At 53.0% G+C, this 57671-nt stretch carries 50 protein-coding genes (1 of these 50 running past the window's edge); 32 read left to right on the top strand and 18 right to left on the bottom strand.

What is annotated here, in order from left to right; translation table 11 throughout:
• Both dinG and JHD74_RS05785 read left to right on the top strand, forming a co-directional pair.
• Positions 1–23 carry the final stretch of an ATP-dependent DNA helicase DinG gene (dinG, locus tag JHD74_RS05790; protein ID WP_024527491.1) on the top strand. Its footprint begins 2179 nt before the window's first position, so the window shows 23 of its 2202 coding nt (coding positions 2180–2202); its start codon lies off the left edge, out of view; it ends in the stop codon at positions 21–23.
• Between the two features lie 76 nt (positions 24–99).
• Positions 100–729, top strand: coding sequence for a LysE family translocator (locus tag JHD74_RS05785; protein ID WP_024527492.1), 630 nt, complete (start codon positions 100–102; stop codon positions 727–729).
• Positions 730–732: 3 nt separating this feature from the next.
• Here JHD74_RS05785 and JHD74_RS05780 read toward each other — a convergent pair whose 3' ends face one another.
• Positions 733–1563 carry a helix-turn-helix transcriptional regulator gene (locus JHD74_RS05780; RefSeq protein WP_199062016.1) on the bottom strand — a complete coding sequence of 277 codons (831 nt, stop codon included), beginning with the start codon at positions 1561–1563 and terminating at the stop codon, positions 733–735.
• A gap of 97 nt (positions 1564–1660) precedes the next feature.
• Between JHD74_RS05780 and JHD74_RS05775 the strand changes: the two genes are divergently transcribed.
• Complete coding sequence (locus JHD74_RS05775) at positions 1661–3079, top strand: MFS transporter (RefSeq protein ID WP_199062014.1); 1419 nt, start codon at positions 1661–1663, stop codon at positions 3077–3079.
• Between the two features lie 39 nt (positions 3080–3118).
• Here JHD74_RS05775 and JHD74_RS05770 read toward each other — a convergent pair whose 3' ends face one another.
• Together JHD74_RS05770 and JHD74_RS05765 are read right to left on the bottom strand one after the other, a co-directional pair.
• A complete protein-coding gene (locus tag JHD74_RS05770) occupies positions 3119–5203 on the bottom strand; it encodes a DUF2207 domain-containing protein (RefSeq protein WP_199062012.1) in 2085 nt (694 codons plus the stop codon).
• Between the two features lie 4 nt (positions 5204–5207).
• Positions 5208–5750 (bottom strand): LemA family protein, encoded by a 543-nt coding sequence (locus tag JHD74_RS05765; protein WP_199062009.1) that lies wholly within the window; start codon positions 5748–5750, stop codon positions 5208–5210.
• Positions 5751–5877: 127 nt separating this feature from the next.
• On the opposite strand from JHD74_RS05765, the gene JHD74_RS05760 reads away from it, so the two are divergent.
• The 11 genes from JHD74_RS05760 to JHD74_RS05710 all read left to right on the top strand — a co-directional run bounded on the left by JHD74_RS05760 (position 5878) and on the right by JHD74_RS05710 (position 22321).
• Entirely contained in the window at positions 5878–6510 is a 633-nt protein-coding gene (locus JHD74_RS05760; protein ID WP_199062007.1) for an FMN-binding negative transcriptional regulator, read from the top strand.
• A 37-nt stretch (positions 6511–6547) separates the two neighbouring features.
• Positions 6548–7501, top strand: a complete 954-nt coding sequence (ybiB, locus tag JHD74_RS05755) for a DNA-binding protein YbiB (RefSeq protein ID WP_199062005.1) — start codon at positions 6548–6550, stop codon at positions 7499–7501.
• Between the two features lie 442 nt (positions 7502–7943).
• A complete protein-coding gene (locus JHD74_RS05750) occupies positions 7944–8477 on the top strand; it encodes a cellulose biosynthesis protein BcsO (protein ID WP_074028041.1) in 534 nt (177 codons plus the stop codon).
• Positions 8468–9274, top strand: coding sequence for a cellulose biosynthesis protein BcsQ (gene bcsQ, locus JHD74_RS05745; RefSeq protein WP_074028042.1), 807 nt, complete (start codon positions 8468–8470; stop codon positions 9272–9274). Before JHD74_RS05750 ends, bcsQ begins: the two co-directional genes overlap by 10 nt.
• A 17-nt stretch (positions 9275–9291) precedes the next feature.
• Entirely contained in the window at positions 9292–11403 is a 2112-nt protein-coding gene (bcsA, locus tag JHD74_RS05740) for a UDP-forming cellulose synthase catalytic subunit (RefSeq protein WP_199062003.1), read from the top strand.
• The gene (bcsB, locus tag JHD74_RS05735; RefSeq protein ID WP_233169453.1) at positions 11400–13826 is read left to right on the top strand and encodes a cellulose biosynthesis cyclic di-GMP-binding regulatory protein BcsB; all 2427 of its coding nucleotides are present in this window, start codon (positions 11400–11402) and stop codon (positions 13824–13826) included. The genes bcsA and bcsB overlap by 4 nt, the downstream gene beginning before the upstream one ends.
• A gap of 36 nt (positions 13827–13862) precedes the next feature.
• A complete protein-coding gene (locus tag JHD74_RS05730) occupies positions 13863–17852 on the top strand; it encodes a cellulose biosynthesis protein BcsC (RefSeq protein WP_199062001.1) in 3990 nt (1329 codons plus the stop codon).
• A gap of 2 nt (positions 17853–17854) precedes the next feature.
• Entirely contained in the window at positions 17855–18340 is a 486-nt protein-coding gene (gene bcsD, locus JHD74_RS05725) for a cellulose biosynthesis protein BcsD (protein ID WP_199061999.1), read from the top strand.
• Between the two features lie 2 nt (positions 18341–18342).
• A complete protein-coding gene (locus JHD74_RS05720) occupies positions 18343–19401 on the top strand; it encodes a glycosyl hydrolase family 8 (RefSeq protein ID WP_199061997.1) in 1059 nt (352 codons plus the stop codon).
• Positions 19402–19767: 366 nt separating this feature from the next.
• The gene (gene rlmF / locus JHD74_RS05715) at positions 19768–20733 is read left to right on the top strand and encodes a 23S rRNA (adenine(1618)-N(6))-methyltransferase RlmF (RefSeq protein ID WP_021805132.1); all 966 of its coding nucleotides are present in this window, start codon (positions 19768–19770) and stop codon (positions 20731–20733) included.
• A 283-nt stretch (positions 20734–21016) separates the two neighbouring features.
• Positions 21017–22321, top strand: a complete 1305-nt coding sequence (locus JHD74_RS05710; protein WP_199061995.1) for a PAS domain-containing methyl-accepting chemotaxis protein — start codon at positions 21017–21019, stop codon at positions 22319–22321.
• Positions 22322–22438: 117 nt separating this feature from the next.
• On the opposite strand, the gene glnQ is transcribed toward JHD74_RS05710, so the two are convergent.
• From glnQ to JHD74_RS05680, 6 genes are all read right to left on the bottom strand, one after another.
• Positions 22439–23161 (bottom strand): glutamine ABC transporter ATP-binding protein GlnQ, encoded by a 723-nt coding sequence (glnQ, locus tag JHD74_RS05705; RefSeq protein WP_024527505.1) that lies wholly within the window; start codon positions 23159–23161, stop codon positions 22439–22441.
• Positions 23158–23817 (bottom strand): glutamine ABC transporter permease GlnP, encoded by a 660-nt coding sequence (glnP, locus tag JHD74_RS05700; protein WP_024527506.1) that lies wholly within the window; start codon positions 23815–23817, stop codon positions 23158–23160. The genes glnQ and glnP overlap by 4 nt, the downstream gene beginning before the upstream one ends.
• Positions 23818–23930: 113 nt before the next feature.
• Positions 23931–24674: a glutamine ABC transporter substrate-binding protein GlnH gene (gene glnH / locus JHD74_RS05695; protein ID WP_024527507.1), complete on the bottom strand. Its 744-nt coding sequence runs from the start codon at positions 24672–24674 to the stop codon at positions 23931–23933.
• Between the two features lie 337 nt (positions 24675–25011).
• A complete protein-coding gene (locus JHD74_RS05690; RefSeq protein WP_024527508.1) occupies positions 25012–25278 on the bottom strand; it encodes a DksA/TraR family C4-type zinc finger protein in 267 nt (88 codons plus the stop codon).
• A 155-nt stretch (positions 25279–25433) separates the two neighbouring features.
• Positions 25434–25937: a DNA starvation/stationary phase protection protein Dps gene (gene dps / locus JHD74_RS05685; RefSeq protein WP_199061994.1), complete on the bottom strand. Its 504-nt coding sequence runs from the start codon at positions 25935–25937 to the stop codon at positions 25434–25436.
• A gap of 364 nt (positions 25938–26301) precedes the next feature.
• On the bottom strand, positions 26302–27309 hold the full coding sequence (locus JHD74_RS05680) for a LacI family DNA-binding transcriptional regulator (RefSeq protein WP_199061992.1): 1008 nt from the start codon (positions 27307–27309) through the stop codon (positions 26302–26304).
• A 245-nt stretch (positions 27310–27554) separates the two neighbouring features.
• Here JHD74_RS05680 and JHD74_RS05675 point away from each other — a divergent pair, with 245 nt between their 5' ends.
• From JHD74_RS05675 to JHD74_RS05650, 6 genes are all read left to right on the top strand, one after another.
• Positions 27555–28796 carry an MFS transporter gene (locus JHD74_RS05675; RefSeq protein ID WP_024527511.1) on the top strand — a complete coding sequence of 414 codons (1242 nt, stop codon included), beginning with the start codon at positions 27555–27557 and terminating at the stop codon, positions 28794–28796.
• Positions 28797–28814: 18 nt separating this feature from the next.
• On the top strand, positions 28815–30248 hold the full coding sequence (locus JHD74_RS05670; RefSeq protein WP_199061990.1) for a glycoside hydrolase family 32 protein: 1434 nt from the start codon (positions 28815–28817) through the stop codon (positions 30246–30248).
• A 184-nt stretch (positions 30249–30432) separates the two neighbouring features.
• Positions 30433–31800 (top strand): carbohydrate porin, encoded by a 1368-nt coding sequence (locus JHD74_RS05665; RefSeq protein ID WP_098928043.1) that lies wholly within the window; start codon positions 30433–30435, stop codon positions 31798–31800.
• Between the two features lie 23 nt (positions 31801–31823).
• Entirely contained in the window at positions 31824–32786 is a 963-nt protein-coding gene (locus JHD74_RS05660; RefSeq protein ID WP_199061988.1) for an aminoimidazole riboside kinase, read from the top strand.
• Positions 32787–32852: 66 nt separating this feature from the next.
• Entirely contained in the window at positions 32853–33386 is a 534-nt protein-coding gene (locus JHD74_RS05655) for a shikimate kinase (protein WP_024527515.1), read from the top strand.
• 269 nt (positions 33387–33655) lie between these two features.
• The gene (locus JHD74_RS05650; protein WP_024527516.1) at positions 33656–34861 is read left to right on the top strand and encodes an aldose 1-epimerase family protein; all 1206 of its coding nucleotides are present in this window, start codon (positions 33656–33658) and stop codon (positions 34859–34861) included.
• Between the two features lie 44 nt (positions 34862–34905).
• Here JHD74_RS05650 and nanQ read toward each other — a convergent pair whose 3' ends face one another.
• Both nanQ and rhtA read right to left on the bottom strand, forming a co-directional pair.
• Complete coding sequence (gene nanQ, locus JHD74_RS05645) at positions 34906–35373, bottom strand: N-acetylneuraminate anomerase (RefSeq protein ID WP_024527517.1); 468 nt, start codon at positions 35371–35373, stop codon at positions 34906–34908.
• A gap of 132 nt (positions 35374–35505) precedes the next feature.
• Positions 35506–36393: a threonine/homoserine exporter RhtA gene (gene rhtA, locus JHD74_RS05640; protein ID WP_024527518.1), complete on the bottom strand. Its 888-nt coding sequence runs from the start codon at positions 36391–36393 to the stop codon at positions 35506–35508.
• A 393-nt stretch (positions 36394–36786) separates the two neighbouring features.
• On the opposite strand from rhtA, the gene ompX reads away from it, so the two are divergent.
• Positions 36787–37305 carry an outer membrane protein OmpX gene (gene ompX / locus JHD74_RS05635; RefSeq protein ID WP_024527519.1) on the top strand — a complete coding sequence of 173 codons (519 nt, stop codon included), beginning with the start codon at positions 36787–36789 and terminating at the stop codon, positions 37303–37305.
• Positions 37306–37417: 112 nt separating this feature from the next.
• On the opposite strand, the gene JHD74_RS05630 is transcribed toward ompX, so the two are convergent.
• A complete protein-coding gene (locus tag JHD74_RS05630) occupies positions 37418–38419 on the bottom strand; it encodes a nitrilase family protein (protein ID WP_199061986.1) in 1002 nt (333 codons plus the stop codon).
• A 94-nt stretch (positions 38420–38513) separates the two neighbouring features.
• On the opposite strand from JHD74_RS05630, the gene JHD74_RS05625 reads away from it, so the two are divergent.
• The gene (locus JHD74_RS05625; RefSeq protein WP_199061985.1) at positions 38514–39389 is read left to right on the top strand and encodes a LysR family transcriptional regulator; all 876 of its coding nucleotides are present in this window, start codon (positions 38514–38516) and stop codon (positions 39387–39389) included.
• On the opposite strand, the gene JHD74_RS05620 is transcribed toward JHD74_RS05625, so the two are convergent.
• The 6 genes from JHD74_RS05620 to ltnD all read right to left on the bottom strand — a co-directional run bounded on the left by JHD74_RS05620 (position 39372) and on the right by ltnD (position 45072).
• Complete coding sequence (locus JHD74_RS05620) at positions 39372–39902, bottom strand: GNAT family N-acetyltransferase (protein ID WP_024527522.1); 531 nt, start codon at positions 39900–39902, stop codon at positions 39372–39374. The two genes, JHD74_RS05625 and JHD74_RS05620, sit on opposite strands and share 18 nt — an antisense overlap.
• Before the next feature lie 99 nt (positions 39903–40001).
• Positions 40002–41372 carry a GntP family transporter gene (locus tag JHD74_RS05615; protein WP_024527523.1) on the bottom strand — a complete coding sequence of 457 codons (1371 nt, stop codon included), beginning with the start codon at positions 41370–41372 and terminating at the stop codon, positions 40002–40004.
• A 111-nt stretch (positions 41373–41483) separates the two neighbouring features.
• On the bottom strand, positions 41484–42260 hold the full coding sequence (locus JHD74_RS05610; protein ID WP_199061984.1) for an HPr family phosphocarrier protein: 777 nt from the start codon (positions 42258–42260) through the stop codon (positions 41484–41486).
• 3 nt (positions 42261–42263) lie between these two features.
• Entirely contained in the window at positions 42264–42896 is a 633-nt protein-coding gene (otnC, locus tag JHD74_RS05605) for a 3-oxo-tetronate 4-phosphate decarboxylase (protein WP_199062072.1), read from the bottom strand.
• Positions 42897–42898: 2 nt separating this feature from the next.
• Positions 42899–44158 (bottom strand): 3-oxo-tetronate kinase, encoded by a 1260-nt coding sequence (gene otnK, locus JHD74_RS05600; protein ID WP_081375860.1) that lies wholly within the window; start codon positions 44156–44158, stop codon positions 42899–42901.
• Positions 44158–45072 carry an L-threonate dehydrogenase gene (gene ltnD / locus JHD74_RS05595; RefSeq protein WP_024527527.1) on the bottom strand — a complete coding sequence of 305 codons (915 nt, stop codon included), beginning with the start codon at positions 45070–45072 and terminating at the stop codon, positions 44158–44160. The genes otnK and ltnD overlap by 1 nt, the downstream gene beginning before the upstream one ends.
• A 260-nt stretch (positions 45073–45332) precedes the next feature.
• Between ltnD and ygbI the strand changes: the two genes are divergently transcribed.
• The 10 genes from ygbI (at position 45333) to JHD74_RS05545 (ending at position 57619) form a co-directional block, all read left to right on the top strand.
• Positions 45333–46097 carry a DNA-binding transcriptional repressor YgbI gene (gene ygbI, locus JHD74_RS05590; protein ID WP_024527528.1) on the top strand — a complete coding sequence of 255 codons (765 nt, stop codon included), beginning with the start codon at positions 45333–45335 and terminating at the stop codon, positions 46095–46097.
• Positions 46098–46826: 729 nt separating this feature from the next.
• Positions 46827–47615 (top strand): winged helix-turn-helix domain-containing protein, encoded by a 789-nt coding sequence (locus JHD74_RS05585; protein WP_024527529.1) that lies wholly within the window; start codon positions 46827–46829, stop codon positions 47613–47615.
• 1148 nt (positions 47616–48763) lie between these two features.
• Positions 48764–49354, top strand: a complete 591-nt coding sequence (locus tag JHD74_RS05580) for a common pilus major fimbrillin subunit EcpA (RefSeq protein WP_024527530.1) — start codon at positions 48764–48766, stop codon at positions 49352–49354.
• 77 nt (positions 49355–49431) lie between these two features.
• Positions 49432–50100 (top strand): hypothetical protein, encoded by a 669-nt coding sequence (locus tag JHD74_RS05575; RefSeq protein WP_074031712.1) that lies wholly within the window; start codon positions 49432–49434, stop codon positions 50098–50100.
• A 115-nt stretch (positions 50101–50215) separates the two neighbouring features.
• Complete coding sequence (locus JHD74_RS05570; RefSeq protein ID WP_199062070.1) at positions 50216–52699, top strand: fimbrial biogenesis outer membrane usher protein; 2484 nt, start codon at positions 50216–50218, stop codon at positions 52697–52699.
• The gene (locus JHD74_RS05565) at positions 52689–54332 is read left to right on the top strand and encodes a hypothetical protein (protein ID WP_074031714.1); all 1644 of its coding nucleotides are present in this window, start codon (positions 52689–52691) and stop codon (positions 54330–54332) included. Before JHD74_RS05570 ends, JHD74_RS05565 begins: the two co-directional genes overlap by 11 nt.
• 12 nt (positions 54333–54344) lie before the next feature.
• The gene (locus JHD74_RS05560; protein WP_029710855.1) at positions 54345–55004 is read left to right on the top strand and encodes a fimbria/pilus periplasmic chaperone; all 660 of its coding nucleotides are present in this window, start codon (positions 54345–54347) and stop codon (positions 55002–55004) included.
• 94 nt (positions 55005–55098) lie between these two features.
• Positions 55099–55764 (top strand): LuxR C-terminal-related transcriptional regulator, encoded by a 666-nt coding sequence (locus JHD74_RS05555; RefSeq protein WP_233169451.1) that lies wholly within the window; start codon positions 55099–55101, stop codon positions 55762–55764.
• A 410-nt stretch (positions 55765–56174) separates the two neighbouring features.
• Entirely contained in the window at positions 56175–56663 is a 489-nt protein-coding gene (locus tag JHD74_RS05550) for a hypothetical protein (RefSeq protein WP_199061983.1), read from the top strand.
• 50 nt (positions 56664–56713) lie between these two features.
• On the top strand, positions 56714–57619 hold the full coding sequence (locus JHD74_RS05545) for a fimbria/pilus outer membrane usher protein (RefSeq protein ID WP_199061982.1): 906 nt from the start codon (positions 56714–56716) through the stop codon (positions 57617–57619).
• Positions 57620–57671 lie beyond the last annotated feature (52 nt).

The following is a 57671-nucleotide window of genomic DNA, read 5'->3' as shown; positions in this document are numbered from 1 at the left end:
TTGCTCGCCGCCGTACCCGCTAACAAATGTATTCTGGCAAAAAACAACTTTCTAACTACTATTGAGGCTTGCTCTTCAACCCCGTTGCTCAGGTGAATTATGGTGGAAATATCTACGTTGTTGTTATTCGCTGGTGCCTGTCTGGCACTGACGGTGACTCCTGGCCCGGACATGTTGTTGATAGCTTCCCGAAGCCTAAGCCAGGGGAAAAGTGCTGGCTTCGCTTCGTTGGCCGGGATACAGCTGGGAACCTATTGCCACGCCTTGGCGGCGGCGCTGGGCCTTTCACAGCTGTTTGTCGCGCTGCCGCTGGCCTATGATGCAGTACGTTTGTTAGGGGCGGCCTATTTACTGTATCTGGCATGGAAAACGCTGCGTTCAGGCAGTAGTTTGCAGGCCTCCGCCGGGTTACAGGCCGTTTCAGTAAGGCGAATTTTTCAGCAGGGCTTGTTGACCAATATTCTCAATCCGAAAATGGCGCTGTTTGTGTTGGCGCTATTCCCGCAGTTTATCAATCCGCAGAGTGGTTCCGTGGTGGCTCAGATGCTGATTCTGGCCACTATCTTGAATGCTATTGGTCTGGTGATTAACGGTGCCGTGATCCTGGTGGTAAACCGTTTAAAAAGCCGCTTTACTGGCCGCCAATTCAGCGCTCGTTGGCCGAATTATTTGTTGGCAGGGGTATTTGCCGGGTTGGCTTGCAAGCTTATTTTCGACAGTCGGAAATAAGCTTCAGAGCATTGCCTCAAAGGCGGCACTGGCTGGGCAATCAGGCTGTGCACTGTACATGACCAACCGCAGGTGGTTGTCTTCATCGACAATAAACGAGGCGTGTTCAAACGTCACTTCGCCTGCTCCTGCAACCAGGAAAGTGCGTTGCCCCTGGCAGCGGCCATGAATATCGTGCCGTTGCCACAGCTGGCGAAATTGGGGGGACACATCGCTCAGAGCCTGAATACGTTGCAACATGGTGGCATCTTGCGGGGCGCGGGCGTAATCACGGCGAAAGCTGGCCAGAATTTGTGGGGCCTGCTCCAGCCATCCCATCAGCCGCTGATTGAGTTCGGGATCGGCAAACAACATCCACAGCATATTGCGCTGTTCTGGCTGACGCTCAGCGATAGTAAACAGGCGGTCTGCCGCCGAGTTCCAAGCGATAATATCCCAACTCAGGTTCATTACATAGGCCGGGCGTAGGGTGAGATCGTCCAGCAAGCGGCGTACCAAGGGAGTAACCTGGCACCATTGATGGCCTGCTACCACCGGTGGCCGCTGATGCGCCAGTAAAAACAGATGATAGCGTTCGGTCACATTCAGCTTCAGAACCCGCGCCAGATCCTCAAGAAACTCTACCGAAGCGTTGATTTCCCGCCCCTGTTCCAGCCAGGTGTACCAAGTCAGGCCTACGCCAGCTAATGCGGCAACTTCTTCACGCCTTAACCCTGGCGTGCGCCGCCGCGTACCGCTCGGAAGTCCAACGGCCTGGGGGGAGAGTTTTTCACGCTTCATACGCAGAAAGTCTGCCAACTCTTGGCGGGTTCGGTTAAGGGTACGTGGTGGCATCGTGGGTCCTGTTACTCTCAGTAATAGTATAACTGGCTATATAGTAACACTTTAAAGCATGTTCCATACTGCCGTCATCATGATATCAGGGGGCGTTATGGAACAGAGTTTGTCTGACAGTAAGGCTGGATTACCAGGGCTGCCGGTGTTGCTACTTGGTGGGTTCGTCACCATGTTCGATTTGTTTGTGGTTAACGTGGCGGTGCCGGTGATCCAGCAGCAGTTCAACGCCAGCTTTGCCGGGGTTGGGTTGATTATCGCCGGTTATGAACTGGCTTTTGGTATTTTACTGATTGCCGGTGGGCGATTGGGGGATCGTTTCGGTCGGCGGCGTATGTTTAGCTACGGTATGTTGGCTTTTGCGTTGACCTCGATGCTTTGCGGTCTGGCGGGGTCGCTGTGGGTCCTGATTGTTGCCCGGTTTTTGCAAGGTGCAGCGGCAGCGCTGCTGTTTCCGCAAATTTATGCCTTATTGCGTGTGCTATATGGCGAAGAGCAGCGGCGGCGAGCCTTTGCTCGTTTGGGGATGACGCTTGGGTTGGCGGCGATTTGTGGCCAGGTGTTGGGCGGTTTGATTATCGAGGCCAATATTCTGGGCAGCAGTTGGCGCATGATCTTTCTGATCAACCTGCCGATTGGCGTGCTGGCGGCGTTGGCGGCGCGACGCATTCCTGAGTCCAGACTGGCGCAGGCCCAGCGGCTCGATGCTAAAGGTCTGCTGCTGGCCGCTGGCGGTTTGCTGCTGTTACTGTTCCCGTTACTGGAAGGCCCATCGCGTCACTGGCCTTGGTGGATTGCGCCGACGATGGTGCTGGCAGTGGGGCTGTTAGCTTGGTTTGTGCGTTGGGAACGGCAACTTGCCCGTCACTCCGGTGATGCGGTTCTCGATCTGGCCCTATTTCGCCAAGGTCACTTTGCCCGCGGCACGGTAATTGTGCTGGCGATTTACTCCACCGCATCCTCATTCTTCCTCTGTTTTGCCCTACTGTTACAGGCCGGAATAGGGCTGACGCCGTTCCAGGCGGGTTGCCTGTTCGCTCCGGCCAGCGCCGCCTTTATGCTGGCCTCCTTTTTGGCTCCGGGCTGGGTGCAACGCTGGGGGAATATTGTGTTGGCTGGTGGGGTGGTGGTCTACGCCAGTGGCATGATATTGCAGGTGGTGCAGGTGCTATGGGGACGTGCGTTCAGCCATCCGTTACAACTGTTACCCGGCCTGATGATTTTGGGTTTTGGTCAGGCATTGAGTATGACGCCATTGCTTAATTGGGTGCTTGGTCTGGCGAAGGAGCATCAGGCAGGTATGGCAGCAGGTTTGGTGTCTACAGTGCAGCAGGTAGGCGGTGCTTTGGGGATAGCGGCCAGCGGCATGTTCTTTGTTCCGCTGCTGGCCGGGGGGGCAGAGCCACAGCACTATGCCAGAGCCTTTGCTGGTGCTATGGGCTATAACCTGTTGGCGATGCTGGTTGCTTTGGTTCTGCTGCTCTTTACCCACCGGCAGTTAGGCAGGGGCTGTTAACGCATTATTGCGCCGGTTTGCCCGGCGCTGCGTTACTATTTACCAGCCCCCACCGCCGCCGCCGCCGGAACCCCCACCCGATGAGCCACCGCCGGACGATCCAGAACCGCTGGAGCTGGAGCCTGATGAACTTGAACCGGAGCTTGAACTGCTGCTGGGTGTCGCCATAGACGATGCGGTACAGGAACGACTAAAGCGATTCACGCGCTGCCAGTCTGCGTCGACAAAGGCTTCCGACATAGCCCCGGATTTACTGAGGTATTCGGCAAAGGTATTGGCCCAGGTCTTGCCCACGCCGAGCGCTAGCGCCGCCGGTAACAGGCTTTCAAAATGGGCAACCAATTGATCGGGTGGGTAAAGTGCTTGATAGCGATTTCTCTCGGCCGTACCCAGATACAGTTTCAGCCCTTGCGCAGTGGCCAAATCATTCAGCCCCCGTTGGGTGTATCGCGGGATCATCCAGCCAAAAGCTATGCATAGCAGAATGGCGGCCAGCAGCGCGCCAATATACCCGGCTGGAAACTGCGTCAGGGGCAACATGCCAAATAAGAAAGCGCCACCGCCAAAGGTGGTTAACGGGCCAAATAGAAGAGCAATAACCAAGGGGATGAACCCAAAAGTATTCCAGGTTTTTCTCGGGCTCAATAAAAATCTCAACGGTAAAGAGAGCAGCAAGATCCCGAACAGCAGGAAAATCAGGGCAGGAATGGTGATTACTGCCGCGCCGAGATTAAACAACGCCCCGCAGATCACCGGGATCAGCAGCATGATATAGACTGCGCGGCGCACCGGTTTACCCCATTTGTTGAATAATTTCTCACGCTGGTCTTCACTGCGTTTTTCCAACCATTTACGAGCATTTTGCATTGGTCGCTGATAGGCCAGGCCGAGGTTGATATTTTTGCGACTGCCGCTAAACAGCAGGCCAAGTAACTGCTTATCGCTGGTGGTCAAGCGCTTGTTATTGTCATCTGGTTGGTACGATAACCATTGTTCATCCGCCGATTGAAACCTGGAAAACCACGGGCCTGTGGATTTGCTCGCTTTAAGCGTGATCGCTGCGCCACGTTTGGCGACCAGCTCCAGCAAATCGCTGCTGAAAGCCACGTCGTCGTACTTACGCTGGGTAATAAACCGCAGATAGCCTGGCGACAGGGTGGTAGGCATCGTATATAGCGGCACAACCGGCGGCATCTTCAAGCCAATTGCGGTCACGTTGTTACGCCACCACCACAAACAATAGACCGCGAGCAGCAGCACAGGTATCCAGATCGCACTGGTTGCCAGCGTGGGTAACAGCAGGTGCACCAACGGTGAAGATGCTTGCGGGGCAGCGGCACCGGCCAGAATATCGCGTGGCCAGGTGTAGACAACGGTCAATCCTTCGCCGTGGTCCAGCGGTTGCGTGGTTTGCACTCCTCCGTCGGGAAGTATGCTGGCGTTGTGCTCTTTTGCGCCCAGCGTTCCGGTATAGACATCGATGGAACGCAGCCGGGAGTCTCTACCTTCGTTATCCAGATAATTACTGGCGTCCGGCAGCTCCAGTTGGAAGCTGGCCTTGGTGATTGGATAGGCCCAATCGTTCCCCGTGACGTTCCAGTAGAGTTCGTCCCACTCGGGGAAACGGCTGAAGTGGTTACTGACCTGATAGCGGATCTGGTAGTTATAAATCGCCGGTTGCAAGATGTGCTCGGCACTACCAATACGCACTGTCAGCGTCTTTGATGTTTTATCCAGGCTATAGGGTTCGGCAACGCCGTCGCGCAATACTTCTTTGATCTGATAATCGACGCTGAAAATCTTGCCGTCCTGGCGGTTCCAGGTGAGCGGCAGGGTGCGGAAAATCCCACGGCGTATCTCTTGCCCTAAAGACAGCACCTTGATGTTTTCCCGCATTTCCATGCTGCCGTCTGGGTTAAAGTGCGCATGGGTATCAAATGAGAGAATATGCTCATAGGCACGTACCCAACGGGGAGCACTTGCTGGCACAGCCTCTCTGTCGGGAGCCTCGGCAACGGGGGCTGCCCCAACGGCGATATCATCAGCCGTAGCCGGCGCGGCTGCTGTCATCAATAGCGATAACACCCATAATACGCGCACTAACAAACCTGATATTGCAGCCATCGTGCTAGTCCATCCGTGGAACTTTAGCTTCCTCGGGATCTTCGAGTTCGAAGAACGCATCCGCTTTAAAATTAAACAGCCGGGCCAGGATTAAACTGGGGAACGACTCCACCAGAATATTGAAATCGCGCACCGTACCGTTGAAATAGCGGCGTGCCATTTGCAGTTGTTCTTCGATCTCTGCCAGAGATTGTTGCAGGGAGAGAAAGTTTTGGTTGGCTTTCAGTTCCGGGTAGGCTTCTGCCAGCGCAAAAATGCGGCTCAAAGCACCAGAAAACTCTTTTTCACTCTCGGCAACCTGAGGGGTGTTGCCAACCAGGTCGCTGCGCTGGCGCGAGAGGGTTTCAAACAGCTCTTTCTCATGCAGAGTGTAGCGCTTCACCAGGGTCAACAGGTTGGGGGCCAGATCGTGGCGGCGTTTGAGCTGCACCGCTATACCGCTCCAGGCTTCGTCTTTGAAACGGCGCAGGGTGATAAAGCGGTTATAAGTCATCACGGACCAGATCAGCACCACGGCGATCGCGGCCAGAGTGAGATAGATTTCCATTTTTCATTCCATGTTTGATGGGGAATACATCATTCCATTGTATGTTTATGGATACTATCTTATTCCGCTAGGGTGGGTAAATCTCGCTATGTCCAGCAAGCCCCAATCCACAAGGAAAACTTAAGCCATGTATCAACTAGAGTCATTCCGTGAAGACGATTTAGACGCCCAGATAGCCTTGGTGCGCGCCAATCCTCTGGGGCTGATCGTTAGCCAGGGGCCACAGGGTTTGGTAGCAGATCCGATCCCCTTTCTTATTGATACCGATGATCAAGGGCAGGTGACGCTCAGGGCGCATCTGTCGCGAGGCAACCCACATTGGTCGTTGCTGCAAGCCGGGCAAGAATGCCTGGTGGTGTTTCAGGGGGCTGAGGGCTATATCTCGCCGGGATGGTATGAAACCAAGCGGCGCACCGGCAAAGCCGTGCCGACCTGGAACTATGCTGCCGTCCACATGTGGGGGACGCCAACGGTCACGCAAGATAGCGCTTGGCTGCGCCAACTGCTAACGGAACTGACGGCGGTGCATGAAGGCAATCAGCCGCAACCTTGGCGTGTTGACGATGCGCCAGCGGAGTATATTGCCGCCAATATCAAAGGCATTGTCGGCATCGAAATCGCCGTCACCCGGCGTGAAGGGAAATGGAAAATGAGCCAGAACCGCAGCGCTGCCGATATCGACGGGGTGATTGACGGCCTGCGAGCCGGTGACGATTGCCAACAGCAACTTGCCGATGAGGTTGAGCGCCGTCGCGGATAAGGTATGCTTATTGCAAACCGAATCAGCGGAGCGAGCGATGGATTACAGCAAAATTATCAAAGAAATAGGCCGTGGCAAGAACCATGCGCGCGATCTGGATCGGCAAACGGCTTTTGAGCTCTATCAGGCGATGCTGTCCGATGCCGTGCCACCTCTGGAGTTGGGAGCCATCCTGATCGCCATGAGAATCAAGGGGGAAGCCGAGGAGGAGATGCTTGGCTTCTATCAGGCGATGCAACAGCAGGTCATGCGGCTGCAACCCCCGAAGGGGCGCCCGATGCCGGTGGTGCTACCCAGTTACAACGGCGCTCGTAAACAGGCCAACCTGACGCCGTTACTGGCATTGTTGTTGGCCAAAGTTGGGCTACCGGTAGTAGTTCACGGCGTAGTGAACGACAGCACGCGCGTCACCAGCGCAGAGATTTTCCGTGAACTTGGGGTGCAGTGGTCTGAAGATCCTCAGGCTGCTCAACGGCGTTTGGACGGCGGAAATGCGGTGTTTATCCCGGTGTCGGCGCTTGCGCCAGCGTTGGAAAATCAGCTTGGTTTGCGCTGGAGAATGGGCGTGCGTAACAGCGCCCACACGCTGGCAAAATTGGCGACGCCGTTTGGTGAGCAGGACGTGCTGCGCATCGCCAGCGTTTCTCATCCGGAATACGTCGAGCGTGTTGCCTCATTTTTCTGCCAGATCGGTGCGCGGGGATTATTGATGCATGGCACCGAAGGGGAGGCTTACGCCAATCCGCAACGCTGTCCAAAAATCCACTATATCGTCGGGGGTCAGCAGCAGATTTTGTTGGAACGGCCAGAACAGGATGCGTTAGCTGAGGTGCCTGCCGCCAAGGACGCCGCAACAACGGCGCGATGGACGGAACGCTGTCTGGCTGGTGAGGTCGCCATTCCCGAGCCGATCGCTCGGCAGGTTGCCTGCTGCCTGGTCGCTACCGGCCAAGTGGAGACATTGGAGCAGGGGCTGATCAGGCTGCGATAGTCTGCCTTATTACCTTCTATTATCAGGGGCGAATACCTTTGCCCCAAGTATTTATCACTGTTGTGTTGGTTATTTTTAGTAAAAAAATCTCAATTACCAGACTATATATTACTAACCACTTAAATTATGGCATAAGTTGGTGGGTTATGTGATAAGACGGGGTAAAAGCGTTTAAAACTCAGTGTATAACTTTAAAGAAGTAGATTACACTCAGCCCATCAGCTTTGGGGTCTTGCATGATTTTCCATCGATTGCGGAGGTTTGCTCCGTCTTGGTTGTAAAAAAGGACTTGTAAGCTACTCTATCTAAACCATAAGAAGAGAAGCGCTTAAAATACATAGACGGTTTTCCATTGTGTATTTGGGTTATAGATCACGTTATTTTACATTCGTGATTTGTATGTATTCATACAGTGCCAAGTGTAAGCTTATAGGTCTGGATTATGAGTAAATATGATGATGTCCAAGGATTCAAAGATAAGACCAATCTCAAAGGGCTTGATTATAAAGAATTTCCTCGTGCAGATGTGGCATCGGCCTCACAACGCTGGTCTATTGTTGAACAGGTAGCAGGCAATGGTGGTATTACTGCCAGCAGCTCGCAGCCAACGCCGATCAATAGTACGGATCTCTCTTCCAGTGCACCTTTAGGGTTCGAACCGCCTGCACAACCCAAGGCGGTGATAACAGAAAATACCGCCTTGCCCGGCCACATTCCTCATAATTTTGATCGTTTTGCTCCGCCGGTGGAGCCTAAACTCACTAAAACCGCCCAGCCGGAAAGCCCGCGTGACGTTCTTGCTCAGGGTAACCCTTTTCATTCCCCTGCAAGCGCTCCGCCGTCCGCTCCGCAACCAGAGAACCAACGTTTTAAGCAGATGTTCAGCAAGAAAACGTCCTCTGCCGGTGAAGTGATGGACGCTGGTCGTAATACATTACTCAAACCACTTTTAGAGTCTATTGCCTCATGCCGTTAGTCTGTGTTTGTTCTCCGAAAGGAGGGGTAGGGAAAACCACGGTTACTGCTAATCTGGCTTATGCATTGGCCCGTAGCGGCAGTAAGGTGTTGGTTGTCGACTTCGACACGCAGAATGCGTTAAGGCTGCATTTTGGCGTGCCTATTGCCGATAACCGAGGTTTTGTTGCCCAGTCGGCAATTTTATCCGATTGGAGTCAGTTTATTCTTAAAGTTGGGCCGAACCTGTTCGTTTTACCTTACGGCGACGTCACTGATGAGCAGCGCCTTCAGTTCGATGACAATCTGCTCAATGAGCCAATGTTCATTCAACGTGGCCTGAGTTCGGTGCTGAAGATCCCAGGCATGGTGGTGATCGCCGATATGCCGCCGGGGCGCAATGCGGCAGTGCAGGCCATGCAGGCCGCTGCGGACATGCGCATTATGGTATTGCTGGCCGATACCGCATCGCTCAGTTTATTACCCACTATTGAGCAGCATAAGTTTATGAGTGCGCCTGCCAGCAATGAAGTTGGCGAGTATTATGTGGTAAACCAGAGTGACATGCGGCGTACGTTGAGCAGGGACGTGACGCAATTCTTCGAACATCGGTTGCAAGACAAACTGCTAGGAACCATTCACCGCGATGAGTGTGTCCCAGAGGCCAACGCATCGCAACGGGCGATCATGGATATTAGCCCGGTGTCGGCTGCTGCATTTGATATTGAGCAGATCAGTAAAAAGGTCGCAGTAATTTTAGGGCTTAGTGTTGGAGATGGTACGTATCATCATACTACGTCTATTTATGGCTCTTCGTAAGGATTGTCTGGTTAGTTATGAATAAAATACTCTTTTATTTCTTACTGCTGTTGGCCTTACCTTTTATGCTGTTGATTATCATTGCCCCCATGAGCAGTGATAATCAGTATATCTTTGGCCTGATCTGCATAGCGATCGTGTTTATTTTAGGGGTGAGTAAAAGCAAAAAAGTTACCCTGGTAATGATTGTGATGTCGACCCTGATGTCATTACGTTACATCTACTGGCGCGCGACAGAAACCCTGCATTTCAACAGTACCCTGGAGGCGGTGTTGGGTATTGCCCTGTTTATCACCGAGCTGTATGCCCTGGTGATATTGCTGTTTGGTTATATTCAGACTACCTGGTCATTAAAACGCACTATTGAACCGCTGCCCGACGACACGTCGCTATGGCCAACGGTAGATGTCTATATTCCTACTTACAACGAAAGTATGGACGTGGTGCGCGACACCATCCTGGCGGCGCAGTGCATTGACTACCCGAAAGACAAGATGAAAATCTACGTGCTGGATGACGGCAAACGTAATGAGTTTGCCGTATTCTGTGCCGATGCGGGCGTAGGCTATATTACCCGCAACAATAACCACCATGCCAAAGCGGGCAATCTGAATAACGCGATGAAAGTGACTCAGGGTGAATTGATCACCGTGTTTGACTGCGATCACGTGGCAACCCGCGCCTTCTTGCAGGCGACGGTCGGCAGCTTCCTGGTGGATGAGCGCCTGGCGTTGATCCAGACCCCGCACTATTTCTATTCGCCGGATCCGTTTGAACGCAACCTGTCAGAGGCGAGCAAAGTCCCTAACGAAGGCGCACTGTTCTATGGGCCGGTGCAACAGGGTAATGATAACTGGAATGCCACCTTCTTCTGCGGCTCCTGTGCCGTGATCCGCCGTTCGGCGCTGGAGGAGGTGGGCGGTTTTGCGGTAGAAACCGTGACCGAAGATGCCCACACCGCCTTGAAGATGCAGCGTCGAGGCTGGAACACGGCATTCCTGGCGTTGCCATTGGCCGCCGGGCTGGCCACCGAACGCTTGGGGCTGCACGTGATCCAACGTACCCGCTGGGCGCGCGGTATGACGCAGATCTTCCGGGTGGATAATCCCTTGTTGGGGCGCGGCCTGACCTGGCAGCAGCGTTTATGCTATCTGAACGCCATGCTGCATTTCCAGTACGGCTTACCCAGGGTGATATTCTGCGTGGCACCGCTGGTTTATCTGCTGTTCAACCTCAATATCATCGCCTCCTCCGCCGGGCTGATTTTCGCCTATGTGTTACCGCATCTGGTGATGTCGATCTATATCAACTCCAGAGCCAACGGACGCTATCGCTATTCGTTCTGGGGGGAAATCTATGAGACGGTGATGTGTTTCCACCTGGTGATACCGACCCTGTTGACGATGATCTCGCCAAAACACGGCAAGTTTAACGTGACGGATAAAGGCGCGTTGCTGGATGTTAACTATTTCGACTCCCATATTGTCCGGCCGCATATTATCGCCGTGTCCTTGCTGCTAATCGGTACCGCCTGGGGCGTGATCCGCCTGGTGATGCCGGATCACTATGGTGCTAACCCGCAGGTTATTTGGCTTAATATTGCCTGGGCCAGTTTCAGCATGATTATCCTGCTGGCCGCCATTGCCGTAGCGCGGGAAACTCGCCAGGTGCGAAAAACCATCCGTATCGATGCCTCCTTGCCTGCAGTGCTGTACTTTGCCAGTGGCGCGGCGATGCGTACCGAAACCCTGGATCTTTCGATGGGTGGGGTCAAATTGAAAACGCCGGACGAGCGCTTCCTCAACGATCCGATCGAAGAGGTGGAAATATCGCTCAAGTCTGGGGCCGTCTGTTTCCCAGTAGAGTTGATCGATGTCGACAAGTCGGTGACCCGGTTAATGTTCAAAGAGATGCCGATTGAGAAACGACGGGAGCTGGTGCGGGTAGTATTGGCGCGGGCAGATGCCTGGATCCAGACCAAACCTTTCCCACAGGATCGGCCACTGCGTTCGTTGTTGGGCGTCCTGCGCTGTATTTTCGAGTTTTTCTATTTTTCCTGGCGCGATCGTCGGGCCAAAAAGCAGCAGAAGCGGCCTGAACTAAAGCGGGATAAGGAACAAGCCCTATGAGCCGGGTGAAAACCAAGTTGCCAACAGGCCGATCTACGCTCATTGCTCTGGTCAGCGGCCTGATGTTGGGGATGGGGCTTTCTGGTCTTGCCCTTGCAGCCGATCCGCAGCCTGCGCCGTCACATGCCAGCGATGGTGTCGAGATGCCAGGTTTTCCAACCTTGCCGCGTCCAACAGATGCTCCCCCAGCGGGTGCAGTGCCGGGCAGTGTTGAGCAAACTGCTCCGCTTGATATCGCTACGCCACCGGTTACCGTCTTCAATCAGTCGCTCGCTTCCACGCTCAGCGTGGGCGATATGGGGCAAACCACAGGATTGACGTTGAGCAACTGGCAACAGCAGTCCGGCTTCACCTTTACTTTACCCTCGGACTGGGTGGTAACGGACGGCAATCTGGTGCTGGATCTCGACATTTCCCCGGCCCTGATAGGAACCGATACCGAGCTGCAACTGATGCTCAATGGGCAACCCTTGAGCACCCAGAAGCTGAATCAATTGCATGAAGGCAAGGTCAGTTTGCAGGTACCGATCCCGGCCGCCATGATCGTAGCGCGCAACAACCTGAGTTTCAGCATTGGCAATGGCAGCAATGCGGCCATGCTGTGCGAAAAGGGGGCGGCCAATAAATATTGGCTCAAGGTGCTGCCAACCAGCCAGTTACATCTGGAAAACCAGGTGCTGAATATCAGCCCGAACCTCGGCCGTTTCCCCAATCCGTTCTTTGATCCTCAGACCATGCAACCCACCTTGGTGGACGTGATCTTCGGCCAGGAAAAACGGCCGGAAGACGTGGTAGCCTCCGCTATCGTCAGCTCTTATCTGGGGAAGGTCACGCGCCATAATAACTTGAACTTTCAGGTATTGCAGGATAGCTTGCCCGAACAGAACGGCATTATCTTTGCGCGCCCCGGCGAGCAGATTGGCCAGTTGACTCTGCCACAGGCCGATGGCCCGACCATTCAGATGATTGATAATCCGCTGAACCCGGTTTACAAGCTGTTGCTGGTGATGGGGCGTAACGCCACCGAGATGCGCCAGGCAGCCTATCGTCTGGTCAGCCAGCCGTTGCCGGAGAAAACCGCGTTGCTGGCGGTGAAGCCGGTGACTATTCCGCTGCGCCAGCCCTACGACGCCCCGCGCTGGATCGATACCAGCAAGCCGGTCAGCTTTGACAAGCTGGTGGCCAGTAATGAGGAACTGACCGTCACCGGCGTTTACCATGACGCGGTGCGCGTTGCTTTCCGTGCCGCCCCGGACCTGTTTATGTGGGATGGCAGAAACGTCCCGCTGCAAATCAACTACCGTTTCCCCACCGACAACTGGATCGATGAGAATAAATCCCAGCTCAGTGCCACGCTGAACGGCACCTTCCTGCGTAACCTTTCGGTGAACAAGCGCGGATTGCTGGAACTGCTGTGGCACCAGTTTGGCGGCGATATTCGCCAGGAACAATACGCCTTGGCCCTGCCACCGTATCTGATTTACGGCGACAACATGCTGGAGCTTTATTTTTCTATCGTGCCGAAAAACGGCGCTTCCTGCGATCCGACGGATAGCAACACTCTCAAGAGCCATATCGGGCCCAACTCGTATATTGATCTGAGCGATACCTATCATTTCACCGAGTTGCCTAACCTCTCTTATTTCGTTGGGGCCTCCTTCCCATTCTCCAAGCTGGCGGACTTCTCGCAAACCGTGCTGTTAATGGCGGAAAAACCCACGGACAACGAAGTCCGCGCGCTGTTGAACCTGACCGCTCGCTCAGGCGCGGCTACCGGCAGCTCGATTGGCAATGTGGATATCCGCTTTGGCCTACGAGGCAACGAGAACGAGTTGGACGACTTCAAGGGCAAGGATGTGCTGGTGGTCGCCTCACTGGCTCAGAGCACTTTCTATCAGCGGCTGTTGCAACAGGTGCCTTTTACGCTAAACGATAGCGGCGGGTTGGCGGTCAAGGCGCAGTCTACGTTGGAAAAACTGCAGTCCTACCTGAAAGGTAACTGGCGGACCCAAGGCATCGATGCCGATCGTTATCTCTCCTCATTGACGGACTGGCGTGGATTTTTCAGTTTCCGGTCCAGTTGGGATCCGCAACGGGTGGTGGTGGTGGCCAGCGCCTCTTCTGACGATGACCTGAACAAGATCTATGGCGATCTGAAATTGGCCCAGATCAACGCCGGAGTGCGTGGCGATCTGGCGGTGATCACCGATCAGAACGGCGTACGCAGCTTCCAGGTTGGCGAACAGTTCCCGAGTGGGGAGCTGCCCTGGTATCTGATCTTTATCTGGTATGCCAGTAAACATGTGGTGCTTTTATCCCTGACCGTGTTGGGGATTTCCGTGGTGTTGGGGCTGGGGCTGTATATTTTGCTACGCAAGCACGCCACCAAACGCCTGGGGAGAGATGCAGAAGATGAAAGTTAAAACACGTCTCGACCAGAAGCTAGACAGGAGCCGCCAATGAACCTATTGCTGAAAAAGAAATTGTATTGGGTCTCTCTGGCTGGGCTGACGATTTTTTCGGTGTCGGCGTTGGCGGATGACAATAACCCCGCGCTGAAAGCCCTGTTTCAACAGGCGGCTTACTGGCATGACAAATCGCATGACGAACTGGCCCAGGGGGCGTTGCAGAAAGTCCTGCTGATCGACGAGAACAACGCCGAGGCGATGTATCTGCTATCTCTGTATGCCATGCAGAGCGGGGATAAGGCCAAGGCCGAAATCTGGCGTAAAAAACTGAGCGCTATCGCGCCCAATGATCCTCGCCTCCAGGCGTTGAGCAGCACCGAAGCGGCTCCGTCGGTCTCCAAAAGTCTGTTGGCGCAGGCCCGGCAGTTGGCGGCGAAAGGGGAGTTTGCCCAGGCTGCTGCGGCTTATCAGACGGTGTTCAACGGCAAGACACCGATCGATAGCCTTGCCAATGAGTATTACCTCACTTTGGCAGGTTCACCTGCGGGCAGGCAGGAGGCGATTGATGGCCTCAAGCAGCGGCTGGCTATGCAACCCAATGACACGCAAACCCGCGTGGTGCTGGGCAAGGTGCTGACCTATCAGGAATCGACCCGTCGTGAGGGGATCGATATGTTGGCGGCGATGGCTCCGAACAATAATGAGGCCGATCAGGCGTTGAAACAGGCGCTGCTGTGGTTGGCACCGCAACCGGCTGACAAGCCGCTGTATGATGCCTATCAGCAACGGCATCCGGCAGACAAGGCCGTGGCGGCCTATTATCAGCAGAATATTGCCGGCTCGGCCAAAGGCGTTGGCTTCTCCGAACTGAATAAAGGGGATCTGGGCAGCGCCAAGGATCAGTTTGCCGCTATCTTGGCCAGCAACCCGAATGATGCGGATGCCCTGGCCGGGATGGGATTTACGGCGATGCGCAGCGGAAACTTCGCGCAGGCAGAAAACTACCTCACCCAGGCGGCAAAACAGGGCGGCCCACAGAGTGCGCAGTGGGGGGCGTTGGCTCAGGAAGCGGCGTTTTACGCGACATTGGACAAAGCCAAGCAGGCTGCCAACGCAGGCCAATTGGATGAAGCCTTGGCGATCAGTGCGCCCCTGAGCCGTGCTACAGGGGATAAAGGCAACGCGGCGACGCTGTTCCGGGCCGATCTGGCTCGTAAGAAAGGGGATTTCACTGCCTCCGAGCAGATGTATCGCGGCTTGCTGGCGCAAAATCCGCAGAATAATGATGCCAGGCTGGGGCTGTATTATTTGTTGCAGCAACAGCGTGACAAAGGCCCGCAAGCTGCGCAGATACTGCAAACTATCCCAGCCGATCAACGGCCTAAAGTCCAGCAGGCGGTGGCGGGGGTGAATGTTGATCCTCAGCGCAGGCAGGCCGAGGCCGCCATGCAGAATGGCGATCCGCAGCGTGCGATGATGATCTTGCAACAGGCGCTGGAAAAGCAGCCTTCGAACGTTTGGGTACGGCTGGATATGGCACGCATCCTGAACAAACAGGGGCAAGAGTTGCAGGCGCAAACCTTGATCTCTCCGCTGATGCAGGTTGGTGCTTCGCCAGATAGCCTGTACGCGGCAGCGCTGTTTGCTTCAGAACGTAACGACTGGCTGAACGTTTCCACCCTGATGGCGCGTATCCCGCAAGGGAGGCAGAACAGCAGCATGCGGGCTCTGGTGGCCACTGCGTCGGCCAACCAGCAGCGGGCCAGTGCAGAAAGTTATCTTCGCCAGGGTAACACGGCCAGCGCGGCGGTCATCTTGCGGCAGTTGGCGCAGAAGCCTCCGACTGAACCCGCGGCCCTTGGGGAGCTGGCAAAAGATTTGATGACGGTGGGGGATACCTCAACGGCGGTCCAACTGGTGCGTGACAACATGCGTTTGGGAGTCAAAGGCAATGCGGGGGATTACGCGGCCCAGATAGCGGTGCTCAATCAGGCCGGGTTAAGCCAGGAAGCCGATGCCTGGCTGAATAACCCGGCGTTGCGGGCGCGCAGTTCAACCCGCGAGATTGGCCAACTGCGCAACGGCAGCGTGATCAATGAGGCGGATAAACTGCGTTTGCAGGGGCAGTATAGCGCCGCGTATGACAAGCTGATCGGCGCGTTGCAAAACGATCCGCAAAATACCGATATCATGCTGGCGATGGGGCGTCTCTATCAATCTGGCAATATGAACAAAGAGGCCGGGCAGGTTTACAACTACCTGCTCAGTCGTGACAGCCTGAACCAAGGGGCGCGCGAAGGTGCCGTCGGGGTCGCATTGTCCGATGGCGATGTCGATCGAGCCAAACAGTTGCTGCGCGGCTTGCCTGCGCTTAAAACGCCGGATCAGTTGCTGCTGGCGGCGCGCGTGGCTCAAGCGGACGGTAACTATCCACAGGCGATGGTGTTTCTGCGCGAGGCGAAAAACCGAGTCAATGGCGTAAGCGGTGCGCCAGGCGGGGGGCCTGCAGTGATTGGCGGTTTGCGGCTGGCGGATAATCCGTTTGCCGCGCAGAGCACGGCATCGTCGAGCGTGAATACCTCTTCCTCGGCTTACGGTGAGGTGCTGCCTTGGCAAGTTGCAGCCCCAGGTTACGCGCGCGCTCCTGCGGAGGTAGTGAAAAACCCGACCTTGCAGCAGATTGATAAGCTGATGGACGAGGTGCAGGACAAGACCGCCACCTGGGTTCAGGGGAATATTTCATTGCGTGATAACAGCAGTGGTGAAAACGGCCTGAGTAATATCACGGAAGTGAGAAGCCCAATCACCCTGTCAGGCATGCCGTTCGATAATGGCAGGCTCAGTGTTGATGTGACACCGGTGATGCTGAAATCCGGTACACCATCCGACAGCGCCAACAGCCGCTTTGGTACCGGTGCGCTGCAACAGGCCAGGGCTATCGAGGCTGCGACTCAGGCCTCCGTCGTTGCCTCTCAGACCTCGATTGCTGCCGCACAGGCCGCCGATCTGCGTTATCAGCAACTGCATGCCACCCGCGATAGCCTGTGTTCTATTGACGCCACTTCGCCAGAGTGTGCCGCTGCCACGGTGGCGCAGGATCAGGCCTATAACGAAAGGCAGACGCTGGCTGGCCTGGTGACACAGCCGAAGACCTTTGGCCCTAACGATATCTATGCCGACTCACCGGGGCAGCAGCAAGATACCGGGGTAGAACTGGCGTTGGCACTAAGCGGTGACAGCTATAAGCTGGACGTGGGCAGTACGCCAATGGGCAGCGGCATCAGTTCGATAGTGGGTGGCGTGAAATGGTCACCCAAGCTGACCGAACACTCAACGCTGGATATGACGCTTGAACGTCGCGCGGTAAAAGATAGCCTGCTCTCCTATGTCGGGACCGAAGATACCATCACCGGCAAGAAATGGGGGGCGGTGACCAAGAACGGCGGCGGAGTAAATCTTGGATACGATGATGGCGTGCTCGGAGCTTACGGTGGCGCGGGTTATTACAGCTACGTGGGTGATAACGTGGCGGATAACCATAGCGTGACCGGCATTCTAGGAGCCTACATCCGCCCTTATAAGGATGATGATAGCGAGCTGAAGGTGGGCGTTAACGTCAACTATATGGATTTTGACAAAAACCTCAGTTACTTCAGCTACGGTCAAGGGGGCTACTTCAGCCCGCAGGATTATCTCAGCATCTCGCTGCCGGTGGAGTACACCAAAAAGCAGGATAACTTCACCTATATTCTGAGCGGCAACGTGGGTTATCAGACCTATAACAATCAGGAAAGCCTGTATTACCCGAACGATCCGGCTCTTCAGTCTCAGTTGGAAAGCCTGGTCAGCCAGGGTTACGGCAAAGAGGCCAGATATGCCAGCGAGGACAAGAGTGGCATTGGCTACAGCCTGAAGGCGGGGGGGACTTATAAGGTCACGCCAAGCGTGTTGGTTGGGGGGCAGTTGGGTTATGACACTTTCGGCAGCTATTCCGAGAGCACGGCTTTGCTCTATTTTAAATATCTGTTAGATGGAAAATAACCATGCAAGATATTAACACTACCGGGTATGAGCTTGATTATTATCGCCAGCGTCAGTTTAAGGCGGGTTGGCAGGATCTGATCGAAGTGGTGTTCTCCGGCATTCTGGCTTCTGCTGATGATGCGGACAGCTGCGACTTTCTGCGTTTGATGGGGAGTAACCTGGCGAAGAAGCTGCCATTGCCGGAGGCGGAAACGGTGGGAGAGTTGGAGGATGCTCTCAATGCCTTACTACGTCAGTTTGACTGGGGCAGGGTGCAGATTGAGGCCAATGGCGAACAGATGATCCTGACCCATTATGCCTACCCGCACAGTGCCGATCCGGCCAACGAAGACGTCTGGGCACTCTCTTTTGCCACGGTGCTCGAGGGGGCCTATGACGCCTGGCTGCTGGCTCAGGGCGGTGAGGCGCATGTTTCCCTACGCTGGTGCAGCCCGGCCAAGGATAACACTCTGGTCTTTTGCTATAGAAACGAGCAACGCAGGTAAACATGATGGCGAAAAGCAGGTTTGGTAGGCTCCGCGTACTCCTGCTTTGGCTGGGGTTGGTGTTGTCCCTTGGTGCTCAGGCTGCCGACAGCGGTTGGGCGCAATACAAACAGCGTTTTCTATTAGCTGACGGACGGATTGTCGATACCGGCAATAACAACGTCAGCCATACCGAAGGGCAAGGGTTTGCCATGCTGTTGGCGGTCTACAATGACGACCGTCCCGCGTTTGACAATCTTTGGCGATGGACCCACAACACTTTGTATCGCCAGGATATCGGCCTGTTTTCCTGGCGCTATGAACCGGGGAAGGCGGTGCCGATAGCCGATAAAAACAATGCCACCGATGGCGATATCCTAATTGCCTGGGCCTTGTTGAAGGCGGGGAAACGCTGGAATGTGCCTGCCTATCTGGCTTCCTCGGCGCAGATACAGCAAGCTCTGCTCAAACATACCGTCATCGACTATGCCGGTTATCGGGTGATGTTGCCTGGCGCTAGCGGTTTCAGGCAGAACGGTTCGGTGATCGTTAATCCTTCCTATTTTGTCTTTCCCGCCTGGCACGCATTTTACCAAGAAAGCCATTTGCCGGCGTGGAAAAAGCTTATCGACGATAGCATGACCATGGTCAGCAGAATGCGCTTTGGCAAACAGCATCTACCCAGCGACTGGGTCACACTACAGGCCAATGGGCAAATGACTCCGGCCAGCGACTGGGCGCCGCGATTTGGTTTTGATGCGGTGCGGGTTCCGCTCTATCTCTATTGGGACAAGGCCGACAGCCTGTCACTAAGCCCCTTTGCCAGCTTTTGGCGCGGCTTTGATCGCCGGGCGACACCGGCCTGGCTGGATGTGCTTGGCGGCCAGCGCGCCGAGTATAATCAAAGCCCGGGAATGAGGGCGGTCAGGGATCTGACGGTGGGAGATCGGGGGCCGCTGAAAGATCGCTTGGCACCGGATGAGGATTACTATTCTGCCAGCCTGCACCTGCTGGCGTACTGGGCACAGCGCAGCCAGCTTGTCCCCTCACCCCAACCCTCTCCCACAGGGAGAGGGAGCTGATCGCCCCTGCTCGTTTGGAAGTAAAGAAGTAGTCTCATCGATCACCCCCCTCATCTAAGATGAGTCACTCTAACTTCAAGTCAACCCGATCGGTCTCCTCTCCCACAGGGAGAGGGAGCTGATCGCCCCTGCTCGTTTGGAAGTAAAGAAGTAGTCTCATCGATCACCCCCCTCATCTAAGGTGAGTCACTCTAACTTCAAGTTAACCCGATCGGTCCCTTCTCCTTGGGGAGAGGTTTGGGGTGAGGGGCGTTGCACCGGTCCCGTAATCCTACCATTTTGGCGCATTTCACCTCAGCGGCAAGCGCCTCGCCGGGCTTTATGCTATCTTACGCGCCAGAAAACCCTTTCAGAGAGCCCGTCACGGTGGAAAAAAAGAAAAGTTTCCCGCAGCAGAAAAGCGGCCTGCATCCGCGCAATCGCCATCGCTCACGCTATGATTTCCCTACCTTGATCGCCACCTGTCCGGGACTGGAACCCTTTGTGAAGCCCAACGCCTGGGGCGATATCTCGGTGGATTTCGCCGATCCTGCCGCGGTGAAAATGCTCAACCGTGCCTTGCTGATGCACTTTTATGGCATCGAACATTGGGATATCCCGGCCGACTATCTCTGCCCACCGATCCCAGGGCGTGCTGACTATCTGCATCACCTGGCCGATCTGCTGGCGACCAGCAACGGCGGCGAGATCCCGCGGGGTAAAGGCGTGGCGATCCTGGATATCGGCGTGGGGGCCAACTGTATTTACCCTATCATCGGCCAGCGCGAATATGGCTGGCGCTTTACCGGCTCGGAAACCGATCCGGTCTCGCTGGGGGCCGCCAAGATGATCGTGGCAATGAATCCGACGTTAAAAAATACCGTGCGCCTGCGCCAGCAGAAGCAGCAGGAGTGTATCTTTAACGGCATTATCGGCGTTGCCGAGCGCTTTGATGCCACCTTGTGTAACCCGCCGTTCCACGGTTCCGAGCAGGAAGCGCGCGCCAGCACCCGCCTCAAGTTGCATAAGTTGGGCAAAGGGGCGGTGGCAGAAAAGCCGGTGCAGAACTTCGGTGGCAAGAACAACGAACTGTGGTGCGAAGGAGGCGAAGAGGCCTTTGTTCGCAAGATGGTGGAAGAGAGCGTCGGCAAAGCCAAGAACTGCCTGTGGTTCACCTCGCTGATCTCTAAAAACACCACGCTGCCTGCGATTTATTATGCGCTCAAGCAGGCCGGGGCCGCAGAGGTGCGCACCATCGAAATGGCACAGGGGCAGAAGATTAGCCGCTTTGTGGCCTGGACCTTCCTTGATGCCGAGCAGCAAGCCGCCTGGGCGGCAGAACGCTGGCAGTAATTACCCGACCGTTGCCGGCGATCTTGCCGGCAACGATTATTTATTCTGTCGTTCCTTTCATTCTGTCTGGCTTGCGTTATCCTCAATATTGTTAATAAATTCCCACGCTGCTCATTAGTTAAAAAAACAATAATTACCTAGCTTAATAACCGTTTTTATCCAGTTAATCTGGAGTATTGTCGTGCGCAATATTCAGGGCGATAGCGCGCTTACTGGCGAGCAAGAAATGCAGAAAAATAGAGAGTGCTTGCCGTTAACTCCATCTGCCAGAAGGATTTACCCGATGTTTTTAAACCTCCGTCAGTCCAGCAGCCCGTGGCGTGCCGAATTGGACGCCATTGAAGATGCGGTAGCGATGATCGTATTTAAACCCGACGGCACCGTATTACGTGCCAACGATCTGTTCTTGCAAACTATGGGGTTTGAGCGCCAGGAAGTCATTGGTCAGCATCATCGTATTTTCTGCGATCAAAACTATGCCGCCAGCCCGGCCTATCAGCGGCATTGGCAAAGGTTAAATAGCGGCGAAGCCATTACCGATAATATCAGGCGTATTCGCAAGGGCGGTGAAGTGGTCTGGCTGCAGGGAACTTATACCCCGGTGTTAAATAAGCACGGTCAGGTGGTGGAGATTATCAAGATCGCCAGCGAGGTGACCAGCCGTATCACTCAGGCCCAGGAGCATCAGAGCCTGTTAACGGCGCTGAATCGCTCAATGGCGATGATCACCTTCTCGCCAACCGGCATTATCCTGGATGCCAACGACAATATGCTCGATCTGATGGGCTATCGGCTGGAAGAGGCACGCGGCCAGGCACACAGCATACTTTGTACGCCGGAGTTCGCCGATTCTGACGAGTATCATCAGCACTGGCAACGGCTGGCCCAGGGGGAGTTTTTGACCGGGCGTTTCGAACGCCTCAACTGGCGTGGGGAGCGGGTATGGCTGGAGGCCAGCTATAACCCAATCATCGACAATGAAGGGCGGGTATTAAAGGTGGTGAAAATTGCCCAGGACATCACCCGCCAGACTTTCCAACAGCAGCATGAAGAGGAAATGGTGCGAAATGTTCACCATCTCTCCATGGGGACCGATAAAACCGCTGCTCAAGGGGCGATCATTGTTCAGCAGGCGGTGCAGGGCATGCAGCAGGTAGAGGTGGCCGCGCGGCAGACTTCAGACGTGGTCAGCGACTTGGGGCGCTGTTCGCAACAGATTGGCAATATGGTTGAGGCGATCCGCAAAATTGCCGCCCAGACCAATCTACTGGCGATTAACGCCTCGATCGAAGCGGCGCATGCGGGTGAGCATGGGCGCGGTTTCTCGGTAGTGGCTAATGAGGTGCGTACCTTGGCCGAACAGTCCCGTAAGGCGGCCAGCGAGATTGAGCAAGTTACCAAAACCATTCAGCAGGGGGTAACGGCGGCTATCAACAAGATGGTGACCTGCGTGGAACAGGCGGGCGGCGGCGTGGCGCTAGCCAAGGATGCCGGGGAGGTAATCAATCAGGTTAATGTGGGTATGCAGGACGTGGTCAAGCTGATGCAGGCGTTTACCTCGGTCAAACAGGGTGATGTGATCCACTGAGGTTCTGTATCTGAGGCGGTTAAACGAACGCAGCATCCAGCGCCTCTTAGGTCGAACACGTCATTGAGCAACATTGTCATCAATAAAAAGCCCCTTGCGGGGCTTTTTATTATCGCTTCAGGAAACGTGCTGTAAGAACTCGCGCAGGCGTGGGCTTGGCGGGTTGTTGATCAGGTCATGAGGGTTGCCATCTTCGGCGATCCGGCCTTTGTCGATAAAGATCAGGCGTGAGGCCACTTTTTCGGCAAAGCCGACTTCGTGAGTCACGATCACCATCGTCATGCCTTCTTCGGCCAAATCCTGCATCACTTTCAGCACTTCGTGACGTAATTCCGGATCGAGCGCCGAGGTGGGCTCATCGAACAGCATCATTTTAGGCTTCACTGCTAACGCCCGGGCGATAGCGACACGCTGTTGCTGTCCACCGGAAAGCTCGGAAGGGTAGTGGTGAGCTCGTTCGGCCAGACCTACCTTGGCCAACAGAACGCGCGCATGCTTCTCGGCTTCTGCCTTCTTCATGCCCCGTACGCGGATCGGGCCAAAGGCCACGTTTTCCAGCGCAGTCAGGTGCGGGAACAGGTAGAACTGCTGGAACACCATACCGGCTTCCTGACGGATAAGGCGGTCGTCAACCTTAGGATCGTTCACCTTCAGGCCGTCTACGACCAGTTCACCACTGGTGATCTCTTCCAGCTTGTTGATGCAGCGCAGCAGAGTTGACTTACCGGAGCCAGAAGGCCCGATAATCACTACCACTTCACCCTGTTTGATGTTCAGGTCGATATTGTGCAGCACCTGGGTCTGGCCGAAGTGCTTGGAGACGTTTTTAAATTCAATCACAGGATTTTCATCCTTCTTTCCAGACGACGCAGCACGAAGCTAAGCATCAGGGTAATAATCAGGTAAATCACCGCTACGGCGCTCCAGATCTCCAGCGCGCGGAAGTTACCGGCAATAATTTCCTGCCCTTGACGGGTCAGTTCCGCTACCCCGATCACGATGAACAGCGAAGTATCCTTGATGCTGATGATCCATTGGTTACCCAACGGCGGCAGCATACGGCGCAGAGCCAACGGCATGATCACATAGCGGATGGTTTCGCGGCGCGACAGCCCCAGTGCTAGCCCGGCCTCACGGAAACCGCTGTGGATCGACAACACCGCGCCACGGGTAATTTCCGCGATATAGGCGCCCGAGTTGATCATGATGGTGACCACGGCGGCGGTGAAAGGATCGATGCGGAAATCGCTAAAGGCCATGGGCAGGGCAAAGTAGATAAACATCACCTGTACCACAATCGGCGTACCGCGGATCACTTCAATGAATACCAGTGCCACATGGTTGGCGATCCAGCCGCCATAGGTACGTGCGAAACCGGCAACCAGTCCGATGATCAGGCCGCCAATCAGACCGAGGACCGAAATCCACAGGGTCATCTTGGCGCCTTCTAACAAAATTGGGATGGCGGGCCAAATGGCGCTCCAGTCGAATTGCATAGCGTTATCTCCCGGTGATCCAAGCAAGGGGATCAATAAACAACAAAGCACAGGGGGCGGGTACACCTCCCCTGTGCTTAACTAATAACTTATTGGCTTATTAACTTCATCAATTACTTAGGTTCGGTACCAAACCATTTTTTGTAGATTTCGTTGTAAGTCCCGTTGTCGCGCAGAGTTTTCAGCGCGCCGTTGACCTTTTCACGCAGTTCGTCACTGCCTTTCGGGAAGGCGATGCCATACTGCTGGGCTTCAATGGATTCGCCTACGGTTTTGAACTTGCCAGCGCCCGCGGTTTTGATGAAGTAAAGGATGTTTGGCGTATCGTGCAGCACAGCGTCAGCACGCTTGGTGCCCAGTTCCATATAGGCGTTGTCGATGTTCGGGAACTGACGCAGATCTTTGGTCTTGATGTGCTGCTTGGCGTAATCCACCGAGCCAGTGCCGCTCTTCACTGCCACCACTTTGCCATCCAGATCCTGGATGCCTTTTACACTGTTGTTGTCAGCATTAACCATCACCAGCAGGCCGCTTTTGTAGTAGCCGTCGGAAAATTCGATCGCTTTTTTGCGTTCGTCGGTAATGGTGATACCTGCCAGCGCCAGATCGACGTTCTTGGTTTGCAGCGCAGGAATGATACCGCTAAAGTCCATTGGCTTCAGGGTGTAATCCAGCTTCAGCTCTTTGGCAATCGCCGCCCACAAGTCGATATCGAAACCGACGTATTGGTCACCTTGTTTGAATTCAAACGGCACGAAAGCGGTGTCCGTGGCGACAACCAGCTTGTCTGCTGCGTGAGAGCTAACGGCGAAGGCCAGGGAAAGTGCGGCCAGGGAAACTTTAAAAATAGACTTCATGAGAGGAATTCCTGTACAGGTTGCGGATTACCCATTTTTTATGTTGCATTTTGTGCTATGGAAGAATCGTGCCAAGTTTGCAATCATTATAAAAACAAGGGGTTGCGTTATGATGTTGGGTTTGGATAGCCAATTATAATTTTTATGCACCACCAGCGGGCACCAAAATGGTGCATCGCGACCGCCGTGGTGCAACTGAGCTATCATCAACTAAACAATAGCCGGGAAACAACCGATAATTAACAATTATCGATCAATAATGATAACTAACTCTAACTTTATAGCTATAGTCAGATTTCATTTGGTGCAAACTGGCGTGTTTGGAAGGGAAGTAGGGTTAACGCAGCTGGCTGTCTTTGCTGCCCCGGCGATTGAACAGGCTACTGGAAGCTTGCTTTTTATCCATTTCAGTCTGGCAGTTAACACAGTAGCGCACCCCTTGCAGCGCCAGACGCCGGGCTTCGGGGATCTCTGTGCCACATTCCTGGCAATAGTGCTCGCTTTCGCCATGGCCGAGCGCCTGACGAGCACGTTGCACGGCATCATCTACCGTTGAGTCGATTTGATCCTGCACCGCGCCGTCTGCTGTCCATCCGCCTGCCATGCCCACCTCACTATTGAACCTGTGAATGCTTGCAATCTTGCTTGGATCATATTCAGTGTAATCCAGCCTGTTTTTTATACCACTCGGCTTACAGATAAAAAAACAGGCTGGGGCAAGGCCCACAACCTGTTGTTTCGCCGCCAAGATGCCTGGCTTTACTCGATATTGGATTCGATAAACCACAGGAATTTGTCCAGATCGCGCGATGCGGCGGTGAACATGTCAGCGGTGTCTTCATCCGGCACTTCCGTGATGGCTTGGCGGATGTCGTTGGCGACGGCTGCATAACGATCGGCCAGCGCTTTCAGGTGATCTTGCACGCTGTGAATATTGGTCGGATAGCTTTTCAGCGGGGTTTTGTCATTCACCACCTGTACCGTACCCAGCGCAACGCCACCGAGCTGTACGACACGTTCTGCAAAAGTATCTTGATGGTCGGTGATGGCGGTGCGGAAGCCGTCGAGCATTTCATGCACGGCAATAAAATTGGCACCACGCATGTTCCAATGCGCCTGCTTGGTGATCAACGACAGATCGATGAACTGCACAACCTGATGGTTCAGCGCCTTGATGACGGCCTGCTTGGTTTGCTCATCCACGTCATTACGGGTGTACAACAGGTCAGAAGATTTCGATTTCACCAGTTTAGCGGTACTCATATAGATATCCTCTTCTTGATGGGTGTAATCCTATTTTGTTACGGGAGAAATTATAGCAGCTTAAATTTATTTTGCAGGGCGAAAAGGGCGATTAAATAAATAGGTAATAACCGCTGGATATTTTTATCATAAAGGCGTATGGCATATTTTATGATTCGTGAGGTGTTGATAAGAAACGTTTTTTAAGCTTTTAGAGGATAAGGGTTGAGATCCCCCACTAATAATAGACACCGATTGAAGGGATATTTCAATGCGTAATTATTGCAGGGTGTTTCTGAGTGTTGAAATAGGGCTTGTTTTTTCCATTAATTCATATTGATAGCCAATTATCCCTAAGGTGTGCGCCGTAACTCTTTTTGTACAATCACAGCTTGATATGGATCGAGTCTCTGTTGAGCAAGGGCGCAGGTATTTTGACCGTATCGGTCTGCGTTTTGCCCTGGATAATATGCAGCGCAGCATGGCGACCTATTTCGTAATGCGGTAGTTGTACCGTCGAGAGCGGCGGTAAGAATAGCTCACCAATGCCAACCATATTGTCGTAACCCACGACTGCCACATCTTGCGGGATGCGAAGGCCCTGCGCCAGTAGCGTCTGATAGACCATAAAGGCGATACGATCGTTACCGCAAATGATTGAGTCGAACATCGGATTACCCTGCTTGATATGCGCTAACACAATGGCTGGGATATCACGGTAGTGCTCATCGCCATGCTCCATATAGACATGCATGAGGGCGTCAGGGTTGATACCTGCTTGCCGGCAGGCGCGCTCCAATCCCTGACGGCGGCGCAAGGTGGCAAGATGGTGTTTTGGCAGATGCAGGCAGAGTGGTTGACGATTACCTGCCGCGAGCAGAGCCTGCACCGCCTCGAACTGACCTTGTTCGTCGTCTGGAATGTAGCTGGCTACCGGATCGTGCAAACTTTCACAGTTGGCCAGCACGCACGGGAGGGTGAGCAGTTTGGGCGGCAGCGGCACCTGACGTAGCCCCATGGTGGTGTAGATGATGCCGTCTGGCCGGTGTGAAAGCAGAAGGTCGACAATGGTATCTGGGTTATCGTCAGAGAACATATTTACCACGAAACTGTTCCAGCCATACGCCCGGGCGGTCTCTTCGATCGACAGAGTGATTTCCACCGAGAATGGTGTGGTAACAGTATCGAGAGCCAGCACCCCGATAGTATTCGGCGTAGCATGAGCACCGCGTATTTTTTTCGCTGACAAATCGGGAACGTAATTGGTCTCATTGATGGCGATCTGCACGCGTGCCAGGGTCTCAGGCTTTAGCCTTTCCGGGCTATTGAGCGCGCGGGAGACCGTCATGAGCGACACATTGGCCAGTTTCGCCACATCCTTCAGAGATGCCATATCTATTACTCCCGTCATTACTTTCAGGTAACAGGCTATACGACGAAGTTACTGATGTAAAAGGTTCAGCGGCTATTCTGTCGTAGAAAGCGAAAGAACCGTAGCGAGTAATTTTTGATCTCGATCTCACTTTTTTAATGTTAACGTTAACTTTTGTGATTAACATCATGAATCTCAGCAAAACGACAAGCGTTTTTTTATTTGTTAACGTTACCATGCTGGCATTACTCCAATACGAGAATGCCATAATGAAAGCGCATCACTCTCATAGCTACCCACTACTCAGTGCATTACTGTTCTTCTTTTTCGTGTCCTGGTCCTCTACTGGCTCTTTACTCTCTATCTGGTTGCACCAGGAAGTGGGGCTCAAAGCCGGAGATACCGGTATTATCTACGCGGTGTTGTCCGTCTCCGCGCTACTGGCGCAAATCTTCTACGGCTTTATCCAGGATAAACTCGGCCTGCGTAAAAACCTGCTCTGGACCCTTACCGGGCTGTTAATCCTTTCCGGGCCTGCCTATTTGCTGTTTAGTTATCTGTTACAAATCAATATATTGCTCGGAAGCCTCTTCGGTGGGATCTATATCGGTATAACCTTCAACGGCGGTATCGGCGTGCTGGAATCGTATACCGAACGCGTGGCGCGCCAGAGCCAGTTCGAATTCGGCAAGGCGCGGATGTGGGGATCGCTGGGTTGGGCAGTGGCGACGTTCTTCGCAGGGCTCCTGTTTAACATCAACCCGAAACTCAACTTCGCGGTCTCCAGCTGTGCCGGGCTGGTGTTCTTTATCCTGCTGGCACGGTTGCGGGTGTCTTCTGCCCCGCACGCGATGCAGGAGGCGGTGTCCGGTGGCAAAGTGAAGCTGGATGACGTGCTGCGTCTGCTGACGTTACCGCGCTTCTGGGCGCTGGTATTTTTCGTCATCGGTACCTGTATTTACGGCGTTTACGATCAGCAGTTCCCGGTTTACTTCTCTTCACAATTCGCCACGTTGCAGGAAGGCAACGCCATGTACGGTTATCTTAACTCGTTCCAGGTGTTCCTCGAAGCCGCCGGGATGTTCTGTGCCCCGTGGTTGGTGAACCGCATCGGCGCGAAAAATGGCCTGATTTTCGCCGGGATGGTGATGGCGTTACGTATGGTGGCCTCCGGGCTGGTGGAAGGGCCGCTGCTGATTTCCGTCACTAAACTGTTACACGCGGTAGAGCTGCCGATCCTACTGGTCGCTATCTTCAAATACAACAGCTTGAATTTCGACAAACGCCTGTCTGCCACGCTCTACCTGGTGGGGTTCGCCTGTACCAGTTCGGTTATCGCTTCGGTACTGTCGCCGCTGGCAGGCTATAGCTACGAAAAATACGGCTTTGCCCAGTCTTATCTGATCATGGGACTACTGGTGTTCTGCACCACCTTTATCTCCATCTTCCTGTTGCGCTCCAGTAAGTTATCTTCAGATCCTCTGATGTCGCAACCTTCTGCTATATGATTGAAAAGAGTAAAGAATATGACGTATTCAATATCCAAGGCTGAACAGGAGCTGCAGGCTAAATGTGAAACGCTGAACTTGCGTTGGTATCCACGCTACCATCTTGCCGCACGCGCGGGCTGGATTAACGATCCTAACGGCCTGGTCTGGTTTGACGGTTGGTATCACGCTTTTTACCAGCATCATCCTTATTCCACGCAGTGGGGGCCGATGCATTGGGGCCATGCGCGCAGTAAAGATCTGGTTCATTGGGAGCATCTGCCGGTCGCGCTGGCCCCGGAAGGCCCGGAAGATAAAGACGGCTGTTTCTCTGGCTCGGCGGTGGTTGATGGCGACACCCTGGCGTTGATTTATACCGGGCATAAATTCCATGGCGACGCCAGCGATGAGGCTAACCTTTATCAAGTGCAGTGTCTTGCGACTAGCCGCGACGGGGTCTGCTTCGAGCGTCAGGGGATCGTGGTGGATACTCCGCCGGGCCTGCACCATTTCCGCGATCCGAAGGTGTGGCGTGAAGGGGATAGCTGGTACATGATCGTCGGCGCTCGCGATGGCGAGACCGGCCAGGTGCGCCTGTATCGCTCTGCAGACCTGCATCAGTGGCACGATGCCGGAGTTCTTGATGAGGCGGAAAAAGAGATGGGCTATATGTGGGAGTGCCCGGACTTCTTCACCCTCGAGGATAAACGCATACTGATGTTTTCTCCTCAGGGGATGGCGGCTGAGGGTTTCAACAACCGTAATCTGTTCCAGAGCGGCTATCTGCTTGGCGAATGGCAGCCGGGGCAGCCGTTTGTTCGCAAAAGCGAGTTTATTGAAATCGACCACGGTCATGATTTTTATGCACCGCAAAGCTTCCTGACTCCCGATGGCCGTCGCATCGTTATCGGCTGGCTGGATATGTGGGAATCGCCGTTGCCCGAACAGCAAGATGGCTGGGCGGGAATGCTCTCTCTTCCGCGAGAGCTGAGCCTCGGCGCAGATAACCGTCTGCAAATACGCCCGGCCAGAGAGGTTGAAGGTCTGCGCGGCGCATGGTTCCCATGGCCAGTGAGTACGTTGAAAAATCAGCAGACCACGATGGTGGAAAACTGCGAAGCGATGGAGGTGATCCTAAATTGGGATTGTGCTAACAGCAACGCAGAACAGTACGGCATCAGCTTCGGCGACGGTCTGCGCGTTTATGTTGATGCGCAGATGCAGCGTCTGGTTCTGGAGCGCCGTTATCCGCAGTATGGCCTGTGCGGAGTACGAAGCGTACCGTTGACCGCCGGAGCATCGCTGAAACTGCGGTTGTTCTTTGATAGCTCTTCAGTGGAAGTTTTTGCCAATGATGGCGAAGCGTGCCTCAGCAGTCGTATTTACCCGGACGCAGCGCGCCGTGAGCTAATGCTATTTGCCTGGAGCGGTTCGGCCTCCATATCCGAGGCGGGGGCCTGGCAGCTCGAATAATCTATTTTCATATGCAAGGGATGTGGAAAACAAATTCTTGTGCACACTTGTACCGCATCCCGAATTCTTCAATTCATAGGATTTAAATATTTTAATAACCCGTTTGGTGTGACGGGAGTAATTGTTGTTGTCGTCATCATCGAGTTTCACCCATAAATATAAATTAAATAATAATGGATTAACGATGAAAAATAATGATGGTTTACATGTAAAAAAAATCCGGGTCGGATGTTTGCTCACGTTTTTAGCAAGCGCTTGCGCGAACGCCCAAGCACCTCAATCTATCGAGGAGCGTTTGGCGCACCTGGAACAGCGACTGAAAGAGACCGAGCAGCGGGCCGTCCGTGCGGAAACGGAGATTCGTGCGCTGAAACGGCAGGATACACCGGTAACGATGGCCAACGCGACGCCAACCAAGCCGGCATTACAGCTTAATGACTATGGTGAATTAAAATTCTATGGTGACGTTGAGTTTAATATGGATGGCGCTAGCCGTACCGGCAGTCTGACCTCGTTGAAAACCAGTGCTAATAAAAACTGGGCGCCGGGCGATAAAGAGCGCTGGGATATTAACGGGCGTATCCTGCTTGGCTTTGATGGATTACGTAAAGGGTCGAATGGGAAATATGCCGGTTTCAGCGTACAGCCGCTTGCGGATATGAATGGTAAAATGAATCTTGATGACGCGGCATTTTTCTTCGGCCAGCAGGATGACTGGAAGATTAAAATGGGTCGTTTTGAGGCCTTTGATATGTTTCCGCTTAATCAGGATACCTTTATTGAATATTCTGGTAATACGGCCAACGACCTGTATTCCGACGGCTACGGTTACATTTACATGATGAAAGAGGGGCGCGGGCGCAGCAGCAGCGGAGGCAACTTCCTGCTCAGTAAAACACTTGATAACTGGTATTTTGAAGTGAATACGCTGGTGGAGGACGGTAGTTCGCTGTTTGTCGATCAGAACTATCACGGCAACGCGCTGGATAGCCGTAAAAACGTGGTTTACGTGCGCCCTGTAGCCGCGTGGCAATCCGGAGAGTGGTCGGTGGCTGCAGCGCTGGAGAGCAACCTTGTTAATAATGCCTACGGCTATCAGAATCAGCAGGGCCTTTGGGTCGACCAGTCCAGGCGTACCGGCTACGGTATGACCATGAGCTGGAACACGCTGAAAACCGATGCGCAGAACGGGGCGGTGGTGAACCTGAGCACCGCATATCTTGATGCGACGGATGAAAAGAACTTCAGCGCAGGTATCAATGCGCTATGGCACCGCGTTGAGCTGGGCTATATCTACGCGCATAATAAAATCGACCGATTCAATATGGACAGTGTGAATGCTGAATGCGACGGCGATTGCGCGATCCTGGCACCAGGAAACTACGATATCCACACCATTCATACTTCCTGGCAACTGCCGAATATTATGGATATGCCAAACTTTAATACCTACCTAGGGGCTTATGCTTCCTGGCTGGATGCTTCGACAATAAATCCAGGTGACACCGATATGCGCTATGGCATGAGGGTGCGCTTCAAATATTTATTCTAAAATTGGGGGGTTAAGGAAACACTATGAAACTGTGGACAGTTGGCGATGCGGTAATCGATTTATTACCTCAGCCAGATATGCAATATAAAGCTTGCGCTGGTGGTGCGCCGTTAAATGTTGCTGTGGGTGCAGCTCGTTTGGGATGTGATTGTGGTTTTATTGGCAGAGTCGGTGATGACCCATTTGGCCACTTTCTCCAGCAAACACTCTATTCAGAGGGAGTCGAAACGCAGCATATACAATTTGATGAGCAATATCATACCAGTACCGTGCTGGTAGCGCTGGGGAATGATGGCGATCGCAGTTTTACATTTCTGGTAAATCCTTCTGCCGACCAGTTTTTATCCTCTAAAAATCTACCCGATTTTGATGATGATATATTGCACTTTTGTTCGTTGGCTCTGGTTGCCAAGCAGAGCCGGGAGACCTTGGTCAAGGCGATAAGTTTAATAAAGCAACGCGGTGGCATCTTGAGCTTTGATGTCAATCTGCGGGAGAAAATGTGGGGGAATCCACAGGAGATGCTGGCAACGGTAACTCAATTTGCTCATCAGTCAGATATTTTAAAACTCTCAGAGGAAGAATTATACTGGATAACCGGTACGACTCATTATGAAAAAGCGTTGGAAAGAGTTAAGCGATTTCCTTCTAGCCTTAAAATTGTCACCCGTGGTATCCAAGGGGCTATTGTCTTATGGCAAGAGCTGGCCATACACGTAGACTCGTACAAGGTGAAAAGTTTAGATACGACGGGGGCAGGAGATGCCTTTATCGCTGGGCTGTTGGCAAATATCTCTATTGGAAATGGTTTGCTTGATTTTGAACAATTGAAATTAGCGCTAACGCAAGCCAGCGCCTGTGGTGCGCTGGCGACTACACAAAAAGGAGCTTTATCAGCATTACCCGATGCGGAGAGTGTCAGAAGTTTTATTGGATCTGAGCATAGACTGACATTTAAGGTTAATTCTCTAAACCCTGATGAGTGAAATGCAGCAGACCTATTGTAATATAAGATGTCTATAAGTCAGTTAAAATGGATATCGACGCAAAGCATGAAAATTAACGTGGTGGGCACCAGCGGCAGCGGTAAAAGCACCGTTGCCCGCCAATTGGCGCAAAAGCTGGCCGTACCCTATATCGAGATGGATAAGCTTTACTGGCGGCCAAACTGGCAAAATGCCTCAGATGACGAGTTCTTGCATCTGGTCGGACAGGCGCTGGTATCGGCCCGTGCAGGGTGGGTATTGGATGGCAACTATACCCGGACCAAAGCCGTGAAATGGCGGGACGTTGACTGGGTTGTCTGGGTTGATTACGGATTCTGTCGCACGCTGTGGCAGGCCGTTCGTCGCGCATCGGTGCGGGCTTGGCACAAGACTGAGCTCTGGCCCGGCACCGGCAATTGTGAGAGCTTTCGCCGCTCTTTCTTTAGCCGTGAGTCGATCATCTTGTGGACCATCAAAACCTACCGCAAGAATCGTATAAAGTATCTGGCAGACCAGCAGGACGCAGCCAATCATTCTATCCGCTTTATCCAACTGCGCTCTCCGGCGGAAACAGCGGCTTTTCTGGCTAGCATCTGCTAGGAAGCTTTATTCGATTCAGCTTTTCATGTTCGTTAGGCATGATTTTCTCTTTTGGCTGAAGCTGCTTCAGCTAAAACATGATCTTAATCTGATTAATTTGTCAGCTAGAATACATCATTCATAATTTTTCTTGCTGTATGTCACGCAATTTTTGTTATTTCCATCCTGATTGTTGAAAAAGTGACCCTCATCGCATTTTAAAACGGGCTAAGAACTTAGTTTGTGATGGTTTTGCTAAAACCATTCAGCTAACCAGGAAGGAACAATAAATGAAAAAGCTTACTGTACTTTCGCTCGCTATCTCTTTGATTTCTGGGTATGCCAGTGCTCAAGCTATCGTATTGACCGACAGTGAGAACGGTATTGAACTTGGCAACTGGCGGATTGACAGCTCACAGCTGAATATTCCCGGCCCGCGTTTCAGCCTGCAACAGCAAGTCTTGCACGGTGGCAAGCAAGAGGGATCGAAAGTCCTTACCCTAACCAGTGATGGGTTGACCATCGCCCTTAGCCCAACGCGTGGTATGGATATTCTGCATGTCAACGGTTCGGGCGTAAGGTTGGGGTGGGATTCACCGGTGACCGAGGTGGTCAATCCGGCTTATATCAACTTGGAGAGTCGCAACGGGGTGGGTTGGCTTGACGGTTTTAACGAAATGATGGTGCGCTGCGGCTACGAATGGACCGGGCACCCGGGGGTAGAAAACGGCACGTTGTATACGTTACATGGCCGTGCAGGAAATACCCCGGCTTCCAAGGTGGTGGTAGATATTGCTGAAAAAGCGCCTTATGAAGTCCGTATCCGCGGCCTGCTGAAAGAAAATACCTTCAAGAAAAGTAATCTGGAAACCTGGACTGAGCTGCGTTACGTTCCCGGCACTCAACAGTTTACGGTTCACGATCGTTTAACCAATCGTGCTGATTATCCTCGTGACTATCAGATTATTTATCACAGTAACTTCGGTAAGCCGTTGCTGGAAGAGGGGGCCGTGTTCAGTGCGGCAATCAAAGAGATTTCGCCGTTTAATGATTATGCCAAGGGCGGTTTGAAAGATTGGCATACTTACCAGGGGCCAACCAAAGGCTTCGATGAGATGGTGTTCAATATCGTGCCTTACAGTGATTCGCAAGGAAAAACCCTGGCGATGATGAACAACAAGAAAGGGGATCGGGGTGTTGCGATTGGTTTTGATACCCATCAGTTGCCGGTTTTGACGCTGTGGAAAAACACTGACACGGAACGTCAGGGCTATGTTACCGGGATTGAGCCAGGGACCAGCTATGCGTATCCGGTAAAAATCGAACGTGAGCAGGGGCGAATCAAACAATTACAGCCTGGGAAGAGTACCGATTTCGAGCTGACTTACACGTTGCTGAAAAATGCTGAACAAGTAAAAGAGTACCAAAACAAGATAAAAACGCTGCAAGGTGACCGAGAAGTTAAACTGGTCGAGACTCCAATTGCGGTGGAATAGCGTCTGGTGAAGGGGGAGCCGGTCAAGCGACCGGCTCTTTGGCGTCAAAGCAGCAGTTCGTAGTGGACTTTCACCACCACTTTCTTGATATTTTTTGGCTCAGTGATCTGGCAGCCGGGTTTGTGCGGCTCCAATGGGAAGAAGATCACGTACATGCCCGGCGTCAGGTTCAGGGTCTGCGGGCTGCGTTTGATATCCAGCCATTGCAGATCTTTGCTTTCATCGTAAAGATCGCCGCTTTCCCAACTGTCTGGCAGGCCAAAATCGATCCGCTCTTCGCCGCCGATCAGGATCTGGATATCCAGGTACTCCTGATGGAGTTCGGCGCGTTTGCTTTCCGCCGGTTCTGTCATCAGTTCCATCACGTTCATAAACACTCGATCGCCATCGATTTCATGCCGCCCTAACGGCAGGCCAGGCAAATCATACTGACGCACGGTATTGAGGATATTGGCTAAAGCGGGTGAGAGGCCACGTCCGAAGCGGGGGTTGTACAAACTGCCGTAGATCATCCTGATTCTCCCTAATAAAAAAAGACCTGCTGCGAGTATGTCTATTATTGTTCAGGAAAAAAGTTAACTGGCTTGCAATCATGCAACCTTTTGAGCGTGGCGCCGGGGACTTGCCGCCAGACGCCAGCGGGCTTACGAGAGGCTTTCAACCTTTGGTTTGGGTTTGATGGTTAACGTAGCCCCCATGGAAGCGGTAATGATGGCGGCCAATGCCAACCATTGCGTTTGGTTAAGATGTTCGTTGAGGAAGATCATGCCGGAAAGGGCGGCCATTGCCGGTTCCAGACTCATCAGCGTGCCAAAGGTACGGGCGGGGATCTTGGGTAAGGCGATAATTTCCAACGAGTATGGCAACGCGGTAGACAGCACCGCGACGGCCAAAGCCACCGGTAGAATATCCACGTTTAACAGCGCACTGCCAGCTTGCCAGGCACCGATCGGGCAGAACACGATGGCGGCGATCAACGATCCCACGGCTACGGTGCCCGGCCCGTGATCTCCCCCGGCCTTCTGGCCGAAAATAATGTATATCGCCCAACAGGCACCGGCACCCAACGCACAGGCTGCTCCCACGGGATCGATACTGCCCATATCGTGGCCAAGCGGCAGCAGGAACCACAAACCGGCAATGGCCAGCGCTACCCAGATGAAATCGATCGGGCGGCGGGAAGAGAACATCGCCACCGCCAGCGGGCCGGTAAACTCCAGCGCCACCGCAATACCGAGTGGCACCGTGCGTAAAGAAAGATAAAACAGGTAGTTCATCGCTCCCAGTGACAGACCATAGATCAGCAATGGCAACCGGCTACCGGCGGCGAAGCGCATACGCCACGGACGGAAAATGATAAACAGGATCAGCGTACCGATGCTCAGGCGCAGCGTGGTGATGCCTTCGGCACCGACCAGCGGGAACAGGCTTTTGGCTAATGAAGCCCCGCTCTGGATCGAGATCATTGCAATGATCAGTAAACACACGGGCACCAGCGTGGAAGACGCTTTAGTGGTTACAGACGAAGACATCCTTTCTGGCCTTATGGAACTCCCCATCGTCTGGGAAGGTATTGAGTACAGGTGTTGCACAGTGTAAAGGAATTGACAGCAAGGTGTTGGCGAAAAACGGGGGGCCGGGTTGAATCTGTCAAAAATATGCGCCAACTTGGTTCGAGTAACCAATAAGTGCTCTTTTTTTAAGAGTATTCTGGAACTCGGATAGGTGATTAGCGTCACAAAAAGGAGTATAATTCGCGAAAAATACAGGAAAATTAGTATGCTATAGTGTTCTTGAAATCTTCTGTTACACGATACAAAGATTTAGACACTCATTTAAAGGCAGAGTTTCACGCTAATTTTTGCTATATTTTCAATGTATGAGAAATTGAAGCACTTTTATAATAAAACGCGTTTGAGGTGGTTATGAAAAAAATTGCATGTCTTTCCGCAGTAGCAGCTTGTGTATTGGCCGTAACAGCAGGTACCGCATTTGCTGGTGAGAGCACCGTATCCGCTGGCTATGCCCAGGGCGATTTCCAAGGCGTTGTTAACAAAGCCGACGGTTTCAACCTGAAGTACCGTTACGAGTACGACAACAGCCCACTGGGTGTGATCGGTTCTTTCACCCATCTGGAAAAGAATAACTCTGGAGACGGCTTCTACAACAAAGCACAATACGACTCCATCACTGCCGGCCCTGCTTATCGTTTCAACGATTGGGCGAGCATCTACGGTGTGATCGGTGTGGGCTATGGTAAATTTACCTCCAACGCTCAAGACGGTAGCAACAACAACAGCAACAGCGACTATGGCTTCAGCTATGGTGCTGGTCTGCAGTTCAACCCAATGCAGCAGGTTGCTCTGGACGTGGGTTACGAGCAGAGCCGTATCCGCAGCGTTGACGTTGGCACCTGGAACGTGGGCGTAGGTTACCGCTTCTAAGATTTCCCCATGCCTTCGGGCATGAGCGTGTGACCTTGTTGGTCATGCCCAATGAAAATCCGCCTTTTAGGGGCGGATTTTTTTTGCCGGTAACCCACATCCGACTCTATATTTAATCTATCGATGTATTTGGCTTGCCCAATACCGTGGTCGGTTGCAATGAAAAACGCGCCGTACGGGGATCGCGCTCATATCCTTGCGGCTCGGTAAGCAGCCCATAAAGCTCTGGCCGACGGCCATGGATCCAACGCCTCCCGCTGCTCATGGGGATTAAGCTCAGATCCAGATCGGCGGTAACCATGGCGTCCTGCGCTGTCCAGGTCTCTGACAGGATGCGGCCATAAGGGTCCAGCAGCATGGCATTGCCGGTGCGCACCTCATCATCATCTCGCCCCACACCGTTGCTGAACAAAATAAACAGGCCATTATCATGGGCGCGAGAAGGCAGCCAGCGCAGTAGCCAACCGCGGCCAGTGTCGCCGCGAAAAGCCTCTTCGATCGCCGCCGGATTTTCTTTACGTTGCTGCCATAGCGTCAGCGGTATCGGCTTCATGCCGTGCGGGCTGCGTGAATTTGTCCCACCGGTCTGGTGAGGGGCGAACAGGATATCGGCACCCAGCAGCGTGGTGGCACGTGCGTTCTCCACCAGGTTGTTGTCCCAGCAGATGAGGATCCCCATACGTACGCCCCAAGGTGTGTCAAACACGGTATAACTATCGCCTTTTGCGATCAGCGCATGCTCAAAAGGATGGAGCTTGCGGTGAATATGGGTTTGGCCATCCGGCAGACAAACCGCATAAGCGTTGTACAGTTGGCCATCTTCACCCAGCTCAATCAGCCCAACGCCGATGGCCATTCGATACCGCTCTGCCAGCGGGCGGATGCGCGCCAGTGAGGGGCTGGTGGCGATAGGTTCAGCCAGTGCAGTGATTTCGCTGTCGGCCAGGTGGCGTACGTGCCAGTAACCGGTAATGCACATTTCCGGGAAGGCGAGGACCTGTACGTTGTCGGCGGCGGCCTGGGTGATAAAGTCTTCCATAACGCCGAGATTGTAGTTCTTGTCATTGGCGCGGTGTTGAAATTGTACCGACGCAGCACGAAGGGTCGTGGTCATAGCAAGCTCCTGTGGGGGGTTTTGTTCGCTAATTACAGCAGCCGCATCGATTACTGTATAATCAATTAAAATCCTCTTTTGATAACCTAATGGAATGGATAATCGTCAATTACGTGCCTTTGTCGCGCTGGCTGAACTGGGGCGCTATCACCTGGCCGCCGAGCGGCTGTGTATCACCCAGCCCGCGTTGAGCAAGCAAATTCAAGCTATCGAGTTGCAACTGGGTACCCGGCTGTTCGAGCGGGGCCGCCAGGGGGCACGGCTGACTGCCAACGGTGCCGCGCTGTTCCCCAGAGCGCTGGAGTTATTGACCCAACACGAGCAGTTTCATCTGTATGCGTTGCAGGTGGTGAAGGGGGAAACCGGGCGTCTGGCCTTAGGCTTTGGGCTTTCCAGTTTTCATCTGGCACCACAGTGGGTGGCGGCATTTCGTCAGCGCTTTCCGGCGGTGGTGGTTGGCCTGGAGGATCTTCCTTCGGAACGGCAATGCCAGTTGTTGCTAAACGGCGATCTACAGGCTGGCTTTGTACGCTTGCCCGTTGTTGCTCCCTTGCAGGCACAGCCTTTGCTGACCGATCGGCTAGTGCTGGCAGTGCCGAGAGCGATGGCGTTGCAGGAGGAGAACCTGTTGGCGGATTTCCACCGTTTTCCTCTGCTGCAGTTGGAACCTTCACGTGGCCGAGGGTTGAGTGAGCAGGTGCTGCGTTTTATTGCCGCTCAGGGGCTGCGGGCCAACGTGGTGCAGCAGGCGGAGGATATCCAAACCTTGCTGGCGCTGGTGGCGGCGGGGATAGGCGTGGCGCTGTTGCCGCAAAGCATTGCGTTTATTGCTCCGGTTGGGGTCGATATTCTGCCGTTAAGCGGCGAGCAGACGCAATGGCAGGTTGGGCTGGCGTGGAACCCGCAGCGGCCTGATGCGCTGCGGGATAATTTTATCCAGGGTATCTTGAACTCAGAGTGGTCGGTATAACACTACCGTTGGTAACTGGTGGTATTCGCTGCGGTGGCTTGCCACAAAGCCGACTTTCTTCGCCAAGCCAAGCGAAGGGCGGTTATCCGGCGAAATGATACAAACGACTCTGTCCTGTGAGAAATTCTCTTTGGCCCAGACCAGCGCGGCATTCAAGGCTTCGGTGGCATAGCCTTTACCGTGCGCAGCCGTGATCAGCGTCCAGCCCATTTCGGGGACATCGAGTGCGGGTTGAATATCACGGTGAAAATCGGCGAAGCCAATTCCGCCAATATACCTGCCGCTGTTTTTCTCCCGCACCGCCCAGTAGCCATACCCCAGCAATTTCCAGTGGCCGATGTAGCGCAACAGGCGGCCCCAGCTGTCCTCCTTGTCGCGTGGCGTGCTGCCGATATAGCGCACCACCGCAGGATCGGCCCACATGGCGGCCAAATCGTCAAAGTCTTCCAGCCGGTGGGCATCCAGGATCAGACGTTCGGTGATCAAGGTGGGGGCAACGGTGTGAGTGGTCATGGCTTCCTTCCTGAACAAGGGAAAAGGCGCTGCCGGAGCAACGCTTCAAGATACTCACCACTGTAGCCGAACTGCTTTGGCTCTAGCAATACCGGGAAGTTACACGACCAGCCACAGCAGCCAGGTAAAGGCGAAGCCACTTAAACCGAGCAGGGTGGTTAATACTGTCCAGGTTTTGAGGCCATCAGCCACTGACAGGCCAAGGTATTTGGTAACGATCCAGAAGCCGGAGTCGTTAACGTGCGATAAGCCCAGGCCGCCAAAGCAGGTGGCGAGCGTGACTAATACAAGCTGCATCGGGTTAAGCCCGATAACCGCTTCGGACAGCAACCCGCCGGTCGTCAGAATGGCGACGGTAGCCGACCCCTGTGAGGCACGCAGTGCCAGCGAGATGATAAATGCAGCCGGGATCAGTGGCAGACCAATAGTGGTCAGCACATCTGCCAGCGCCTTACCCACGCCAGACTCAACCAGCACCTTGCCGAACACGCCGCCCGCACCGGTAACCATAATGACTACTGCCGCAGTTGGTAACGCCCCTCCCATCACATCGCTGGTGTGTTGCAGACTCCAGCCACGACGGATTGCCAGCAGATAGAACGCCAATACCAGAGCGATCATTAACGCTACGCCTGGTGAGCCGATTAATGACAAGGCATCTCGCACCGGCGAACCTGCTGGCAGCAGGGTGGCAGAAACGGTGCCCAGCATAATGATGGCGATAGGAATAACGATCAGCGCGGTAATCAATCCGGCACTAGGAGGATTGATCCGATCGCTGAGTTGCGCTTTGCCTTCCGGTGCAGGTTCAGGGGCTGCCAGTTGCAGTTGTTCCAACACCTCAATGGAGAGTGGGTAGGCTTTACGGTTGAGATATTTTGCCGCGAAGTAACCAATCACCCCCACCGGGATACAGATGATCAGGCCGAGAATGGTCAACCAACCGATATCGGCACTCAACAGCCCCGCCGCCGCGACCGGGCCTGGGTGCGGTGGCAGAGCTACGTGCACCGTCAGCATCACACCGGCCATCGGCAAGCCAAACTTCAACGGTGAGACTTTAGCCACTTTGGCAAAGCCATAGATGATCGGGGCCAGGATGATAAAGCCGACGTCGAAAAACACCGGAATGCCCAGGACGAACGCGGCACTGGTAAGCGCGGCAATGGTGCGCTTTGGCCCCAGCGCTTTGCTGAAACGCTGCGCCAGGGATTCTGCGCCGCCCGAATGTTCGATCATTCTTCCCAGCATCGCACCCAGGCCGATGATAATAGTCACCGAGCCGAGTACGCCGCCCATCCCGGCGGTCATCACTTTCATGACTTCGCCGGTTGGGATCCCACTGGCAAGCGCGACCAGTAGACTAACGACCAGCAGGGCGACAAACGGCTGAACCTTCGCCTTGATGACCATCAATAGCAGCAGTACGACACCCAGTACGGCAATGATCAGTAGCATAGTTGGAGACATAGCATAGCCTTTAATTCAGGTAAGAGTCCGGCACCGCGATCGCCCTGGGGCGATACGGGTGCGTTTATTTTTTATGTTATTGAAACTGGTGTTGGCGCGACGAGTTCTTGATTACAGGTAAGGTTTCACCCACCCCAGACCCGCCGTCGTTTCCCCACGGGGTTTATATTCACAACCAATCCAGCCTTGGTAACCCACCTTATCCAGTTGGGCGAATAGCCAAGGATAATTCAGTTCACCGTCATCGGGTTCATTTCGGTCTGGCACCGAGGCGATCTGGATATGGGCATAGCGCCCGGCCAGTGAGGCGATCAGATTACTGATATTGCCGTCCACCAACTGTGCGTGGAAAAAGTCGAACTGAATAAACACGTTAGGGCGATCGATGGCGGCCACCAGCTCCGCAGCCTGATGCTGGCTGGAGAACAGGTAGTTGGGCTTGATCGGTGGGCTGAGCGCTTCGATCAACACCTTGATGCCGTGAGGGGCAAAGGCGTCGGCGGCGTAACGGATATTGCTGATAAAGGTTTCCCGATAGCGGGCAATATCTTCGCCGGGCGGCACTACGCCAGCCATCACGTGAACGTTAGGGCACTTAAGGGCGATGGCATATTCCAGAGCGCGATCGATATCCGCACGGGCATCCTGCTCGCGGCCGGGCAACGCCGCCAATCCCCATTCGCCTGCACCCACATCGCCCGGCGCGGTATTGAACAACACTTGCTGGAGACCGTTTTGTTGCAGTTTCTCCGCCAGTAGATCGGCGGGGTAATCATAAGGGAACAGGAACTCTACCGCTTTAAATCCGGCCGCCGCAGCGGCATCAAAACGATCCAGAAACGAGTGCTCGGTAAACATCATCGATAAATTGGCAGCAAATTTTGGCATGGTTCAGCTCCGTAACTCGGCAATTTCATCATCGGTTAAATAGCGAATTGGGCGGTTGCCGAGGGTGAAAATCAGCTTGGCCGCATCTTCCATTTCTTCGGTATTGTTCGCGGCTTCCCGCAGGCTCTCGCCGGTGACCACGGGGCCGTGGTTCGTCAACAGGAAAGCCTTGTAGCTTGGGGCCAGCTTGCCCAGATCTTCCGCCAACCGCATATCGCCGGGGCGATAGTAAGGCACCACCGGCACCTGGCCGACGCGCATTACCACATAAGGCGTGAACGGCTTGATGGCGTTTGCCGTATCCAACCCTTGCAGGCAGGAAAGCGCGGTCAGATAGGTGCAATGCAGGTGCACTACCGCCTTGCACGTCGGGTTGTTCTGGTACAGCGCGCGGTGAAAACTGATCTCTTTCGAGGGTTTGTCGCCGGAAATCCATTCACCGCTCAGGCTGACTTTCGACAGTTTGTCTGCCTGCAACTCCCCCAGGCAAGAGCCGGTGGGAGTGGCCAGCAGGGTACCGTCTGGCAACAACAGCGAAAGGTTGCCTGCTGAACCGGTAGCGTAGCCGCGCTGGAAGAACGAAGCCCCCAGACGCACCATCTCTTCCCTTGCCAGCCGTTCAGTGTCAGCGGTCATCGTCATACTGAAAACTCCGTTTGTGCTCTGGCGAAAAAGTTTTCATCGCCGAAATTGCCCGATTTCAGGGCCAGTGATACCGGTTGTTCAATTGCGCGTACCCAAGGCACGCCTGGAGAAATGCATGGGCCGATATGGAAACCGCGGATCCCTAACGCCTGGGTGACCACGCCAGAGGTTTCACCACCGGCAACGATAAAGCGGCTGAAACCCTGTTGTTGCAGGCGTTTAACTACTTCGGCAAACAGGGCTTCTACCGCCTGGCTGGCAGCCTCGGTGCCGTATTGCTGCTGGGTCTGTTGCAGTTGCTCCGGCTCGGCGGTGGCGTACAACAATGGGGCCAGTTGTGAGGCCTGTTGTTCAACCCATGTGCTTAGCTCGGCTGCGTAGGCGCTGCGATCTCCTGCTGTGATGCAGCGCGAGACATCAATACTCTGTGCCGGAGCCTGTTGGCGGTAGCGTGCTACCTGCTTGTTGGTCATGGTGGAGCAGGAGCCGGAAAGTATCACGGCTTTCTTTCCCTGTGGCGCTCCGGCAGATTGGGCTTTCTCCTGGCCAGGTTGCGCCCATTGGCGGGCAATGCCGATCGCCAGCCCTGAACCTCCGGTGACCAACTTCATGGTTTTCAGCGCTTCGCCCTGTGTCAGCAGATGCTGTTCGTTCAGGGTATCCAATACCACATAGCGCACGCCAAGCTGTGCCAACTGTTGCAACTTTTCCTGCACCGCACCGGCTCCACGATCCATCTCTGCCGCGTTGACCAGCCCGCAACGCCCGCTGGCCTGGGCCTCCATCAGCCGCATCAGATTACTGTCGGTCATTGGCGTCACCGGATGGTTGCGCATACCGGATTCCGACAGCAACTGGTCCATCACGAACAGATAACCTTGGTATACCGTGCGGCCATTTACCGGTAGCGCAGGGGAAATCACCGTTTGCTGTTCGCCAAGCGCATCGAGCAAGGCATCGGTAACCGGTCCGATATTGCCCAGGGCTGTGCTGTCGAAGGTGGAACAGTATTTAAAGTAAAACTGGCGGCAACCCTGGCGTTGTAGCCAGGCCAAAGCCTGCAACGACTGCTCAACCGCCTGGTCGACCGGGCAGGAGCGCGATTTCAGGCTGATCACCACTGCCTGCGAGTCGACAGGGGTATCATCCTGCGGCACGCCATTGAGCTGGACCGTAGGCAAACCGTTTTCCACCAGGAAGCTGGCGATATCGGTGGCGCCGGTAAAGTCGTCTGCAATCACTCCGAGTAACATTATGAGTTCTCCTTATTCTTCGGCAGTTCGATCCCGGCGAAGATCTTGATTACTGCACTGTCATCTTCCTTACCGAAACCTGCGTTGCTGGCGGAGGTGAACATGTTGAACGCCGTGGAGGCCAATGGCAGCGGGAAGTGCAGCGCTTTGGCGGTATCGGCTACCAGCCCAAGATCCTTGACGAAGATATCTACGGCAGATTTTGGTGAGTAGTCGCCATCGACCACGTGGCGCATACGGTTCTCAAACATCCAGGAGTTGCCTGCGGCGTTGGTGACCACATCGTACATCACGTCCAGCGGGATACCGGCGCGAGCGGCCAGCGCCATCGCTTCGGCACCGGCGGCAATGTGTACGCCTGCCAACAATTGATGGATGATCTTGACCGTTGCCCCCAGGCCGATTTCGTCGCCAATGCGGTACACTTTCCCGGCGACGGCATCCAGCACCGGTTGCAATTGGGCAAAGGTGCTCTCACTGCCCGAGGCCATCACGGTCATTTGACCAGCCGCTGCCTTGGCTGCACCGCCGGACACCGGGGCATCCAGCATTGGCAGGTTATACGCCAACAGTTTCTGTTCGATTTCTTTGGCATCCGCCGCCGCAATGGTGGAAGACACCATCACCGGCGTATTCGGTTTCAACTGTGCCGCCAGGCCGTTATCCCCGAACAGGATCTGTTTTACCTGGTTGGCGTTAACCACCAACAGCAGCACTGCATCCAGTTCGGTTGCAAAGTTTGCTGCGCTGGTGGCGGCCTGTTTGGCACCGGCCTGCTGTAGCGCCACCAATGCCTGTGGGTTGAGATCGACGCCATAGGTGGTCAGCCCGGCATTGATGCAGGACGTAGCCGCGCCCATGCCCATTGACCCCAAACCGACGATACAAACTGCGTAGTTTCCTGGTTGTGCCATGATGCACCTCTGTTAATTTTAGTGATTATTTGTTTTGATGTGTTAAATGTAAGCGTTATTGGCGTGGATATCGGTGATCATCTTCACAATTATTAACAATGCAACGGACAGACTAAAAAACGGTTACTCTTGCTAACATAATGCTTTTAAATGTTTTTTATGATTATGACCGGCTTCACAGCCTGAAAAGCTTTACTACCGTCGCACGAAAATTGACGTAAAATCACAATTATTATCATCGTAGTCACAGAGGGGGAACCGTGATACCTGTTGAACGCCACCAACAAATTTTGGCGCTGGTGTCCGAGCGCGGAGCAGTCAGCATAGCTGAACTGACCGAAAGGCTGGGGGTCTCGCACATGACCATCCGGCGCGATCTGCAAAAACTGGAAGAGCAGGGCAGCGTACTCCCCGTCTCCGGCGGTGTGCAGTCGGCCGAACGAGTGGCGATTGAGCCTTCGCATCAGGATAAGGAAGGAATGTTCAGCCAGCAGAAAGCCGCCATTGGGCAACTGGCCGCGCGGCAGATCCCGGCCAACAGCTGCATCTATCTGGACGCAGGCACCACCACGTTGGCCCTGGCGCGCCAGCTCGGCGAGCGTGACGATATCACCGTGGTGACCAACGATTTTGTTATCGCCGCCTATCTGCTCGAACATAGCCAGTGCAAGCTGATCCACACCGGCGGTACGGTATGCCGGGAAAACCGTTCCTGCGTGGGGGCCGCTGCGGCTCAGGCTTTACGTAATCTGTTTATCGATCTGGCGTTTATCTCTGCTTCCTCATGGAGTATGCGTGGTTTGTCTACCCCGAACGAGGATAAGGTGGTGGTGAAAAACGCCATCGTTGAGGCCAGTCGCCGCCGCATTTTGCTGAGTGATACTTCCAAATATGGCAAGGTCGCTACCTATCTGGCGCTGCCGATTTCAGTCTTTGAGGTGATCATCACTGACGATCACCTGCCGGAAGCGGCGCGTGAGGCGATTATGCAGGCAAATATTACGTTGCTTACTGCGGTGCAGTGACTTTCAATCCCGCTAATCTGATAAACAACGGGGTAGTTATCGCTGCCCCAAGGGCCCGGCCACAGACTCCACAGCAGATAATACAGGCATTGAGTCGCAATAATTCCATCACGTCCAGGTGCCAGCCGGTGGCACAGTCAGCCTGCTACCACATAATATTTACTCATAAAACGTTAATGATTTATTTTTAAGGATTCACCTCAATGTGGTGTTGGTATACATCCTGACGATGTATGGGTAACACCAGGTTATATCGCTATGTAAAGTCAGTGTCAGGCTAAGGCAGCTACCTGGCAGTGTGACAGGTTAAAACCATTGATTTAAATGATAAAGACTATCAACGCTAGCCGAAAGCGCCTGCTTTTTCAGTCATGTAAGATCTTAGTGAGAGTTAAATCTGCGATATTTTTACATTAAAACATGCCATATATGGTGTTTTTATGAAGTTTTTCGCTATAAAAAAATTTATGACAACATAAAAATCTAACCTTGTGAAATTTAACGAATCAATATATCAATAGTCAGCGCGTTTCGATAATCTTTGTTTTGGTCATGAGAAAATTCTTATTCCAGGGAGAAGGAAAAATGCCACAGTTAATGACAATTACCCGCGGTCTATTTACTAGCGATAAAAACGTTCACAAAGGCTTTCTTTTAATTTTAATCAAATGATTTTATTAACGATTAATGCCTGGGTTGTCTGTTTTTATAGTGAAAGTCGTGAATATAATGAAATATAAATTTAATGACCGTATTATCTTCGATGTCGATAGCGGAACGCTGAGTTTGAGCGATCTGTTTGACGATACTGTCACCATCTCCAACCCATCCAAACGCCTGTTACAGTTACTGATTGTCCACCAGGGCGATGCCGTGAGCCGTGAAGTGATCTTCAAAAAGGTGTGGGATGATTATGGGATGATTTCCAGTAACAATAATCTTAACCAGTGTGTGAGCAAGTTACGTAGAGTGATCAAGGCGCTGGGAATTGATGAGGAGGTGATCGTCACGGTTCCCAAAGTGGGTTTTATGCTGCACAGCGAAATCCAGATTGTGTCTTGTGAGGATGAAAAGGATACGCCGATCCTTGCTGCCGAACCGCCGGTATCAGCCGCTAAAACCATACCCGTGGTGGTAGGCAAGGTGTTCTCCTGTGCTTCCTTGCGCTATGGTTGGGGGATAGTGGGCTTTGTGTGCGTGGTATTGGCCAGCATTGCGTTCTATATTTTCAATCCAAGCATCCGGCAAGAGAGCTATTTGGGCAAATCGGGTAACTGCGCGGTATTTATGTCGAACTCCACGGTTCAGGCAGATCCGGCATTCAGCGATGATGTGTTGACGCAGGTAGTAAGGCAAAAAATCCAATGCCAGCCGGATGAATACCTGTTGCTGATGCGTGGCAATCAGGTGAAGTCGTATATTTCTGGCATATCACGGCTATTTTTTCTCCGCTGCAAGATTTTGCGAGAGCATAAGATTGAACTTTGCTCTGGCCTGGAAAGCGAATCCTCCCTTTAATTGAATGATGCTGATTGGCTGGCGGGATAAACACCCGACAGCCAGAGCATCTTTACCTTAGATTAAACCACTTCATTAACGTTATCCCCCTTATTCCGTCGGCTCACTACCCCGAAATAGTAATGCCCCTCACCCTAGCCCTCTCCCAAAAGGAGAGGGAACCGAACGTGCCAAACTTTTATTACGGCACTCCGCCTCTGCATCAACCCTATTGCAGTTCACTTCTGCACCTGAACACGGCACCGTACCAGCTCCCTCGTCGAAAATGAGAGAGGACCGAACATGCCACAATTTTATTACGGCACTCCGCCTCTACATCAACCCTATTGCAGCTCAATTCTTCACCTGAACACGGCAATGTACCAACTCCCTCGTCCACAAGGAGAGAGGACCGAACGTGCCACAATTTTATTAGGGCACTCCGCCTCTGCATCAACCCGGTCACAGTTCACTTCTGCACCTGAGCACGGCAATGTACCAACTTCCTCGTCCAAAAGGAGAGACGACCGAACATGCCGCAATTTATTACGGCACTCCGCCTCTGCATCAACCCTATTGCAGCTCAATTCTTCACCTGAACACGGCAATGTACCAACTCCCTCGTCTACAAGGAGAGAGGACCGAACATGCCACAATTTTATTACGGCACTCCGCCTCTACATCAACCCTATTGCAGCTCACTTCTGCACCTGAACACGGCACCGTACCAGCTCCCTCGCCCTTTGGGAGAGGGTTGGGGTGAGGGGAAATGGGTGCCTTAACTGACACACATTAAATGTACAGGCTAACTTTTCACCAGAAAGGGCACCGAATAACGGTAGTTATAATAAGGTTAATGTTTGACCGAATTAATCTAGGATAATTCTGCTACCCACTTTGCATGGGTGGAGTTTTTATCCTTAATTCAGCATTAAAAAGATTAAACGCAGGATTTAAATCTAAACATTTCACATTTACTAGTTAATGATTATCTTAAGATTTATTTGGGTTAAGATTTTTCTCGCCAAGTGGGACGAGAGGCATACTCACGTTGCCTATCAACACTTGGCGTTATCCCGCTAGCAACTGGCAATACCAGAGTGAGTGGAGATGACAAAGCAAGGCAAATTTAACGGACAATAGAAATCTATAACTTAGGGAGTTTTACCATGAAAAAGATCACACTTGCTCTGGCAATCGTTTCAGCATTCGCAGTAGTGGGCACCGCTCAGGCAGCAGAAGTTACCGCACAAGCCTTGGCTACCTGGTCAGCCACTGCCAAGAAAGATACCACCAGCAAGTTGGTTGTTACGCCAATCGGCAGCCTGTCTTTCCAGTATGCTGAAGGCATCAAAGGCTTCAACAGCCAGAAAGGTCTGTTCGACGTGACTATCGAGGGCGAAGGAACCGCCACCGATTTTAAACTGACCTCCAAGCTGGTATCCAACACTCTGACTCAGCTCGACACCTCTGGTTCTACCCTGGAAGTGGGCGTTAACTATAACGGTGCTGCCGTAGAGAAAACCGCTCAAACCCCTATGATCGATGTTAAAGCCGGTATTTTGGGTGGCAACCTGAGCGCACTGTCTGGCGCTTACGACAAAGCTGTTCGTACCAGTGCACAAGATCAGTTCACTTTCAGCATCATCGGCGCAACGGCTGATGGCACAACTGCTGTGACTGATTTCAGCACCCTGCCTGAAGGTATCTGGAGTGGCGACGTGAGCGTAGAGTTCAACGCTACCTGGACTACCGCATAATCGTTTCCCCAGAGTAATGCGTCTTAACAGGGGGGAAACCCCCTGTTTTTGTCAGCTAAAGAGTTTGGAATACCGCTATGAATCGTTTCTATTTTTCTATTCCCCTGTTGCTTTCCCTGTGCCATAGCGCCTTGGCGCTGGATGTTGGCTCGGTCAGTTCCTTTATGCCCAGTAATAGCGCGACGCTAAGTAAAGAAATTAAAAATACGACGGATAGCGGCCGCCTGGTGAATATAAAAATAGAAAGGATTTCCGACCCGACGGAATCCGGCGTGGTGATCCCGATGGCGACGAAGGACGAAATGCTGTTGTCACCGGCCAGCCTGATGATGCCAGCCAACGCCAGGGACGTGATCCGTTTTTATTATAAGGGCCCAGAAGATAACCAAGAACGCTATTACCGGATTGTCTGGTTCGATCAGGCATTAACGGATGCGGGGCAGAATACCGCCAAACGCAATGGCGTGGCCACCACCTCGGCGCGTATTGGCACCATTTTAGTGGTTACGCCCCGGCAGGCTAATTTTAATCATCAGTTTGCCAATAACAAAGTCGTCAATACCGGCAATGCTACCTTCAAAATGGTGGCCTATGGTCCCTGCAAGAATAAGAAAGAAGGCAGCAACTGCAAGGAAAACTATTTTGTCATGCCAGGTAAAGATCGTGGCCTGTCCAAAGTGGATATCAATGATAAGAAAAGCCACGTTGCGCTTTGGTATGGAGAGCAATTTATTCAAGTCAAATAACACCGAGTTGGGCTGCTACGGGATGTTGCAGTAAAGGGATGCATAATAGTTCAAGGAGTTAGACGTGAAACTAGCACTGGATAGTGCATTACTCAAAATATCAGTAGCGGTGGGGATGAGCGTTATCCCTGCCGTGATGATCCCTGGGCAGTCGGCTCTTGCCGCCGGGCTAACCCAAATTGATGGCGTGTTGATCCCCCAGACTTTCAGCATGGCATTGCGTGAGGGGATGAGCATCCCGCTATTGCTGCATTTTGAACAAAACAGCACCCAGAAAGACGATCAACGCATTGGGCGCGCACTGCTGGTGCTTGATGATAATCATCTGAAAATTAGCGAAATTACCCTGGAAGATAACGAGGGGGGCGCACAGCTGACCGCCGCGATCGCCAAGCAGCTCAATGCGCTCAATGACGCCAACTTTGACGATAAGCAACGCATTACGCTGTCGGATGATGCCTGGCTGGCATTGGATTTCCGCCAGTTGAACTTGCAATTGGTGGTGAAGCAATCGGCCCTGGGTACGGTATTGCGTGAGCGCGCCAGCGATATTGGTGCGTCGAGTGTTGATGAGATAAGCAGCACGCTGGCCTATAACCTGGGCGTTTACGACAACCGCACCAAAGCCAGCGAAGGTTTTACCTCCAGCTATTTATCGCTGAATAACGTCACCTCTCTGCGTGAACATCATGTGGAAGTGAACGGTTCTGTCTATGGGATTGGCAGCAGCAACCAGGATTCGACGCTGTATAAGGTGATGTATGAGCGTGACTTCGCTGGCCGACGCTTTGCCGCAGGCATGCTCGACAGTTGGAACCTGCAATCGCTGGGCCCAGTGACCACCATCAATTCGAGCAAAATCTACGGCATGTCCTATGGTAGCCGGGCCAATTCGACGGTGTTTGATAATACCCAGTCGTTAACGCCGATTGTTGCCTTCTTTCCTTCGGCGGGTGAGGTTCACCTGTCGCGTGATGGCCGCCTGCTCAGCGTACAGAATTTCGCCATGGGTAACCATGAAGTGGATACCGGCACGCTGCCTTTTGGTATTTACGATGTGCAGGTTGAGGTGATCGTCAATGGTCAGGTGATCAACCGCCGTATGCAACGGGTTAACAAACTCTATAGTCCGTTGCACGCCGCGGGTGCGCCAATGTTCTGGCAGTATTGGGGCGGCATGGTGCGAATGGATGAGTGGCGTGGCGACAACGATCGCTTCGCTGAGGCTAAAGATAGCTACCTGTTGGGGGCTTCAGCCTCTGGCTACCTGTCTCGTTTTAACTGGGCGCTTTCCGGTTATTCTCTGGACAGCACCTCGGTGGCGGAAGGCCGTTTAAGCATACCGATCATCGATGCGGTGCAGGTTAGCACCCAGAGCATGGTAGCCACAGACCGATCCTGGACGCTGATCAACACCGTGAGCGCCACGCTGCCCGGCGGTTTCAGTACGCTGTGGGCCAACGAAGAAAAAACGGTGATCGGCAACAAACTGCGCCAAAACGATGCCCATAACCGGGCGATCGGCGGCTCGCTGAACCTGGGGGCGATTGTGCCTCACCTCGGCACGCTCAGCGTCAGTTATAACGATGACAAGAAAAATAGCAGCCATTACTACAACGTGGATTACTACCAGAATCTGTTCACCGGCCGTTACGGCACGCTGGGCATACGTGCCGGGGTACAGCGATACAATAATGGTCATTCCGGCGGCAATACCGGTAAGTACATTGCGCTCGATTTCTCCTTGCCGCTGGGCAACTGGTTCAGCGCCGGGGTTTCTAACCAGAACGGCTACACCACGGCCAATATTGCGGCGCGTAAAGAGATTGCCGATGGGCCGATCCGTACCGTGGGGGCCAATATGTCGCGCGCCATCTCCGGGGACACCAACGGTGATAACAGCGTTAACGGCGGTGCCTACGCCCGTTTTGACACCAAGTATTCTACCGGCACCGTCAACGTTAGCAGCTCCGCAGACGGTTATGTGAATACCAGCCTGACCGCTAACGGTAGCGTCGGTTGGCAGGGGCGTCATATCGCGGCAAGTGGGCGTAATGAAGGTAACTCAGGGATCATTATCAATACCGGCCTGGAAAATGAAGGCATGCTGACCGCGCGCGTGGATGGCCGCGTCGTCAAGCTGACCGGAGACAAGAACTATCTGCCACTGTCCCCTTATGGTCAGTATGTGGTGGAGTTGATGAACAACAAAAACTCGGCGGAAAGTTTCGACATCGTCACCAACCGTAAGAACAGCCTGACGCTGTACCCGGGCAACGTGGCGGTCATCGAACCGCAAATCAAGCAGATGGTGACGGTATTTGGCCGCATCAAGGCCGAGGACGGTACGCTGCTGGCCAACGCCAATATCAACAACCATATCGGGCGTACCCGTACGGATGAAAAAGGGGAGTTCGTGATGGATGTGGACAAGAAATTCCCGGTAATCGATTTTACCTACCGCCAAAATCAAAGCTGTGAGGTGGCACTGGATCTGAGTAAGGCACAGGGTGCGGTCTGGGTCGGCGACGTGGTTTGCCGCGGCTTGAAGTCCTACGCCAAAGTGGGCCAATCAGGAGATATGAGCAATGAAGGCTAATAGCATACGTTTGGCGCTGTTGATCGGCGGCCTGCTGAGCATCGCCCCGGCGCAGGCGGTGAACCCGACCAATCTGGGAGATGCCGCCACGATGAAGTTTGTCTTTGTTGAGAACAATGCGGACGATAACTTCTTTGTGACCCCGGCAGGGGGGCTAGATCCGCGTATGACCGGAGCCAATAAATGGACCGGCCTGAAATATGGCGGGTCCGGCACCATTTATCAACAGAGCCTGGGCTACGTCGATAATGGTTTCAACTATGGTCTGATAGCTAACTGGCGTTACGATATGTGGCTGGAAAATGCGCCGATCAAAAATCCATTTCTTGGCCTGCGCTGTATCAACTGGTATACCGGTTGCAATATGGAAACCAGTCTGATCCTGCCAGAGACCACCGATGAAAAAGGGTTCTATGGGGCGGTTGTTACTCCCGGGAATCAAAAATGGATGCACGGCATGATGTCACCGAGTTTTTATCAGTATCTCAAGCAGATGGGGGCTGGTGAGTCATTCAGCATGCAAATCAACGGCTGTCAGACTTCTGCGGTCTACAGTGCCAGCAGTGGCCAACGCTGCAAGGATCAAAGCTCAGGTACCTGGTATCGACGTACCGTCACCCATGCCAAGGCGGCACACCTGCGTTTTATCAATACCAATGCGGTATCGGAAGTGTTCGTCAACAGTGATGGGATACCGATCATCGGTGAAGGTAATGCGGACTGCCGCAACCAAACCGTCGGTGCCCGCAGCGGTATCATGTGCAAGATGGTCAGCTACGATCTGCAAACGGATGGCAGCGTCAGTAACACCTCGATCCATATTTTTCCGTCGATCAACCATGCCGCACTGTCATCGGCGGTTAATGCGGCCGATCTGCAATTCAGTTTGAATGGCAACAGTTGGAAAAATACCTCGGGTACCGGCAGCTACTATACGTTTAACGAGTTGAAGAGCAGCAATGCCGTTTACGTGTTTTTTGCCAGTAATTTCTTCAAACAGATGGTCAGGCTGGGGATCACCGACGGCGGTACGCACGATCTGATTAACTTCCGTTTCCAGAACACCACTTCGCCGGAATCGGGCTGGTATGAGTTCTCGACCTCTAACCAACTGATCATCAAGCCTCGTGATTTCAGTATCAGCATTATTTCCGAGGATTTCGATAACAGCCCGCACCGGGAAGGCTATGTTGGCCCCTCAGAGCCACCGTTGGAGTTTGGCTATATTGTGACCACCAGCGCCAAGACCAATGCCGATCAGGTCAGGGTGATGGCGACCGGTCCAACTCAGTCACTGGGAGGGATCAACTACTGCATTTTCTCCTCGCCAGATAATACCGCGCAGGTACCCTTCCCGGCTCAGCTCAGTATCACCACCAGCACGGGGACTGAGCAGGTGTTTGATGCAGGTTGTGACAGCCAGTGGCACGATATGACCAACGCTCTGTGGAGCAGTACCCCATGGAACGATATTTCCGGTGACGTGGGGGTGATGAACAAGACCAAGGTCAAGTTCAGGATCCCGATGAACGCGCCGATCTCGCTGAAAACGGTGGACGGTAACGCCTGGTATGGCGATGTGCATGCCGCCGGTGAAATTCACGTTGAGGCAACTTGGCGCAATATCAATTAAAGGGGGGGTAATGTGAAAACTCTGCTGCTATGGCTAATATTCCTGCCCTTTACCGCCGGGGCGATCAACGTGGGTACCATGACGTTTGCGATGGATCAGGATCAGTCCTTTGTCGCCAAGCGGGTGTTGAACAATAACGCCAGCGCCCGGTTTTATCAGGTTTCCATTCGTGCCATCGATCGGCCAGGGGAGCAAGAGGTGCGAACCCGCCCGGCAGAGGGTGAATTGCTGTTTGCCCCTAAGCAACTGACACTGCGGGCAGGGCAGGGGGAATATTACAAGTTCTATTACCATGGGCCGAAGGATAATAAAGAGCGTTATTATCGCGTCTCATTTCGCGAGGTACCGACTAACCTGCTGACGGCTGGGCAGAACAAGAAAGCCGGTGCCAACCTGGAGCCGATCGTGGTTATGGATACCATTCTGGTGGTCAGACCGCGTGTGAGCAAGTTTGACTACCAGCTTGACAAGCAGCGCGGAACGCTCAAAAACACCGGTAATACCTTTTTTAAGTTTCTGTTGAAACCTGGCTGTGATAGCACCGATGAAGAGGGGATCACCGAGTATTTACGCCCTGGGGATACGCTGTCGCATCCGGGCATCAAATTGCAGGGGCAGAAGTTTATTATTTATAACGATAAGTTTATCAACGTGGATAAAAGTTGCACTTAAATAGCTGGTTTTTATTGACCGTTCGGCAGGGAACGCAGGTTTCAGGTGGTTTCTATAAGCTAAAAAATAAAATATTTCAATGGAATAGTTGATTATGCATACCTTTTATAACGATACTTTTATTATCTTTGATCCCCATCCTTTGGTCAATATCGGTCTGCAGTCATTGATTGACCCGAAAAATAAAAAAATCAGCCGTCTAAGTAGTCTGAACGAGATCGTTTCATCACTCAACAGTAATGAACAGCAAACGGTTATTATGGAGCTCTACCATTATACCGAAGACATTTATCAGGTGGTGCGATTTGTGTTGACCGCCGGTAAGCTTTGGCCAAAGGCGTCCTTGGTGGTTTTCACCGACCTCGGCAACCCGGATATTTTATCGCTGCTTGCGGCGCAAAAACACCTCTCATTAGTAGCCAAGCGTGATAAGGTGAATTATTTGCTGGCCGCCATTTCGGCGGCCCATCCCACGGCCAGTTTTCGTAGCCCAACGATGCGGCAGCTATTGTCGCAGAGACAGCTGCCATTATCAGCGTGTGAATGGCGCATTTTGGGGTTGATGGTTTCCGGAGCTAATGCGCAACATGCCGCTCAGGTTATTGGCCGGAGCTATAAGACCGTTTGCACCCATAAGCTGAATATTATGCGCAAGCTGGGGCTGAATCCGGTTGGCTTTATGCAGCTGCTGTTGGCGTTCAGAACCCGTTACTGGGATGAAACTGCCATTTTTGGAATACATCCGGCATCACCGCACTAGGAAAGAAGAACTCCTTCTGAGTTTACGCCAGCTGCGTGAGTTCAAACAATTCCTCTGTCAGTCGGCCTGGCTAAAATTAGTCAGGTCGCCTTTGTCTGGATTTATTCTGAATCTCAGACGCTTTCTTAATGATATAGGTCACTTGTAAGCGAACCAGGTCGCTGTTTTACATTACAGTTGGTTATAAAACGTTCGATCTTGGTGTAATTAATAGCATGATAATATTATCATTTCCAGTGTTTATTTGAGAATTAACTGGCTATGTTAAAGAATTTCTCATGAAAGATCTGAAAGTAAAACATTTCAGCTGAATTTTATTGTCTTAATAAATGCTATAAATTAAGGTCCTTTTGCCTTTAAGAACGGCGTATTCATGTTTTTAATTAATTATTCTAGAAGGATCTATATAGATGAATAAAAGCAAAATTGGGCTTTTGATGCTCGGTACTCTGGCGTTCTCTGCGAATGCTTTTGCTGGTATCAGCAGCCAAGAGCAAAATATGCGTAATGAAGTCACCAAGTGTGTCAGTGATATCCAGTCATATGGCAATGATCCTCGGGATAAATCACCTCTCTGGGTTATTTACGGCACCCGCGGTGGTGCGCATAAATATTGCGGATCCGTTGCCGCTAAAACCAGAACTGCAATCACCCCAGGGTACAACCAGCAAGAGGCTTGGGAAGCCGAGTGGCAGGATCTCTTTGCAGAATATAGCGCCATTCCTAAGGCTGATGCCAACCAACCCAATACCCTGAAATTGGTTAAAAAGCTTCGTGACCTTGCCACAGCAAACAAATTGGATGGGCGCCATGCTCAGTCCAAACTCTATGTTTATCGTGCTATGATGCGTGAGCTTGATAAATTAGATGTGATCCTGCCTTCTGTCGAAGGTAAGTAACCTGTTCTAATTAAATAATAATGTACCGGTATGTTTAATGATGACTGCCGGTGCATTTTTATAAATCCCATTATTTCCATCCGCGCAATATGAATAAAAACTTATTCGTTTTCCCTATTCTATTAATGGCAGCCTGTTTTGCCAATGCAGGGGAGTATTTTTATATATCCGAAGGAGAGCGGGATATAGGTCATATTGAATTGGACGTGGCGGACGACGGTTTTCCGTGTTTTGATAGACAAAAGCTTATAGAATGGCACATCCTCTCACCCGCAAACAGCAGTGAGGTACCAGAAACCGGCTGTATCAAAGTTAAAGATCTTTATCCATTAAATATTACCGTTACCTTAATTGATAAGGTGAATTTTCTCATTTTTACATTCTTGGAGTCGACGGAGGTTAAGGCCGATCCTCGCCTGGCTATCGAGTATAGAGATGAAGGCATTCCAGCCATTTTGATAAACTATGATATTAACTATAAGAAATATCAGGGCGAGCGTTATGTCAGGAGGAAAAGAAAAGATAACGTGGTGGTGGAGTTAGAGTCAGGCATCAACTATCAACACTGGCGGTTAAGATCACGGCAGTTTCATGATAATGAAGGTATGCCACAGCAACGGATAAAATTTTCCGATCTCTACGCTGAAAGAGACATCTCCGTGATAAATTCTCGCCTGCATTTTGGTGAGGGTTACAATAATACTTTCTATCTGGATCCCTTTCCTTATCGCGGGATAAAATTGTCCTCGGACGATAATATGTTTCCTTCGACACAGGGGCCGGTGTTGCCTTGGGTATACGGTGTGGCCACCAGTGATGCTGAAGTTGAGATCCGGCAGAACGGCAAACCGGTTTATCGAACGATGGTTCAATCCGGGGACTTCGTGCTGAGAAATATCAAACTGTTTGACAAGTCGGGTTCTATTACCACTGTCTCTTATACACATCTAAAATAGGGGGGGGGGGGGGGGGGGGGGGGGGGGGGGGGGGGGGGGGGGGGGGGGGGGG

Origin of the sequence: Serratia sp. ASV30, from assembly GCF_016428815.1 — a bacterium.
In the GTDB taxonomy this organism is placed as follows: Bacteria; Pseudomonadota; Gammaproteobacteria; order Enterobacterales; family Enterobacteriaceae; genus Chania; species Chania fonticola_C.
Note: the sequence above shows the minus strand (reverse complement) of the source record. Positions and strands in the feature narration are given on the sequence as shown.

Coding starts and splice junctions, on each gene's coding strand:
- JHD74_RS05785 (WP_024527492.1), top strand. CDS start 100: ATGGTGGAAATATCTACGTTGTTGTTATTCGCTGGTGCCTGTCTGGCA.
- JHD74_RS05780 (WP_199062016.1), bottom strand. CDS start 1,563: ATGCCACCACGTACCCTTAACCGAACCCGCCAAGAGTTGGCAGACTTT.
- JHD74_RS05775 (WP_199062014.1), top strand. CDS start 1,661: ATGGAACAGAGTTTGTCTGACAGTAAGGCTGGATTACCAGGGCTGCCG.
- JHD74_RS05770 (WP_199062012.1), bottom strand. CDS start 5,203: ATGGCTGCAATATCAGGTTTGTTAGTGCGCGTATTATGGGTGTTATCG.
- JHD74_RS05765 (WP_199062009.1), bottom strand. CDS start 5,750: ATGGAAATCTATCTCACTCTGGCCGCGATCGCCGTGGTGCTGATCTGG.
- JHD74_RS05760 (WP_199062007.1), top strand. CDS start 5,878: ATGTATCAACTAGAGTCATTCCGTGAAGACGATTTAGACGCCCAGATA.
- ybiB (WP_199062005.1), top strand. CDS start 6,548: ATGGATTACAGCAAAATTATCAAAGAAATAGGCCGTGGCAAGAACCAT.
- JHD74_RS05750 (WP_074028041.1), top strand. CDS start 7,944: ATGAGTAAATATGATGATGTCCAAGGATTCAAAGATAAGACCAATCTC.
- bcsQ (WP_074028042.1), top strand. CDS start 8,468: ATGCCGTTAGTCTGTGTTTGTTCTCCGAAAGGAGGGGTAGGGAAAACC.
- bcsA (WP_199062003.1), top strand. CDS start 9,292: ATGAATAAAATACTCTTTTATTTCTTACTGCTGTTGGCCTTACCTTTT.
- bcsB (WP_233169453.1), top strand. CDS start 11,400: ATGAGCCGGGTGAAAACCAAGTTGCCAACAGGCCGATCTACGCTCATT.
- JHD74_RS05730 (WP_199062001.1), top strand. CDS start 13,863: ATGAACCTATTGCTGAAAAAGAAATTGTATTGGGTCTCTCTGGCTGGG.
- bcsD (WP_199061999.1), top strand. CDS start 17,855: ATGCAAGATATTAACACTACCGGGTATGAGCTTGATTATTATCGCCAG.
- JHD74_RS05720 (WP_199061997.1), top strand. CDS start 18,343: ATGATGGCGAAAAGCAGGTTTGGTAGGCTCCGCGTACTCCTGCTTTGG.
- JHD74_RS05710 (WP_199061995.1), top strand. CDS start 21,017: ATGTTTTTAAACCTCCGTCAGTCCAGCAGCCCGTGGCGTGCCGAATTG.
- glnP (WP_024527506.1), bottom strand. CDS start 23,817: ATGCAATTCGACTGGAGCGCCATTTGGCCCGCCATCCCAATTTTGTTA.
- glnH (WP_024527507.1), bottom strand. CDS start 24,674: ATGAAGTCTATTTTTAAAGTTTCCCTGGCCGCACTTTCCCTGGCCTTC.
- JHD74_RS05690 (WP_024527508.1), bottom strand. CDS start 25,278: ATGGCAGGCGGATGGACAGCAGACGGCGCGGTGCAGGATCAAATCGAC.
- dps (WP_199061994.1), bottom strand. CDS start 25,937: ATGAGTACCGCTAAACTGGTGAAATCGAAATCTTCTGACCTGTTGTAC.
- JHD74_RS05680 (WP_199061992.1), bottom strand. CDS start 27,309: ATGGCATCTCTGAAGGATGTGGCGAAACTGGCCAATGTGTCGCTCATG.
- JHD74_RS05670 (WP_199061990.1), top strand. CDS start 28,815: ATGACGTATTCAATATCCAAGGCTGAACAGGAGCTGCAGGCTAAATGT.
- JHD74_RS05665 (WP_098928043.1), top strand. CDS start 30,433: ATGAAAAATAATGATGGTTTACATGTAAAAAAAATCCGGGTCGGATGT.
- JHD74_RS05660 (WP_199061988.1), top strand. CDS start 31,824: ATGAAACTGTGGACAGTTGGCGATGCGGTAATCGATTTATTACCTCAG.
- JHD74_RS05655 (WP_024527515.1), top strand. CDS start 32,853: ATGAAAATTAACGTGGTGGGCACCAGCGGCAGCGGTAAAAGCACCGTT.
- JHD74_RS05650 (WP_024527516.1), top strand. CDS start 33,656: ATGAAAAAGCTTACTGTACTTTCGCTCGCTATCTCTTTGATTTCTGGG.
- nanQ (WP_024527517.1), bottom strand. CDS start 35,373: ATGATCTACGGCAGTTTGTACAACCCCCGCTTCGGACGTGGCCTCTCA.
- rhtA (WP_024527518.1), bottom strand. CDS start 36,393: ATGTCTTCGTCTGTAACCACTAAAGCGTCTTCCACGCTGGTGCCCGTG.
- ompX (WP_024527519.1), top strand. CDS start 36,787: ATGAAAAAAATTGCATGTCTTTCCGCAGTAGCAGCTTGTGTATTGGCC.
- JHD74_RS05630 (WP_199061986.1), bottom strand. CDS start 38,419: ATGACCACGACCCTTCGTGCTGCGTCGGTACAATTTCAACACCGCGCC.
- JHD74_RS05625 (WP_199061985.1), top strand. CDS start 38,514: ATGGATAATCGTCAATTACGTGCCTTTGTCGCGCTGGCTGAACTGGGG.
- JHD74_RS05620 (WP_024527522.1), bottom strand. CDS start 39,902: ATGACCACTCACACCGTTGCCCCCACCTTGATCACCGAACGTCTGATC.
- JHD74_RS05615 (WP_024527523.1), bottom strand. CDS start 41,372: ATGTCTCCAACTATGCTACTGATCATTGCCGTACTGGGTGTCGTACTG.
- JHD74_RS05610 (WP_199061984.1), bottom strand. CDS start 42,260: ATGCCAAAATTTGCTGCCAATTTATCGATGATGTTTACCGAGCACTCG.
- otnC (WP_199062072.1), bottom strand. CDS start 42,896: ATGACCGCTGACACTGAACGGCTGGCAAGGGAAGAGATGGTGCGTCTG.
- otnK (WP_081375860.1), bottom strand. CDS start 44,158: ATGTTACTCGGAGTGATTGCAGACGACTTTACCGGCGCCACCGATATC.
- ltnD (WP_024527527.1), bottom strand. CDS start 45,072: ATGGCACAACCAGGAAACTACGCAGTTTGTATCGTCGGTTTGGGGTCA.
- JHD74_RS05585 (WP_024527529.1), top strand. CDS start 46,827: ATGAAATATAAATTTAATGACCGTATTATCTTCGATGTCGATAGCGGA.
- JHD74_RS05580 (WP_024527530.1), top strand. CDS start 48,764: ATGAAAAAGATCACACTTGCTCTGGCAATCGTTTCAGCATTCGCAGTA.
- JHD74_RS05575 (WP_074031712.1), top strand. CDS start 49,432: ATGAATCGTTTCTATTTTTCTATTCCCCTGTTGCTTTCCCTGTGCCAT.
- JHD74_RS05570 (WP_199062070.1), top strand. CDS start 50,216: ATGAGCGTTATCCCTGCCGTGATGATCCCTGGGCAGTCGGCTCTTGCC.
- JHD74_RS05565 (WP_074031714.1), top strand. CDS start 52,689: ATGAAGGCTAATAGCATACGTTTGGCGCTGTTGATCGGCGGCCTGCTG.
- JHD74_RS05555 (WP_233169451.1), top strand. CDS start 55,099: ATGCATACCTTTTATAACGATACTTTTATTATCTTTGATCCCCATCCT.
- JHD74_RS05550 (WP_199061983.1), top strand. CDS start 56,175: ATGAATAAAAGCAAAATTGGGCTTTTGATGCTCGGTACTCTGGCGTTC.